This is a genomic window from Kocuria salsicia, assembly GCF_039532055.1.
GTDB classification, from domain to species: Bacteria; Actinomycetota; Actinomycetes; order Actinomycetales; family Micrococcaceae; genus Kocuria; species Kocuria salsicia.
The window spans coordinates 115344-162953 of the sequence record NZ_BAAARF010000005.1; the positions used below are offsets into that span (position 1 = coordinate 115344).

General features: G+C 70.6%; 34 protein-coding genes and 2 tRNA genes (1 of these 36 cut by a window edge). 24 read left to right on the forward strand and 12 right to left on the reverse strand.

The window, feature by feature from the left end:
• Window positions 1-47, reverse strand: the 5' end (the start) of a protein-coding gene (locus ABD264_RS05945) for an MDR family MFS transporter (RefSeq protein WP_303106689.1). Its footprint begins 1444 nt before the window's first position; only the first 47 of its 1491 coding nucleotides appear in the window; its start codon is at window positions 45-47; its stop codon lies off the left edge, out of view.
• 332 nt (window positions 48-379) lie between these two features.
• Between ABD264_RS05945 and ABD264_RS05950 the strand changes: the two genes are divergently transcribed.
• Window positions 380-2356, forward strand: coding sequence for a S8 family serine peptidase (locus ABD264_RS05950; protein WP_145011558.1), 1977 nt, complete (start codon window positions 380-382; stop codon window positions 2354-2356).
• A 106-nt stretch (window positions 2357-2462) separates the two neighbouring features.
• Window positions 2463-4466, forward strand: coding sequence for an FAD/NAD(P)-binding protein (locus tag ABD264_RS05955; protein WP_303106691.1), 2004 nt, complete (start codon window positions 2463-2465; stop codon window positions 4464-4466).
• Window positions 4467-4716: 250 nt separating this feature from the next.
• Here the strand turns inward: ABD264_RS05955 and ABD264_RS05960 are convergent, their stop codons facing one another.
• A complete protein-coding gene (locus ABD264_RS05960) occupies window positions 4717-5652 on the reverse strand; it encodes a sugar-binding transcriptional regulator (RefSeq protein ID WP_290500166.1) in 936 nt (311 codons plus the stop codon).
• A 114-nt stretch (window positions 5653-5766) separates the two neighbouring features.
• The gene (locus tag ABD264_RS05965) at window positions 5767-6984 is read right to left on the reverse strand and encodes a NupC/NupG family nucleoside CNT transporter (protein WP_145011549.1); all 1218 of its coding nucleotides are present in this window, start codon (window positions 6982-6984) and stop codon (window positions 5767-5769) included.
• A gap of 174 nt (window positions 6985-7158) precedes the next feature.
• Between ABD264_RS05965 and ABD264_RS05970 the strand changes: the two genes are divergently transcribed.
• The 3 genes from ABD264_RS05970 (at window position 7159) to ABD264_RS05980 (ending at window position 10908) form a co-directional block, all read left to right on the forward strand.
• Window positions 7159-8454: a thymidine phosphorylase gene (locus ABD264_RS05970; RefSeq protein ID WP_144943113.1), complete on the forward strand. Its 1296-nt coding sequence runs from the start codon at window positions 7159-7161 to the stop codon at window positions 8452-8454.
• A 94-nt stretch (window positions 8455-8548) separates the two neighbouring features.
• A complete protein-coding gene (deoC, locus tag ABD264_RS05975; protein WP_144943114.1) occupies window positions 8549-9205 on the forward strand; it encodes a deoxyribose-phosphate aldolase in 657 nt (218 codons plus the stop codon).
• Window positions 9205-10908 (forward strand): phospho-sugar mutase, encoded by a 1704-nt coding sequence (locus ABD264_RS05980; protein ID WP_290500170.1) that lies wholly within the window; start codon window positions 9205-9207, stop codon window positions 10906-10908. Before deoC ends, ABD264_RS05980 begins: the two co-directional genes overlap by 1 nt.
• Window positions 10909-10986: 78 nt before the next feature.
• On the opposite strand, the gene ABD264_RS05985 is transcribed toward ABD264_RS05980, so the two are convergent.
• Window positions 10987-11074, reverse strand: a tRNA-Ser gene (locus tag ABD264_RS05985).
• A gap of 187 nt (window positions 11075-11261) precedes the next feature.
• Here ABD264_RS05985 and ABD264_RS05990 point away from each other — a divergent pair.
• From ABD264_RS05990 to ABD264_RS06010, 5 genes are all read left to right on the forward strand, one after another.
• Entirely contained in the window at window positions 11262-12245 is a 984-nt protein-coding gene (locus ABD264_RS05990) for an NAD(P)H-quinone oxidoreductase (RefSeq protein ID WP_344204940.1), read from the forward strand.
• A gap of 202 nt (window positions 12246-12447) precedes the next feature.
• On the forward strand, window positions 12448-14733 hold the full coding sequence (locus ABD264_RS05995) for a carbon starvation CstA family protein (protein WP_145011542.1): 2286 nt from the start codon (window positions 12448-12450) through the stop codon (window positions 14731-14733).
• A complete protein-coding gene (locus ABD264_RS06000) occupies window positions 14733-14957 on the forward strand; it encodes a YbdD/YjiX family protein (protein WP_144943117.1) in 225 nt (74 codons plus the stop codon). Before ABD264_RS05995 ends, ABD264_RS06000 begins: the two co-directional genes overlap by 1 nt.
• 51 nt (window positions 14958-15008) lie before the next feature.
• Window positions 15009-15542: a hypothetical protein gene (locus tag ABD264_RS06005; RefSeq protein ID WP_303106697.1), complete on the forward strand. Its 534-nt coding sequence runs from the start codon at window positions 15009-15011 to the stop codon at window positions 15540-15542.
• Between the two features lie 356 nt (window positions 15543-15898).
• Window positions 15899-18469, forward strand: a complete 2571-nt coding sequence (locus ABD264_RS06010) for an HAD-IC family P-type ATPase (RefSeq protein WP_344204943.1) — start codon at window positions 15899-15901, stop codon at window positions 18467-18469.
• A 167-nt stretch (window positions 18470-18636) separates the two neighbouring features.
• Here ABD264_RS06010 and ABD264_RS06015 read toward each other — a convergent pair.
• The 4 genes from ABD264_RS06015 to tmk form a co-directional block, all read right to left on the reverse strand.
• Window positions 18637-18709, reverse strand: a tRNA-Thr gene (locus ABD264_RS06015).
• Between the two features lie 91 nt (window positions 18710-18800).
• On the reverse strand, window positions 18801-20369 hold the full coding sequence (locus ABD264_RS06020) for an alpha/beta hydrolase (protein WP_344204945.1): 1569 nt from the start codon (window positions 20367-20369) through the stop codon (window positions 18801-18803).
• An 18-nt stretch (window positions 20370-20387) separates the two neighbouring features.
• Window positions 20388-21515 (reverse strand): DNA polymerase III subunit delta', encoded by a 1128-nt coding sequence (locus tag ABD264_RS06025; protein WP_144943121.1) that lies wholly within the window; start codon window positions 21513-21515, stop codon window positions 20388-20390.
• The gene (gene tmk / locus ABD264_RS06030) at window positions 21512-22168 is read right to left on the reverse strand and encodes a dTMP kinase (RefSeq protein WP_144943122.1); all 657 of its coding nucleotides are present in this window, start codon (window positions 22166-22168) and stop codon (window positions 21512-21514) included. Before tmk ends, ABD264_RS06025 begins: the two co-directional genes overlap by 4 nt.
• 115 nt (window positions 22169-22283) lie before the next feature.
• Between tmk and ABD264_RS06035 the strand changes: the two genes are divergently transcribed.
• Together ABD264_RS06035 and ABD264_RS06040 are read left to right on the forward strand one after the other, a co-directional pair.
• Window positions 22284-23414: a trans-sulfuration enzyme family protein gene (locus ABD264_RS06035; protein WP_126874655.1), complete on the forward strand. Its 1131-nt coding sequence runs from the start codon at window positions 22284-22286 to the stop codon at window positions 23412-23414.
• Window positions 23415-23423: 9 nt separating this feature from the next.
• The gene (locus tag ABD264_RS06040) at window positions 23424-23774 is read left to right on the forward strand and encodes a DUF2516 family protein (RefSeq protein ID WP_055084115.1); all 351 of its coding nucleotides are present in this window, start codon (window positions 23424-23426) and stop codon (window positions 23772-23774) included.
• Window positions 23775-23792: 18 nt separating this feature from the next.
• On the opposite strand, the gene ABD264_RS06045 is transcribed toward ABD264_RS06040, so the two are convergent.
• Window positions 23793-24584 carry a class I SAM-dependent methyltransferase gene (locus tag ABD264_RS06045; RefSeq protein WP_144943123.1) on the reverse strand — a complete coding sequence of 264 codons (792 nt, stop codon included), beginning with the start codon at window positions 24582-24584 and terminating at the stop codon, window positions 23793-23795.
• A 79-nt stretch (window positions 24585-24663) separates the two neighbouring features.
• Between ABD264_RS06045 and ABD264_RS06050 the strand changes: the two genes are divergently transcribed.
• On the forward strand, window positions 24664-25422 hold the full coding sequence (locus ABD264_RS06050; protein WP_179229848.1) for a phosphoglyceromutase: 759 nt from the start codon (window positions 24664-24666) through the stop codon (window positions 25420-25422).
• Window positions 25423-25607: 185 nt separating this feature from the next.
• Here ABD264_RS06050 and phoU read toward each other — a convergent pair whose 3' ends face one another.
• A complete protein-coding gene (gene phoU, locus ABD264_RS06055; protein ID WP_055084109.1) occupies window positions 25608-26306 on the reverse strand; it encodes a phosphate signaling complex protein PhoU in 699 nt (232 codons plus the stop codon).
• Between the two features lie 223 nt (window positions 26307-26529).
• Here phoU and ABD264_RS06060 point away from each other — a divergent pair, with 223 nt between their 5' ends.
• Window positions 26530-27717 (forward strand): sensor histidine kinase, encoded by a 1188-nt coding sequence (locus ABD264_RS06060; protein ID WP_055084107.1) that lies wholly within the window; start codon window positions 26530-26532, stop codon window positions 27715-27717.
• Window positions 27714-28394 (forward strand): response regulator transcription factor, encoded by a 681-nt coding sequence (locus tag ABD264_RS06065; protein ID WP_094393525.1) that lies wholly within the window; start codon window positions 27714-27716, stop codon window positions 28392-28394. The genes ABD264_RS06060 and ABD264_RS06065 overlap by 4 nt, the downstream gene beginning before the upstream one ends.
• 79 nt (window positions 28395-28473) lie before the next feature.
• Here the strand turns inward: ABD264_RS06065 and ABD264_RS06070 are convergent, their stop codons facing one another.
• Window positions 28474-29010 (reverse strand): hypothetical protein, encoded by a 537-nt coding sequence (locus tag ABD264_RS06070; protein WP_344204953.1) that lies wholly within the window; start codon window positions 29008-29010, stop codon window positions 28474-28476.
• A 207-nt stretch (window positions 29011-29217) separates the two neighbouring features.
• On the opposite strand from ABD264_RS06070, the gene ABD264_RS06075 reads away from it, so the two are divergent.
• From ABD264_RS06075 to glgX, 6 genes are all read left to right on the forward strand, one after another.
• The gene (locus ABD264_RS06075) at window positions 29218-29703 is read left to right on the forward strand and encodes a CarD family transcriptional regulator (protein ID WP_035960700.1); all 486 of its coding nucleotides are present in this window, start codon (window positions 29218-29220) and stop codon (window positions 29701-29703) included.
• Window positions 29704-29722: 19 nt separating this feature from the next.
• Window positions 29723-30496 (forward strand): 2-C-methyl-D-erythritol 4-phosphate cytidylyltransferase, encoded by a 774-nt coding sequence (ispD, locus tag ABD264_RS06080; protein WP_055084098.1) that lies wholly within the window; start codon window positions 29723-29725, stop codon window positions 30494-30496.
• A 4-nt stretch (window positions 30497-30500) separates the two neighbouring features.
• Window positions 30501-31001, forward strand: a complete 501-nt coding sequence (gene ispF / locus ABD264_RS06085) for a 2-C-methyl-D-erythritol 2,4-cyclodiphosphate synthase (protein WP_055084096.1) — start codon at window positions 30501-30503, stop codon at window positions 30999-31001.
• A gap of 166 nt (window positions 31002-31167) precedes the next feature.
• Window positions 31168-32610: a cysteine--tRNA ligase gene (cysS, locus tag ABD264_RS06090; protein WP_094393526.1), complete on the forward strand. Its 1443-nt coding sequence runs from the start codon at window positions 31168-31170 to the stop codon at window positions 32608-32610.
• An 84-nt stretch (window positions 32611-32694) separates the two neighbouring features.
• Window positions 32695-33663: a 23S rRNA (guanosine(2251)-2'-O)-methyltransferase RlmB gene (gene rlmB / locus ABD264_RS06095; RefSeq protein ID WP_303106710.1), complete on the forward strand. Its 969-nt coding sequence runs from the start codon at window positions 32695-32697 to the stop codon at window positions 33661-33663.
• Entirely contained in the window at window positions 33650-35869 is a 2220-nt protein-coding gene (glgX, locus tag ABD264_RS06100) for a glycogen debranching protein GlgX (RefSeq protein WP_344204958.1), read from the forward strand. The genes rlmB and glgX overlap by 14 nt, the downstream gene beginning before the upstream one ends.
• Before the next feature lie 57 nt (window positions 35870-35926).
• Here glgX and glgP read toward each other — a convergent pair whose 3' ends face one another.
• Window positions 35927-38554, reverse strand: a complete 2628-nt coding sequence (gene glgP, locus ABD264_RS06105) for an alpha-glucan family phosphorylase (RefSeq protein ID WP_344204960.1) — start codon at window positions 38552-38554, stop codon at window positions 35927-35929.
• Between the two features lie 450 nt (window positions 38555-39004).
• Here glgP and ABD264_RS06110 point away from each other — a divergent pair, with 450 nt between their 5' ends.
• From ABD264_RS06110 to glgB, 3 genes are all read left to right on the forward strand, one after another.
• Window positions 39005-41038: an alpha-1,4-glucan--maltose-1-phosphate maltosyltransferase gene (locus tag ABD264_RS06110; RefSeq protein ID WP_144943136.1), complete on the forward strand. Its 2034-nt coding sequence runs from the start codon at window positions 39005-39007 to the stop codon at window positions 41036-41038.
• A 112-nt stretch (window positions 41039-41150) separates the two neighbouring features.
• Window positions 41151-42920, forward strand: coding sequence for a maltose alpha-D-glucosyltransferase (gene treS / locus ABD264_RS06115; RefSeq protein ID WP_344204962.1), 1770 nt, complete (start codon window positions 41151-41153; stop codon window positions 42918-42920).
• Window positions 42921-42982: 62 nt separating this feature from the next.
• Entirely contained in the window at window positions 42983-47134 is a 4152-nt protein-coding gene (gene glgB / locus ABD264_RS06120; RefSeq protein WP_344204964.1) for a 1,4-alpha-glucan branching protein GlgB, read from the forward strand.
• Window positions 47135-47610: the final 476 nt, after the last annotated feature.

Genomic DNA, 47610 nt, shown 5'->3' on the forward strand with positions numbered 1-47610 from the left:
CCGGCGGTGGACTGCGGGCGTTCTTCGGTCGGTGCGGCAGAGGGCATGAGGGGGCTCCGAGCGGTGAGAGGAGGCGGCATCCGCCCGCACGGAAGACCGGCGGGGGCCGCGCAAGCATAGCGGTGTGTCGCCACAGCGGCAAGAAAGTCACGGCCCTCAGGGAGGGGCGAGCAGCGGTGTGTCCCGAACCGTCTCCGCTCACGGGCTGGACGCCGTCCGCGGCCCCGGGAGACTCGGGCCCCCTTCACAATTCGGGGAACTCCGTGTTTGCTCTCGCATATCTACGCGGATGGATACACTTCGGAAGCAGCACCAGGTCCACCCCCACCCGCCTGGGTACGAGGCGTACCGGGCCCGGGTCTGAGCAGGAGGAGCGGGTATGGGCAACGCACGAGTGCGCGGTTGGATTGCTGCGGGACTGTCGGCGGCCGTGATCGCCACGGCGGGACCCGCAGCGGCGGCACCCCCGGGCGGAGCGACGTCGTCGGGGGAGCAGGCCGCGCAGGTGCAGCCGGCGGTGGGTGGAGGAGTGTCATCCCTGGGACGGGGTCCGGCGGGGCAGGGGCGTGTGCTCCCGGAGACCGACCGGTTCGTCGTGGAGTACAAGCAGGATGTGCCCCAGGAGCGCCGCAGCGCCGCGCTCGCGCAGGCCGCCCAGGCAAGCGACCTCCCCCGCGCGAAGACGGTCCGGACCACGGGCAGCGGCGAGGACGTCGTGGAGACGGACACCATGCTCTCCCCGGCGGAGCAGAAGGACATGGTGGCCGCCATCGAGGCGAACCCCGCCGTGGAGTCCGCCGAGCCCGACCAGATCGTGGTGGGGGCGCTCGCCGCGACACCTCCCGCCACCCCGAACGACACGAACTGGAACTACCAGTGGGGTCCGCGAAACATCGGCGTGCCGAACGCATGGTGGCAGGGCACCGGTCAGGGCGTGGTGATCGGCATTGCGGACACTGGCCAGACCGACCACCCGGACCTCAACGCCAAGACGGTGCCCGGCTACGACTTCCTCTCGGACACCTACCACTCACGGGACGGCAACGGACGTGACGCGAACCCGCAGGACCAGGGGGACTGGAGCCCGGGGCGGCCGTCCTGGTGGCACGGTTCGCACGTGGCGGGCATTGCCGCCGCCCAGACGAACAACCGGGCGGGGATCGCCGGCGTGGCCCCCGACGCGAAGATCCAGCACGCGCGCGTGCTCGGGGCGGATGGCCGCGGGTACGTCTCGGACATCGCGGACGGCGTGATGTGGTCCGCGGGCATCCCCGTCCCCGGAGTGCCCAGGAACGCGAACCCGGCAAAGGTGGTCAACCTCTCGGAGGCGTGGGACTCCGGGACGTGCCCCGCGGTGATGCAGAACGCCATCAACCGGATGCACGCGATCAACGTCCCCCTCGTGGTGGCGGCCGGCAACGCGGCCAAGAGCGCGAACCTGGCCTCGCCCGCCAACTGCGGTGGCGCCATCGTGGTGGGAGCCACGTCCTACCGTAACCAGCTCACGGGATACACGAACTGGGGGCCCATGCTCGACGTCGTGGCACCCGGAGGAGACGCGAGTTCCCCCATCTGGTCCACGGTGAACACGGGCACCTACTCGATCGGCAGACCCGCCTACGGGGACCTCAGCGGAACCTCCATGGCCGCTCCGCACGTGGCCGGGGTGATCGCGATCATGAAGGAGCGCAACCCGGACCTGGGGGTGGAGGCCATTCGCAACACCCTGCGCAGCACCGGTTCGAACGTCAGCGGCTACCGGAAGGTGAACGGCGCCGCCGCGGCCCGGGCTGTGGCCAGGGCGAAGCCCACCGTGCACGGGGCCATTGCCACCTACTACAACGCGCACGGAGGCGCCGCAGCCATGGGTGCCCCGACCACCTGGGAGCTGAGCACGGGAGTGGGTGGGGTGGTGCAGACCTTCACGAAGAACGGCAGGGCCACCAGCATCTACTGGTCCCACGAGACCGGCGCGCACAGGGTCGAGACCTGGAAGGGCATCGGGACCCGCTACTCGCGGCTGGGCGGTCCGGCCGCCTTCGGGCTGCCCGCCAAGGACGAGCTGCCCACGAGCACCGCAGGGGCCTACCAGAACTTCGTGCGCCCGGGGACGACGCAGACCACCAAGATCATCTGGAGTGCGGCGACCGGGGCGCAGCCCGTCGTGGAGACGTCGGCCATCGGCAAGCAGTGGGCCCGCGACGGCCACGAGGCGGGCAGCGGCTACCCCACCTCGCCCGAGGTGAAGACCGCCGCGGGTGCCTACCAGCGCTTCCGCACCGTGAAGACCGGTGAGATCACGCAGTACACCTGGACGCGGAGCACCGGGAAGGTGGTCCGCGCCGCGCTCCGCTGACGGGAACCCCGCCCGGGCCGTTGCCAGGGCACGGGAGGGCACGACGCCGCGGTCGCCCGCCCGCGCCCCGCTCCCGGAGGTGTGCGGCGTCGATATCCTGGACGGCATGGGTATTGAGCAGCGTGTGGTGGTGGTGGGGGCCGGCCCCCGGGGTCTGTCGGTGGTGGAACGACTCGCGGCGCACTCGGCCAGCAGCGGCGCCCGTGCGCACGTGGACCTCGTGGACCCCTTCCCGCCGGGGCCGGGCCACGTGTGGCGCACCGACCAGTCCGAGCTGTTCCTCATGAACACCCCGTCCCTGTTCCCCACGGTCCTCGCGGGACAGGGCGTGCTGGACGTGCCCTCGCCGGAGCCGCTGCGGGGGATGAGCTTCGAGAGGTGGCGCCGCGGCGTCGTCGACGGCCGGATCACGCCCACCACGCCGTTGGCGGAGGAGCAGGTGCGGGCGCTCGCCGAGCTCTCGCCCCAGGGGTACCCGCCGCGGGCCGTCTACGGGCGCTACCTGGAGTGGGTGTTCGAGACCCTGCGGCAGAACCTTCCCGCGGGCATGGTGCTGGAGGTGCACCGCGGTGAGGCCGTGGACGCGTGGGTCCGCTCGGACGGCCGGCACCGGTACGCGGTGGAGCTCGCGGGCGGCCACGTGCTGCCCGCGGACGCCGTGGTCCTCGCCCTCGGCCACCTGGACGCGCACCTGCGGCCCTCCCAGAAGGACCTCGTGGACGGCGCTGCCGAGCACGGGCTCACGTACTGGCCTCCCACCGTGCCGGCCGATGCGTGGTGGTCCGAGGTGCCCAGCGGGGAGACAGTGCTGGTGCGGGGTATGGGGTTGAACTTCTGCGATGCGCTCGCCCAGCTCACGGAGGGCCGCGGCGGCACTTTCACCTCGGTCCCGGACAACCCGCAGCGATTGGTCTACCACCCGTCGGGTCGCGAACCGCGCATCGTCGCGGGATCCCGGCGCGGCACCCCGTACCGTGCCAAGCCGGCGCTCGCGGGCTACTACGCGCAGTCCCTGCAGACCCGCTTCTTTACGCTCGACGCCGTGCGCCGCTTGGCGGAGGAGGACGGCACGCCCCTGTCCTTCGACCGCCAGCTGTGGCCGCTGATCCGTAAGGACGTGAACTGGAACTACTACGCGGTCCTGGCCCGCACCACCCCGGAGGCGTTCACCGCGGACCCGGGCGAGTTCCTGCGCCGCCTGGACACCATTCTCACGGACCCCGACGGTTCCCACTGGTCAAGCCGCATCGACGCCCTGGTCTCGGAGGCAGTGGTGCCCGGCAGGCAGCTGCAGCAGGCGCGTCTGGCGCGGCCGTTCGAGGACGTCAGCTTCGCGAGCCACGACGAGTACGCGGCGGCGGTGGTCCACCACCTCGACCGGGATGTCAGCGGCTCCCTGCGCGGCGAGGACGACCCCACCAAGATGGCCATCGCCTCCCTGAACGCCGCGCGCACGGTGCTCAAGTGCGTGCTCGCGGAGATCGGGATCTCCGACTCCTCCTGGGTGCACGAGTTGCGCCGCGCGTTCGAGCCGCTCGTGGAGGGGCTCGCGTCCGGGCCGCCGGTGCTGCGGATCCAGCAGCTCGCCGCACTGACCCGTGCCGGGGTGGTCCGGTTCCTGGGCCCCGAGCCGCGCTTCGTGGTGGACCGCACCCAGGGCTGCTTCGTGGCGGCGTCCCCGTGGGTGGAGGCCGCGCCGGTGCGCTCGCGCTGGCTGATCGAGGCCATGTCACCCACCAACGACGTCCACCGCAACATCTCCCCGCTGCTCACCCACATGCACGAGCGCGGGCTGGTGCGCGGCAGGCTCATGGAAACCCGCGACGGTGCCAGCCCCGAGACCAGCACGGGTCTCGACGTCCGAGCGGAGCGCGCCCGCGGGGCGGGGCAGGGCGACGCCGCAGCTCCCGGTTTCGTCTACCGCGCCGTGGGCGCGAAGGACACCGCGGAGCAGAGCATCTATGTGCTCGGTTTGCAGCTGTCCTCGGTGCAGTGGGGCGTGGCCATCGCTGCGGAGGCCGAGGCGCCAGCGCGCCTCGGTGCACGCACGCTCGCGGACGCGGACCAGATTGCCCGGGACATCCTCGCGGGGGTGCGCGCCGGGGCGTGAGCCGCGGCGGGTTCGAAGTGCAGCGGCGCTCTGCCGGGTTGCCGCGGTGAGTGAGGCCGCCACGGGTGGCGACGTCGCGGCAGAGGGGGCGACGACGTCGACCGGGGCGCCGAGGACCGGGGCGCCGAGGACAGACGCCGGGACCCGGCTGGGCACCAGCGCGCGGGCGTCGCAGCGCTGTCCCGCGCGGGACGGCACGAACTGGTCAGTGCGGAGGTCCCGGGCGGCGTCGCCGAACCCCGCGGGGGACTCAGCCCAGGAGGGCGCGGGCGGTGCGCTCGTCCGTGACCAGGTGGGAGACGTACCCGGCCTGCAGGGCGGCGCGCAACACCGGGACTTTTCCGGCTCCGCCGGCCACGCAGATACGGATCTCCTTCTCACGCAGGTGCGCCAGGGGGATCGAGACGGTGCGCTCGTCGAGCTCCGGTACCGCGGGGCGGCCCTGGGCGTCGATGAAGTGCGAGCACAGGTCTCCCACTGCGTGCCGGGCGATCGCCGTGCGCTCCGCCTTTGTGAGGTAGTCACGCCCCAGCAGCGGCGCGTCCTGCGTCACGGAGCCCACCGTGAAGATGGCGGAGCGGGCGCTGCGGCCGAGATCCAGGACGTACTCGATGTGCCGGTCCTGCTCCACGAGTCGCTTGACGCCAGGGCTGTCGAAGAGCACGGGCAACGGCAGCGTGTGGGGGTAGGCGTTGAAGGCCGCGCACAGCAGCCGCACGGTCTCGTGGTGGCCCGCGAGAGGAGACCCCAGACCGCTGCTGCCCTTGAGCTGGACCAGCTGCACCCCGCTGCGCGGCTGAGGCGTGAGGGCAGCTGCCAGGGCCCGCATGGTGCGGCCCCACGTGATGCCCACGAGGTCTCCGTCCGCAACGTTCTCCTCGAGCACCTGGGCGCCCATGCCGCCGAGCTCGTGGAGCAGCTCGTCCTCGGTCCCCGCAGCGGCGACCACGCGGGCGTCGGTCAGCCCGAACGTCGCGCAGAGCCTGCGGCCCACGGTCGAGGAGACCTCCCGGGGATCGTGGATCTCGATGGTCACGAACCCGCGGTCCTTGGCGTGCTGGACCAGTTTGGACACCGTGGGCCGGGAGAGCGAGAGCTGCCGTGCCACCTCTGCCTGGGACAGCCCCCGCTGGAAGTACAGCCGGGCCACCTCTAGAGACTGGGCATCACGGGGGTTCAGCTCCATGCCGCCGGCCACCTCCTCCGGGTGGGGGCGTGGGCCCGGGTGCGCGGCGAGGCCAACGGGGACGACATCGTCGCCGTCGTGGGCGTCAGCGGTCGCCTCGTGCGTGCAGGCACGTCACAGCCCCATGATCACGCCGACGAGTGCGGCGTTGAGCATGTTGGTGAGGAACCCGGCCAGCAGGGCGAACATGCCCATCTGTGCAACGTCCCCGCGCCGGTCCGGGGCCAACCCGCCGAAGGAGCCGATCTGGATGGCGATCGAGGAGAGGTTCGCGAAGCCGGCCAGGGCGAAGGTGGTGATGAGGACGGACTGCGGGTCCATGTCCGGGATCGCGGGTCCGAACGAGGTGTAGCCCACGAACTCGTTGAGGATGGTCTTCTGGCCGATGAAGTTGCCCACCTGGGCGGCGTCCTGCCACGGCACGCCGATGGCCCACGCGAGCGGCGAGAAGATGATGCCGAACAGCCCCTCCAGGGACCAGCCCTCGAAGCCGAACAGAGAGCCGACCCAGCCGAGCACGGCGGAGCCGAAGGCGATCAGCGCGATGAACGCGATGAGCAGGCAGCCGACGACCACGGCGATCCGTCCGCCGTTCAGGGCGCCGGTGCCGATCGCGTCGATCACGTTCTTGGACTCGGTGTCCCGCACCTTGAGGACGTTGACGGAGGCCTCGGACTTCTCGGTCTCGGGCATCAGCGCCTTGGCGATCAGCAGCGAGCCGGGCGCGTTCATCACCGAAGCGGCCAGCAGGTACGGCAGCGGGGCGCCCAGCAGCGAGTAGCCCACCAGGGTGGAGCCGGCCGCCGCGGCGAAGCCGCCGGTCATGCACGCGAACAGCTCGGAGCGGGTGAGCTTGCTCAGGTAGGGCTTGATCATCAGGGGAGCCTCGCTCTGCCCCAGGAAGATCACGGTGGAGGCGAACACGGACTCAATCTTGGAGGTGCCCATGATCTTGTTGAGCACGGTGCCCAGCACGTGCACGAAGACCTGGATGATCCGCAGGTAGTAGAGGGCGCTGATGAGTGCGCCCAGGAAGATGATCACGGGGAGCACGTTGAGCGCGAAGACGAAGCCGCTGTTCTCGCCCATGAGCCCGCCGAAGACGAACTTGGTGCCCTCGTTGGTGAAGCCGATCAGCCCCTGGACCAGCCCGGAGAACCACTTCAGGGCCTCGTAGCCCGGCCCCCACTTCAGGATCAGCAGCGCCACCCCGATCTGCAGGGCCAGGCCCACCACGAGCGTGCGCCACTTGATGGCGCTGCGGTGGCGGGAGAGAAGGATGATGATGCCCAGGATCAGTGCGATCCCGATCAGGCCCTGGAAGCGGTCCACGGCGACCTCGGCTTTCGACTCCGGCGCGATGGCGACTCTGCCCCCGCGCGAACATTTGTCAAAACTATAGTTGACATTTTTTCCGACACGCCGCCTAGGATTGCTGGTGAACCGTGTCGCGGGTTCCGCACTCGCAGGGGCGCGGCGCCGTATCTACACGAGGGAGTGAGAACGATGGTCGAGGCGTTCGATGCCGTGGACGTGATCCGCATGAAGAGGGACCGCGAGACGCTGTCCCCGGAGGCCATCGACTGGGTGGTGGACGCGTACACGCGCGGCGTGGTGGCGGACGAGCAGATGTCCGCGCTGGCCATGGCCATCTTCCTCAACGGCATGGACCGTCCGGAGATCTCCCGCTGGACCCAGGCCATGATCGACTCCGGCGAGCGCATGAACTTCTCGGCGCTCTCCCGGCCCACCGCGGACAAGCACTCCACCGGTGGTGTGGGGGACAAGATCACCCTGCCGCTCGCCCCCCTCGTGGCGAGCTTTGGGGTGGCCGTTCCGCAGCTCTCCGGCCGCGGTCTGGGGCACACCGGCGGCACGCTCGACAAGCTCGAAGCCATCCCGGGGTGGCGCGCGGACCTCTCGAACGAGCGGATGATGGAGATCCTGGACACCGTGGGCGCAGTGATCTGCGCAGCCGGCAGCGGCCTGGCCCCGGCGGACAAGAAACTCTACGCCCTGCGGGACACCACCTCCACGGTCGAGTGCATTCCCCTGATCGCGTCCTCGATCATGTCCAAGAAGATCGCCGAGGGCACCGGCGCTCTCGTGCTGGACGTCAAGACCGGTCCCGGTGCGTTCATGAAGTCGGAGCAGGACGCCCGTGAGCTGGCCCGCACCATGGTGGACCTCGGCAAGGACCACGGGGTGGACACCGTTGCGCTGCTCACGGACATGTCCCGTCCCCTGGGGCGCACGGTGGGCAACGCCCTGGAGGTGCGCGAGTCGGTGGAGGTGCTGGCCGGCGGCGGGCCGAGCGACGTCGTCCGCCTGACCGTGGCGCTGGCACGGGAGATGCTCTCGGCGGCCGGCGTGGAGGACGCAGACCCGGAGGCTGCGCTGCAGGATGGCCGCGCCATGGACACCTGGAAGCGGATGATCACCGCACAGGACGGGGATCCGGACGCACCCCTGCCCCGGGCGAAGCACACGCAGGAGGTGCTGGCCGAGACCGAGGGCGTGCTCACCGAGCTGGACGCCATGTCCGTGGGGGTCGCCTCGTGGCGGCTCGGCGCGGGCCGGGCCCGGCAGGGGGACCCCGTGCAGGCGGGGGCCGGCGTGGAGATCCACGCGGTGCCGGGCGAGCGCGTGCGCAAGGGACAGAAGCTGTTCACCCTCCACACGGACACCCCCGAGCGCTTCGACCGTGCGCTCGAGGCCATTGCCGAGGGCGCCATGATCGACCCGGACGCGGCCGAGGGCACCGGCGCCCGGGAGGACGTCGTCCTGGACCGGATCGCCTGAGCACGCGCCCGGCGCACCCGTGCGGGCAGGGCGCCCCACGACCGCCGTTGGCGCGCACCGCGCCGCGGCACCAAAAACCACTAAGGAGAAGCACATGATCACCCGCGCAGAGCTCGCCGCCATGGTCGACCACACCCTGCTCAAGCCCGAGGCCACCGCCCAGCAGGTCGCGGACCTCGCCCGCGATGCCTCCGAGCTCGGGGCGTACTCGATCTGCGTGTCGCCCTCCCGTCTGGACGTGGAGCTGCCCGACGGCGTGAAGCTCGCGACCGTGTGCGGCTTCCCCTCCGGCGCGCACCCCTCCGAGGTCAAGGCCGTGGAGGCCGCGGACTCCGTGGCCCAGGGTGCGGACGAGGTGGACATGGTCATCAACCTCGGGCTCGCCATGGACGGCAACTGGGACGGGGTGCGCGAGGACATCGAGTCGGTGCGTGCGGCGTGCCCGGAGCCCACGGTGCTGAAGGTCATCATCGAGTCCGCGGCGCTGAGCGACGAGCAAATTGTGGCCGCGTGCCGGGCCGCGGAGGCCGCCGGTGCGGACTTCGTGAAGACCTCCACGGGCTTCCACCCCGCCGGTGGTGCGAGCGTGGAAGCCGTGCGGCTCATGGCGGAGACGGTCGGCGGCCGTCTGGGCGTGAAGGCCTCGGGTGGCATCCGCACCACGGAGGCCGCACTTGCCATGGTCGACGCCGGGGCCACCAGGCTGGGGCTCTCCGGCACGGCATCGGTACTGGAAGGACTGGATTCCTGATGAACCAGCAGCTTGCAGACCGCGTCGAGCAGTGGCTTGACCATGACCCCGACGAGCGCACCCGGGCCGAGCTGTCCACCGTGCTGGAGAAGGCCCAGGGTGGGGACGAGTCCGCGCTGACGGAGCTGGAGTCCCGCTTCGAAGGACCGCTCATGTTCGGCACCGCGGGGCTGCGTGCGGCGGTCGGCGCGGGGGAGTCCCGGATGAACCGCGCCGTGGTGATCCGGGCGAGCGCCGGGCTGGCCTCGTTCCTCGTGGAGCGGGTGGGCCCGGAGCCCCTCGTGGTGGTCGGTTGCGACGCCCGCCACGGCTCGGAGGACTTCGCCGCGGACGCCGCGGCTGTCTTCGCCGCGGCCGGTTGCCGCGCGGTGCGCCTGCCCGCCCAGCTGCCCACGCCCCTAGTGGCCTACGCCGTGCGTGAGCTCGGTGCGGACGCCGGCGTGATGGTCACGGCGTCCCACAACCCACCCGCGGACAACGGCTACAAGGTCTACCTCGGTGGGCGGGCCGTGGCTGGCGACGACGAGAAGGGCGTGCAGATCGTGCCGCCGGACGACGCCCGGATTGCCGAGCGCATCGCGGCGGCGCCCTTCGCGGATGAGGTCCCCCGCGACCCCGGGGCCGTGACCACCGCCGACGACGCCGTGCTCGACGGCTACGTGCGCCGCGCCGCCTCGCTGCGGGCCGGGGAGGGCGGGGGCCAGGACATCTCGATCGCACTGACCGCCATGCACGGCGTGGGCCTGGGCACCGCCCTGCGGGTGCTGGACGAGGCGGGATTCCCCAACGTCTCGGTCGTGGCCGAGCAGGCCGAGCCGGACCCGGACTTCCCCACCGTGGCGTTCCCCAACCCCGAGGAACCCGGTGCCATGGACCTCCTGATGGCGCTCGCGGCCCGCGAGGGATCGGACGTGGCCATCGCCCTGGACCCGGATGCCGACCGCTGCGCCGTGGCCGTCCCCGCCGGCGCGGGCACCGGCGATCCGCTCCAGGACTGGCGACGACTGAGCGGTGACGAGCTCGGAGCGCTGCTCGGTGAGGACGCCGCCTCGGACCCGGACCGCGCGGGGGACACCCTCGCGTGCTCGATCGTCTCCGGCCGCCTGTTGGGCCGCATTGCCGCGCAGCACGGTCTCACTTTCCGGCAGACCCTCACGGGCTTCAAATGGATCGCCCGCACGCCCGGGCTGAGATTCGGCTACGAGGAGGCCATCGGCTACTGCACCGATCCCACGGCCGTGCGCGACAAGGACGGTGTCTCCACGGCGGTGCGCGTTGCCTCGCTCGTGGCCCGGCTCAAGGAGCGGGGCACCACGGTGCAGGACGAGCTGGACCGGCTCGCCCGGCAGCACGGGCTCTACGCGACCGCTCCGCTGACGTTCCGGGTGGCGGACCTCTCGCTCATCGCCCGCGGCATGGCCCGGCTGCGCGAGCACCCGCCCGCGGAACTCGCGGGCTCCCCGGTTGCGGAGTTCGTGGACCTCGCCGAGGGAAGCCCCGAGCTGCTGCCCACTGAGGGCGTTCTGATCCGCACGGAGGCGGACGACCGCGTGATCGTGCGCCCCTCCGGCACGGAGCCCAAGCTCAAGTGCTACCTCGAAGTGGTGCTGCCCGTTGCCGAGGGACAGGACGTCCCGCGCGCGGAGGCCGCCGAGCGGCTGCGGGCGATCAGCGAGCAGCTGCGGGAGGTCGTGGGGCTCTGAGCCCCACTGACCCCCGCGGTACCAACCACGAAGCCCCCGTCCCCTGAATGCTCAGAGGACGGGGGCTTCGTGGTTCCGCGGAAGGTAAGGGATTTGAACCCTTGGCACGGGGTTACCGCACACTGGTTTTCAAGACCAGCTCCTTAGGCCGCTCGGACAACCTTCCAGCTGTGCTCGGCACCGGGCTGGCCCGGGCGAACGAGTCGTCATTATTCCACGCCCCGCGCCCGGGGTGCCACCGGGGGGGCAGACGGGCGCGCCCGTCCACGTCGGCGCGCGGGGTCGCCTGGCGCTCGCCGGGGCTGCGGCAGGAGAATGGGGTGAGACCCAGACAGCGAGTGGAAGGACGTCCCATGCGAGCCGTACGAGATCTGCGTTCCGGTGGCCCCGAGGTGCTCGAGGTGGGGGAGGCCCCAGAACCGAGCATGACCCCGGACGGGGTGCTGATCGAGGTGACGGCCGCGGGCATCAACCGCGCGGACGTCCTGCAGCGCCAGGGCAACTACCCCGTCCCGCCGGGTGCCACCGATGTCTTCGGGCTCGAGGTCTCGGGGACGGTCACTGCGCTGGGTGCGGACGTGCCCGACGCCGCCGGGCTGGCGGTGGGGGACAGCGTCGTCGCGCTCGTGGATTCGGGTGGATACGCGGAGCGCGTCGTTGCGCCGTGGCCGCAGGTGCTGCCGCTGCCCGACGGCGTGGATCCCGTGGCCGCAGCGGGTCTGCCCGAGGTGGCCGCGACCGTGTTCTCCAACGTCTTCATGGCGGCGGCCGCGCGTGAGGGCGAGACCCTGCTGGTCCACGGCGGCGCCGGGGGGATCGGTACCCACGCGATCCAGGTGGCCCGGGCGCTCGGCATGACCGTGCTGACCACGGTGGGCAACGAGGAGAAGGCGCGCGTGGTGCGCGAGCTGGGTGCCGAGGCCATCAACTACCGGGAAGAGGATTTCGTGGAGCGCGTGCACGAGCTCACCGGGGGACGGGGCGCGGACGTGGTCCTCGACGTCGTCGGCGCCGCGTACCTGGGCCCGAACCTCGAGGCCCTCGCGACGAACGGGCGGATCGTGATCATCGGCATGCAGGGCGGAGCCAAGGGGGAGCTAAACGTCGGTCGGCTGCTGCAGAAGCGCGCGGCGGTCATCGGCACCACGCTGCGCGCCCGGCCCGCGGCGGAGAAGGCGAGCATCATGGCCGCGGTGCGCGAGCACGTCTGGCCGCTCGTGGCCTCGGGGCGGGTGCGCCCGCTCGTCTCCCGTGCGTTCCCCCTGGAGCAGGCGCGTCAGGCCCACGAGTACTTCGACTCCGGCTCCCACGTGGGCAAGGTGCTGCTGACGCTGTGACGGGGCGCGGGCCGCCCGTGGGCCCGGCCCGACGACGCCGCGCGGCGGTCGGCGGGATTGCGCATGGTGCGCGCCGGGAGCCAGACCCGACCGTCCAGCGCTCTGACCCCCTGGCCGCGGGCGTGGCGCACCTCGCATAGACTCGTGTCCGCCATCACACGCGGCACCCAGGGTGCCGGCACGAGATTCGGAGCCTTCCCCCATGAGCACAACGCACCGCCACCCGGCGGAGTCCCCGCAGCCGAGCCAGGGAGGCAGCGCCGAGCTCCCGCCCAACCATGTGACCCCCGAGGTCCTGGAACGGGAGCAGACCCGGTGGACCCCGTTGCGGATCGCCCTGTGGGTGGGCATCGCCCTGCTCGGGGGTGTGGCGTGGGTGATGATCGCCTTCGCCCGCGGCGAGTCCGTGAACGCCATCTGGTTCGTGTTCGCGGCAGTGTGCAGCTACTTCATCGCCTACCGGTTCTACTCCAAGTTCATCGAGCTGAAGCTGACCCGCCCGGACGACCGGCGTGCGACCCCCGCGGAGTACCACGCGAACGGCAAGGACTACATGCCCACCGACCGGCGGGTGCTCTACGGGCACCACTTCGCCGCGATCGCAGGCGCCGGTCCGCTCGTGGGCCCCGTGCTCGCGGCGCAGATGGGCTACCTGCCCGGGACCATCTGGATCATCGTGGGCGTGATCCTTGCGGGAGCCGTCCAGGACTACCTGGTGCTGTTCTTCTCGATGCGCCGCGGCGGCCGGTCCCTCGGCCAGATGGCCAGGGAGGAGCTCGGCGTGGTGGGTGGCTACGCGGCGATCGTCGCCACGCTGGCCATCATGATCATCATCGTGGCCATCCTCGCGCTCGTGGTGGTCAACGCCCTGGGCGAGTCCCCGTGGGGCGTGTTCTCGGTGGGCATGACCATCCCGATCGCCCTGTTCATGGGCGTCTACCTGCGCTACCTGCGCCCGGGCAGGGTCATGGAGGTCTCGGTCATCGGCTTCGTGCTGCTGATGCTCGTGATCGTGGCCGGCGGCTGGGTGGCGGACACCGAGCTCGGCTCGCAGCTGTTCACTCTGGACCGGGTGACCCTGGCGTGGTGCGTGATCGGCTACGGCTTCGTGGCCGCCGTGCTGCCCGTGTGGCTGCTGCTCTCCCCGCGCGACTACCTCTCCACGTTCATGAAGGTGGGTACCATCCTGCTGCTCGCCGCCGCCATCGTGGTGGTGCGCCCGGAGATCACAGTGCCCGCGGTCAGCGAGTTCGCCGGCCGCTCGGACGGTCCCGTGTTCACCGGGTCCCTGTTCCCGTTCCTGTTCGTCACCATCGCGTGCGGTGCGCTCTCCGGGTTCCATGCCCTGATCGCCTCCGGCACAACTCCCAAGATGATCGAGAAGGAGCGCCAGGCGCGCTTCATCGGCTACGGCGGCATGCTCATGGAGTCCTTCGTGGCCATCATGGCGCTCGTGGCGGCCGTGTCCATCGACCGCGGCATCTACTTCGCGATGAACGCCTCTCCGGCAGCCACGATGGGAACCGTCGAGGGTGCGGCGGCGTTCGTGAACTCCCTGGGCTTGTCCGGCGTGCACGTGACCCCGGAGCTGCTGCAGGGCACCGCAGACGCCGTGGGGGAGGAGACCATCGTCTCCCGCACCGGTGGCGCACCCACCCTGGCTGTGGGCCTCTCCCACATCATGCAGCAGTGGTTCGGGGGAGTATCCATGATGAGCTTTTGGTACCACTTCGCCATCATGTTCGAGGCGCTGTTCATCCTCACCGCCGTGGACGCCGGCACCCGCGTGGCCCGCTTCATGCTCACCGACACCCTCGGCAACTTCTTCCCGCGCTTCCGGGACGTCAACTGGCGCACCGGTGCGTGGCTGACCACCGCGATCATGGTCGCGGGCTGGGGCACCATCCTGATCCTCGGCGTCACCGACCCGCTGGGCGGGATCAACACGTTCTACCCCCTGTTCGGCATCGCCAACCAGCTGCTTGCCGCGATTGCGCTCGCGGTGTGCCTGGCCATCGCGGCGAACCTGCACCGCTTCAAGTACCTGTGGATCATCATGCTCCCGCTGCTCTTCGACGTGCTCGTGACCGTCACGGGGTCGTGGCAAAAGATCTTCTCGTCCGACCCCAAGGTGGGTTACTGGGCCAACCACGGCGCCTTCAAGGACGCGCTGGCCCAGGGCAAGACGAGCTTCGGCACGGCCAAGAACGTGGAGGCCATGGAAGCCGTGGTCCGCAACACGTTCGTGCAGGGGACGCTCTCGGTGCTCTTCGTGGTGCTCACGATCGTGGTGGTGGTCATGGGTGTCGTGGAGACGGTCAAGGCCCTGCGGGGCCGGGGGCGCGGCACGCACGAGGACCCGGTGGTCGAGTCCCGGTTCTACGCGCCGTCGGGCCTGGTGGCCATGCCCTCCGAGAAGGCACTTGAGAAGCAGTGGAGGGCGCTGCCGCTGGAGCAGCGCACCCCCACGGGTGGGGGGCACCACTGATGACCGGGGCCGTGGAGCAGGCGGGGCGGGGCCGCTCGGGGTTCCTCGACTGGTGGCGCGGCGCGGTGCGTTTCGGCAACGGAGTGCTCGGCGCGGACAGGTACGAGCGCTACCTGCAGTACCACCGCGCCACCGGGTGCGAGTCCGAGCCGCTCACCGAACGGGAGTTCTGGCGGGACTGGCAGGACTGGCAGGACGCCCACCCCGAGGGCCGGTGCTGCTGAGACGGTAGGATGGACCGCCGCCTGCGGATGGTGGACGGGAAAGGGATGTCGGTGGGTTTCTTCAGTGACTACAGGGCCACGCGCCGTGACGAGCGGGAGCTGGGCGAGGGCGTCTGGCGCCGGGCCCACGACCGCTTCAAGCGGGGGCTGGACCGGTACCACCAGATCCTCGAGTCCGTCCGCGACCCCGAGCTGCGCGCCATGGCCGTCCTCGTGGCGAACGAGCTCGCGGACCTGCTTCCGCGGGTGCGCGCCGTGTGCGCGGAGGCCCACTTCCGGGCACCCTCGCAGACCCAGGACATCCCGCACTCCACGGACGGCTACGTCTCGGACGTCCACCGCCAGCTCTCCCGGGCTGGCAACTCCATGGCACAGACCGCGGAGGCCCTGACGATGGCGCGGTTCTCCGCGCGCGGCACCGCCCCGAGCGCCGTCGCCGCCCCCGGGGACGACGACGCGTCGCCCGTCCGATCGCCCCTCGCCGACCCCGCCCCCATCCAGCGCAGGGCGGCTGTCGTGGCGCAGTACGTACTGGCGGCCGAGGATCTCATGGCGGCCCGCTCCGTCAGACGCGGCCAGTACTGACCCGTGGCTGCCGCCGTACTCGAAGCGCCGCGTCACGGGCCGGCAGGGTGGAACGGGTGGGGGGCGGGTCACGGGCTGGCTGAGCACGGAGCGGGGCCGCGGAACCCCCGGGGGCCCGCGGCCCTTCCGGTCGTGGAACCCCCGGGGTTCGCGTGCGTCCCCTGTCCGGATCATTGGGCAAGCCAGAGCCGCAACGTCCTGCTCCCATGTTATAGAGCGCTGTTCTCGCGCAACAGAGCCTCGTGGAATGGTTGTGCTCCCGCCAGGGTTCCCACCCCGGGCCCGGCAAGGCGTCACGCACCCGGGGAGTCCCCACTCATAGACTGGGGACCAACGACGAGCCCGCAAGGATATCCATGCCCCACCGGACCACGAGCCCCGCACGCACCCCCGGACGGGCCGATGACGGGACGCTGCCCCGGGAAGGCCTCAGCTCCCAGGAGGTCGCCGAGAGGGTGGAGCTCGGGCTGACGAACGCGCAGCCCAACAGCACCTCACGTAGCCTGTGGGCGATCGTCCGCACCCACCTGTTCACCCTGTTCAACCTCGTGCTGGGTCTGTGCGGTGCCGTGGTGATCGCACTCGGGCGCTGGCTGGACCTGCTGTTCCTCGTGGCAGCTGTGAGCAACGTGGTGATCGGCTTCGTGCAGGAGTTCTCGGCCAAGCGGCAGCTGGACAAGATCGCGCTGCTGCGCCGGGACCCCGCCAGCGTGCGCCGTGACGGCGTGCTCACCAAGGTTCCCCTCGAGGAGATCGTGCTGGACGACGTCCTGCTGCTCTCCCGCGGGGACCAGGTCCCGGCAGACGGCGAGGTGCTTGAGGCGGACGGCTTGGACATCGACGAGTCCCTGCTGACCGGCGAGAACGACCCCGTGGTGAAGCAGCCCGGGGACAAGGTCCTCTCTGCCTCGAGCGTCACCAGCGGTTCCGGCACGGTGCGTGTCACGGCCGTGGGCGGGAAGTCCCACGCCTTCAAGCTCGCCAACGAGGCCCGACAGTTCGCCCCCATCCGCTCCGAGCTGCGCGATTCCCTCGCCCGGGTGGTCCGGTGGCTCTCCACTGCCCTGGTCCCCATCATCGCGGTGGTGCTCAACGGGCAGATGCGCGCGGCCGGGGGCTGGCAGCACGCGTTCGACACGGGGGCGTGGCAGGACGCCCTGGTGGCCTCGGTGTCCTCCGTGGCCTCGATGGTGCCCCAGGGCCTCGCCCTGATGACCACGATCACCTTCGCCGTGGCCGCAGTGAAGCTGGCTCGCCAGGAGGTGCTGATCCAGGAGCAGCCCGCCGTGGAGGTGCTCGCGCGCGTGGACACGGTGTGCTTCGACAAGACCGGGACCCTGACCGAGGGCGGCGTCTCCTTCGACGCCGCCCGCTGCCTCACGCCGTCGGCCCCCTCTGACACTGCCCACGAGGCGCCCGCTGCCGCCCCCGACGACGCCGCGGACCTCGCCGCTACTCGTGCGGACGTGGTCGAACCGTCCCCGGAGGCCGCCGCCGCGCTCGCGTGGTTCGGCGCGGATCCGCACGCGAACCCCACGGCCGCCGCACTGGCCGAGGGCTACGAGCACCCCAACCCGCACGAACCGGTGGCGGTGCTGGGCTTCTCCTCCGCGAACCGCTTCTCCGGCGTGGAGTTCCCGGACTCCGGCGCGTGGATCCTGGGTGCCCCGGAGGTGCAGCTTGCGGACGCAGAGCATCGTGAGGCGCGGGAGCACGCGCAGGACCTCGCCACCGCCGGGATGCGCACGATGGTGCTCTCCCGCGCCGAGCACCTGGTCCTGGCGGAGCCGGGCAAGGACGGCCGCAGACGCGCGGCTCAGGAGCTGCCGCCCGACGTGAAGCCGCAGCTGCTGCTGACCTTCCGTGAGCAGGTCCGCTCGGACGCCCGCGAGACGCTGGCGTACTTCACCGAGCAGGGGATCGATCTCAAGGTCCTCTCCGGGGACAACCCCGCCACGGTGGCCGCCGCCGCCAGGACGGCCGGGATGGACGTCTCCCACGGTGCGGTCGACGCCACCCAGTTGCCGGACGACGGCGAGGAGCTGCACCGCGCCGCGCGGGAGCACAGCGTGTTCGGCCGCGTGTCCCCGCACCAGAAGAAGAACATGGTGCTGGGCCTGCAGGAGGGCGGGCGCGTGGTCGCGATGACCGGTGACGGAATCAACGACGCCCTCGCGCTGAAGCACGCGGACCTCGGAATCGCCATGGGCAACGCGGCGCCGGCCACCAAGGCCGTCTCCCGTCTGGTGCTGCTGGACGGGCAGTTCTCGCGGCTGCCGTCCGTACTCGCTGAGGGACGGAAGATCATCGCCAACATCGAGCGCGTCACGCACCTGTTCCTCACCAAGACCGGGTTCTCGGTGCTGATGGGCGTGGTCCTGGGCCTGCTCGCCTGGACCTTCCCGTTCCTGCCCCGCCAGTACTCCACGGCGGACTTCCTGATGCTGGGCGCGCCGTCCTTCATCCTGGCGATGCTCCCCAACAGCCGCCGCTACGTCTCCGGCTACCTCGAACGGGCCCTGCACTTCTCCGTGCCGAGCGCCGTGGTCGTGGCGCTGTGCGTGGTGGGGCTGAACCTCTACGAGCGCACCGTGGACCACGCGAGCTCCACGCGGGAGTTCCAGACGTCGAGCTTCCTGGTGTTGGTGCTCGTGGGGCTGTGGATCCTGTGCGTGGGCTCCCGCCCGCTGACCCGGATCCGGCTGGCGCTCGTGGTTGCGATGTACGCGGGGCTCGTGCTGGTCGTGGTGGTCCCGCTCTCCCTGACGTACCACCAGTTCGAGGTGCCCCACGCCTCCCTGCTGTGGGCCTCGCTCGCCTTCGCGTTCGTGGGTTCCGTGCTCGTGGAGATCAACTTCCGGGTGCACACGCGGTGGCTGCGGCGCACACAGCCCGCGGCCTTCGAGGCGGCTGCCCGGGCCGAGTAGGCCTTGGGCTCCAGTCACGACGGCGTTCGGCGGGGGGCGTCCCGTCCCGTGGAGGCCACCGAAGCTGTGGAGACCGCCGCAGCGGTTCGGCGCACGGGGGATGGCCGCGAGGCCTGGCCGCGAAACGGGAGAGGCCCCGTCACCTGGTGGTGACGGGGCCTCTGCGGAGCCGCCTGCCGGAATCGAACCGGCGACCTATTCATTACGAGTGAATCGCTCTACCGACTGAGCTAAGGCGGCGTGACCGGGGATGCGAGAACCCCAGATGCACGCCGAAACAGTATCAGATCGCGGCGCGGCACCACCAATCAGCTGCCCGCCCCAGTGGGCCTCAGCTCGCGTCGCACACGGCCCCCTCATTGGGCAGGGCGCCGTTCAGGAGGTAGCCGTCCACGGCGCGGGTCACGCACGTACTGCCCGAGGTGTAGGCGGTGTGGCCGTAGCCCTCGTGAGTGAGCAGTCGGGCCTCGCCGAGCTGCTTCACCAGGGACTGCGCCCACGGGTAGGGCGTGGCCGGGTCGTGGGTGGTGCCCACCACGAGGGCGGGGGCCTCCGTGTCCGCGTGGAAGTCCACGAGGGGGGTCACGGGTCGGTCCGGCCACCCCTGGCACGCGGCCGCACCGTAGCCGAGGTAGGGGCCGAACGTGGGGGCCTTGGTGGCCATCTCCTTGGCGGCGTCGGCCATCTGCGCGTCGCTGATGTCAGCGGAGTCCGTGTCCAGGCAGCTCACCGCGGTGAAGGCCATGGATACGTTGCTCGTGTACTTGCCGGAGGAGTTCCGCCCGTGGTTGGAGTCCGAGAACGCCATGAGGGCCTCGTACTTCCCGTCGAACGCCTCCTGCAGGGCACTGTCGAGCTGCGGATAGCCCGCGGTCGAGTAGAGGGGCACCAGGATCCCCTCCAGCGCGTTGGTGGCCGTCAGTGTGCGCCCGTCGGACACGGCGGTGCGGCCCTCCGAGACCTCTCGCAGCATCTCCCTGATCTTCGTCATCCCGGCGTCCACGTCGTCCTCGCCCACGGCGCACCCCCGGGTGTTCTCCTGGCAGTCCGCCACGAAGCGCCGCAGGTTGTCCTCGAACCCCTCCGCCTGGGCCAGCGCGGAAGCACGCTCGTCGAGGGTCGGGTCCACGGCGCCGTCGAGCACCATGCGTCCCGTGCGCGCGGGAAACAGGTGCGCGTACGTGGCGCCGATCTCCGTGCCGTAGGAGAAGCCCAGGTAGTGCGTCACGGGCTGGCGCAGCACGGCGCGCAGGACGTCCAGGTCCTTCGCCACGCTCTGGGTGTCCATGTGGGAGACCACGGTGGAGGAATTGCGGTGGCACTTCTCGCCGATCTCGCGGGAGCTCGTGCGCACCTCGTCCAAGGACTCCTTGGCGGGATCGAAGGCCGGCTCCTGCCGCCACTCGTCCATCTCGCGGTCCGAGAGGCAGCGGATGCCGTCCGACCGGCCGACCCCGCGCGGGTCGAAGCCCACCAGGTCGAACTCCTTGCGCACTTCCTTGGACGTGAAGTAGTCCGTGGAGGCCATCATGTCCACGCCGGAGCCGCCCGGCCCACCGGGGTTGAGGAACAGGGCGCCCTCGGGCGAGGAACCGGTGGCCTGCAGCCGGGCGATCTCCACCTGCGTGTTCCCTCCGGACGGGTTCGCGTAGTCCACGGGGACCGTGACCGCCGCGCACTGGACGTCCTCCGGCAGCTGCTGGCCCTCGCTGGTGGTGCCGCAGCCAGCCCAGTCGAGGGACTGCGTGTAGTAGGACTCCAGCGCAGGGTCCGCGCTCGCCGTGACGTCGGGGTCCGCAGACCCCCTGGCCTCCTGGGGACCGCCCCCGGAGCAGGCCGTGAGGAACAGGGCGACGGCGCCGAGCAGCACGGCGGCGCGGCGGGGACGGGAGTTGTGCACGGGGTCCTCTCGGGGGGGTCAGACGATGGAGACCATCATGGCCTCGAACGCGAGTTGGGCGCTCACATTGGTGCGGATGCGCTGCCGGGTCTCGCTGATCACGTCGATCTTCTCCAGCGTCTGCTCCGCGGACGAGTTCGTCGCGTAGCCCCGGATCTGTTCCCCCAGGTGCTCGTTGACCAGGGGCATCCCGGTGCCCAGCTGGACGCTCAGCACGTCCCGGTAGAACGTGGTGAGGTCGATCAGGAACCGGTCCAGGGTGTCCGTCTGGATCCGGCGGGAGCGACGCTTCTGGTCCGCCTCCAGCCGGTTCAGCGCACCGCGGATGGCCGGTGGCACGCGGCCGGTCTCCGGGGCGCCCATGGACACGAGCAGCTGGGCCCGCTCCTCGTCGTTGCGGGCCTCCGCGTCCGCCGCGGACTCGTCCACCGCCAGGCGGTGCAGCCGGTCCGCGGCCCGCACGGCCTGGGTGACCCCGTGCATGGACAGGGGCAGCGAGACCACTTCCTGGCGGCGGGTGCGGGCGTCGTCGTACAGGGCGAGGCGGGTGGCCACGCCCACGTGGCACTGGGCGAGCCGTGCGCACTGCTCAGCGCGCTGCTCCGGCACACCGTGGCGGGCCACGAGCAGCCGGGCGACGTCCTGCGCGGACGGGACCTTCAGCGTCACCGCGCGGCAGCGCGACCGGATGGTCACGAGCACGTCCATGGGGGAGGGCGCACACAGCAGCCAGATGGTGTGGGGAGGCGGCTCCTCGATGCTCTTGAGCATCACGTTGGAGGTGCGCTCCGTCATGCGGTCAGCGTCCTCCACGATCATGATGCGCCACGAGCCCACCGAGGGCCGGTCCTGCGCCTTGACCACGAGTTCGCGGGCTTCCTCGATGCTGATCTGCGGGTTCTCCGTGACGAAGTTCGTGACGTCCGCGTGCGTGCCGGCGAAGGCGGTGCGGCACGCGTGGCACTGGCCGCAGCCGGTGCCGTGCTCGCACAGCAGGGCGGCGGCGAGGGCGCGGGCCGCGGTCGAACGGCCCGAGCCGGGAGGTCCCGTGAACAGCCAGGCGTGGGTGGGGTCCTTGTCCTGCGCGGCGCGTTGTAGCTGCTCGACGACGCGCGGCTGGCCCACCACCTCGTCCCACACGCTCATCCGGCCACCTCGTCACGCACGGGAACCACACCGCGCACGCGGTCGAGCACCAGCTCCGCGATCCGCTCCGGGGGCTGGGCGGCGTCGAGCACGAGGTAGCGCTCCGGCGCCCGCTCGGCGAGCCGACGGAAGGTGGCGTTCACGGCGTCGTGGAAGGCCCTGGCCTCGGACTCCATGCGGTCCGCGGCCAGTCCCCGCAGGCCGCGCCGGGCCTCTGCGGTGTCCTGGTCCACGTCCAGCACCACGGTGAGGTCCGGTACGAGCCCGCGCAGCGCCCACTCGTTGAGCTGGAGCACGCGCTCCACGCCGAGCCCGCGGCCCGCTCCCTGGTACGCCACGGAGGAGTCCACGAACCGGTCGCAGACCACCACCTCCCCGCGCTGCAGGGCCGGGCGGATCAGACGCGCCACGTGGTCCGCGCGCGCCGAGGCGAAGAGCAGCGCCTCGGTCTCCGCGTCCACGGGGGCGTGGGCGGGATCGAGCACGAGGGAGCGCACCGACTCCGCCAGGGGGGTGCCACCGGGTTCGCGCGTGCACGTGACGGTGGCGCCGGACTCGCGCAGGGCCCTGGTGAGCGCCGCGACCTGGGTGGACTTGCCGGCGCCGTCACCGCCTTCGAACACGATGAGCGCCCCGCGCGTTGTTTGCTTCACGCGCACCACTGTAGCCACCGGTCCGGACACCCACAGCGGACGGTGCGGGGTGGGCAGGGCGCACCGCACGGTGGGCCGCCGCCGGGCCGGACGGGGGCCGGACTAGGGTGGAGGGATGCGAAAAGACACCGTGGTGGTTGCCGGCGGGCGCCCCGCACACGAGCACGACGCCCCCGTGAACCCTCCCGTGGTGCTGACCTCCACCTACCGGGGGGTGGGTGAGGTCGCGGACACGGACCGTTCCTACGCCCGGCAGACCAACCCCACGTGGGAGGCCTTCGAGGAGGTGCTCGCCGCGCTCGAGGAGTCCCCGTGCCCCGCGCTGTCCTACGCGTCCGGGCTCGCGGCCATCACCGCCGCGCTCACGCTCGTACCCGTGGGCGGCACGCTCGTGCTGCCGCGGCACAGCTACCAGGGAAGCATGCAGCTCGCCCGGGCGTGGGAGCAGCGCGGGATCTTCTCCGTGCGCACCGTGGACGTCGCGGACACCGGCGCCACCCTGGACGCCCTCGACGGCGCCGACATGCTGTGGATCGAGAGCCCCACCAACCCCATGCTGGAGGTCGCGGACCTGCCCGCTCTGCTGAGCGGTGCGCGGCAGCGGGGCGTGCTCACGTGCGTGGACAACACCTTCGCCACGCCCCTGCTGCAGCGGCCCCTGACCCTCGGCGCGGACCTCGTGGTGCACTCGGCCACCAAGTACATCGCGGGGCACTCGGACGTGCTGATGGGCGCGGTGCTGTGCGCCACGCCGGAGCTGCGCGAGCGGCTGCACGCCCAGCGCACCCTCGAGGGCGCCGTTCCCGGCCCGTTCGAGGCGTGGCTCGCCCTGCGCGGTGTGCGCACCCTGGCGCTGCGCGTGGAGCGCTCCATGGCCAGCGCCGCGGAACTCGCCCGCAGGCTCTCGGAGCACCCGGCCGTGGCGGAGGTCCGCTACCCGGGCCTGCCGCAGGATCCCGGCCACGAGCGGGCCGCGGCCCAGATGGCCGGCGGCTTCGGGTCGGTGGTCTCGGTGGTCCTCGACGACGACGCCGCCGCGGCCGAGCGCCTCGTCGCCGGGCTGCGCGTGTGGACCCCGGCCACCTCGCTGGGCGGTGTGGAGTCCCTCGTGGAGCGGCGGCGGCGCCATCCGGAGGAGCCCGCCAGCGTGCCGGAGTCCCTGCTGCGGCTGTCCGTGGGGATCGAGAACGTGGAGGACCTCTGGGAGGACCTGCTGCCCGGGCTCGACGCGCTCGCGGATCGGTAGACTGCTCCCGTGACTTCCTACCCCTGGGCCCTCGTACTGGCGAACTACCTGGACTACGCCATCACCCTGGTGGTGGCGGTGCTCGCGCTGCTTGCCGCGCTGGACTGCGTGCGCCGTTCCGCGGTGCAGTTCGAACGCGCCTGGAAGCGCACCAAGACGTTCTGGCTGGCCCTCACCGGCGGTGCCGCCGTGGTCTCGGTGTTCAGCGCGGTCTTCTCCACGCTGCAGCTCGTGAGCTTCGGTGTTCCTCGCTCGGGCTCGCTGATCCTCATGCTCGTGGCCGCCACGATCGCGGGCGTGTACTTCGCGGACGTGCGACCCGCCGTGGCGGGGGAGTCCCGCAACCCCGGCCGCTGGTAGGGCCCGGAGCGTCGAACCTCAGGAGGGGGCGACGGCGTCCCAGGACACCGTGAGCTCCCCGAGCCGCCACCGCCGCGGCCCGTGCATGACGGGCCACCCGCCGGCCTTCAGGTCCTGGCACGTGGCGATCCAGCGTCGGCGCGGACCGAACGGGGACAGCGCGGCGTTGACGGACCACGCGGCGTCGGCGGCGGCCAGGAAGTCGTGCACGCGCTCGCCGGGCACGTTGCGGTGGATCAGGATCTTGGGCAGCCGCGCCGCCACGTCCGACGGCAGGGCGTAGCTGCCCGGGCGCATGCTCACGGTGAACGTCTGCGGCCCCTCCCCGGTGACGCAGATCCAGGTGGCCAGCCGCCCGATCTCGTCGCACGTCCCGTCCATCAGCACTCCGCCCGGCGCGAGCCGTGAGCACGCGAGCTCCCAGGCACAGGGCACCTCCTCCACGGGGTACTGCCGCAGCACGTTGAAGGCCCGCACGAACACGGGCCGGCGCGGACCGGTGGGGATCTCGAAGCCTCCGCGCCGGAACTCGAGACCCGGGCGGGTGTGGACCCGGGCGGCGTCGACCCGTTGCGGGTCGATCTCCACCCCCACGAGCGTCACGTCCGGGCGCGCCGTGCGGGCGCGCTGCAGCAGCTCCACGGTGGTCACGGGGGCCGCGCCGAAGCCGAGGTCCACAAGCAGCGGATCCTGCGCGCGGCGCAGCAGCGGTGCGAGCACTCCGGTGAGGTAGCGGTCCGCGCGGCGCAACCGGTTGGGGTTGGTGGTGCCGCGGGTGATGGACCCCACGGGGCGGGACTGGGCTGGCACACGCACACTGTACTGGCACCGGGTCCGCTGCCGGGCGACACCCGTTCCCCCTGCGCGCGCGGGGTGGGACAATGGGGGCATGGCTAACGATTCAGTGACCCACAAGCTCATCCTCCTGCGCCACGGCCAGTCCGAGTGGAACGAGAAGAACCTCTTCACCGGCTGGGTGGACGTGCCGCTCACCGACAAGGGCCGCGCCGAGGCCACGCGGGGCGGTGAACTGATCGCGGAGAACGACCTGCTGCCGGACGTGGTCCACACGTCCCTGCTGCGCCGCGCCATGAACACCGCCAACCTCGCGCTCGACGCCGCGGACCGGCTCTGGATCCCCGTCAAGCGCTCCTGGCGTCTCAACGAGCGCCACTACGGCGCCCTGCAGGGCAAGAACAAGGCGGAGATCCGCGAGGAGTACGGCGAGGAGCAGTTCATGACCTGGCGCCGCTCCTACGACACCCCGCCGCCCGCCATCGACGACTCCTCCGAGTGGTCCCAGGCCGGGGACCCCCGGTACGCGGACGTCGTGGACCTGCCCCGTACCGAGTGCCTCAAGGACGTCCTCGAGCGCTTCCTGCCCTACTGGGACGAGCAGATCGTCCCGGACCTGCAGGCCGGGAAGACCGTTCTGGTGGCCGCGCACGGCAACTCCCTGCGTGCGCTCGTGAAGCACCTGGACGGCATCTCGGACGACGACATCGCCGGGCTGAACATCCCCACGGGCATCCCGCTGTACTACGAGCTCGACGAGAACTTCCGGCCCGTGACCGCCGGTGGCCGCTACCTGGACCCGGACGCCGCGGCCGAGTCCATCAAGGCCGTGGCGAACCAGGGCAAGAAGTAGTCCTTCGCCCGACAACGCGGAATCCCCGTCACCCCACGTGGGGTGACGGGGATTCCGTCGTCGTGGCCGGGATGGGCCGGGATGGGGTGGCGTCGCGGACCGCGCTCGCGGTCCGGTGGGCGTGCCGGGCGCCGGGAGGGGGCGACGTCGCCGCGTCACCGGACGCCGCGCCGTCGCCCGCCGCGTCACTCGCCGGCGTCGGTGCCGATGTGGCCGTGGCCGGTGGGGCGGGAGTCGGTGGCGGGGGCCCAGTCGCCGGTGACCAGGTAGGAGACCTTGCGGGCCACGGAGACGCCGTGGTCACCGATCCGCTCGAGGTAGCGCGAGGCGAGGGTGACGTCCACGGCGGTGGGCACCGAGGAGTTCCAGCTGGGGTCCGCGAGCATCTCGAAGACCTGCTGGTGCTTGACGTTGAGTTCGGACTTCAGGGCGAAGATCTCGTCCGTCTCACTGATGTCGCGGTCCTCCAGCGCCGTGATCACGCGGGCGATGAGCTTGAGGTCGATGTCGAACATCTGCTCGAAGTGACCCCGCATGGACTCCGGGAGCACGGGCTCCGGGAAGCGCAGGCGGGCAAGCTGCGCGAGGTGCCGGGCGAGGTCGCCCATGCGCTCCAGCGAGGCGCTCATGCGCAGCGCACCCACGATCATGCGCAGGTCCGAGGCCACGGGGGACTGCAGGGCGAGGATGTCGATCGAGCGCTCATCCAGGTCGTTCTGCAGGAAGTCGATCCGGGCGTCGTTGGAGATGACCTCCTCCGCCACCTGGATGTCTGCGTCGAGGAAGGCCGTGCGGGCGCTGCCGAGGGCCTGCTGCACGAGCGTGGCGATCTGAATCAGCTCTTCGCCGACCTGGTGGAGTTCAGCCTGGAAAACCTTGCGCACAGGGCGTCCTTTCGTTCAGGGCAATTCTTGGTCCCAGAGCTTACGCGTCCAGGAGGGCACGGCTGCCACCGGGGGAGACGGCACGACGGATTCGCACACCTCCGCCCAGGTTCACAGGCGGGAGTGAACGCGCCACCATGCCCAGGTGAACGTTGGCTGAACCACCGCGCTGCGGGCAGGGATCCCGGGCCCCGCCGCGGATCCGGGCGTCTAAGCTGGCACCGTGAGCGAGACGACGATTGCCCTGCTGGCCGGGTTCATCGGTTTCCTGCTCGGCATCAGCGGGCTGATCGCCGTGCGGGCAAGCCAGCGCCGTCGCCACTTCCTCGCGGACGTCCAGGAGCCCACACTGCCCGAGGGCACCGCGGAGATCCTCGCGGCTCTGGGCCTCGCGTACGTGGTGGTCGACGGCGTGGACGGAGTCGTGAAGGCCTCTCCCGCCGCGTACGCCTACGGTCTCGTGCGCGGGCACACCGTGGTTCACGACGAGCTGCTGGAGATGGTGCGCAGCACCCGGCGCAACGGAGTGGTCGAGGAGAGGCGCCTCGAGCTCTCGCGGGGCCAGCTGCAGCGGGGCTCCATCGTGCTGGACATGCGCGTGGTGACCATCGCGGACGAGTACATCCTGCTGCTCGCGGACGACCAGACCGAGATCGTGCGGGCCCAGTCCATCCGCAACGACTTCGTGGCCAACGTCTCCCACGAGCTGAAGACCCCCGTGGGCGCCGTCAGCCTGCTCTCCGAAGCCATCGAGGACGCCGCCGAGGACCAGGACGCCGTGCGGCACTTCGCCGCGAGCCTGCAGCGGGAGTCCGCCCGGCTGAGCGCGATGGTGCAGGACATCATCGAGCTCTCCAGACTGCAGGGCACGGACGTTGTCGCCAAGGGCACGGCGGTGGACGTCAACCGCACCGTGCAGGAGGCCGTGGAGCGCAGCAGGCTCGCCGCGGAGAGCAGGAACATCTCCCTGAAGGTGGGGGGCCACGTGCAGATCCCTGTGTTCGGGGACCCGGACATGCTGGTGACGGCGGTGCGCAACCTGATCGACAACGCCGTGCGATACTCGCCGGAGGACACCCGCGTGGGTGTGGGGCTGCGGGAGCGCGGGGGAATGGTGCAGGTCACGGTCACGGACCAGGGCCCGGGGATCTCCGATGCGGAGCAGGACCGGATCTTCGAGCGCTTCTATCGGGTGGACAGTGCGCGCTCCCGCCAGACCGGCGGCACGGGGCTGGGGCTGAGCATCGTCAAGCACGTCATGGCGCAGCACGGCGGCGAGGTGTCCGTGTGGTCGCAGCCGGGGCGTGGCTCCACGTTCACACTGCTGCTGCCGCCCATGGACGACCCCGAGGACCAGGCGGAGCCCGCGAGCGGCGGGCAACGCGACGATCGAGTGGAGGAACGCGCGTGACCCAGATTCTCATGGTGGAGGACGAGGAGTCCCTGAGTGATCCGCTGGCCTACCTGCTGGGCCGGGAGGGCTTCGACGTGAGCGTTGTTGCGGACGGGATCAGCGCCGTCGCCGAGTTCGACAGGGCCGGCGCGGATCTCGTGCTGCTGGACCTCATGCTGCCGGGGCAGTCCGGCACCGAGGTGTGCAAGCAGATCCGGCAGCGCTCGAGCGTTCCGATCATCATGCTCACCGCCAAGGACGCGGAGATCGACAAGGTTGTGGGCCTGGAGCTCGGGGCGGACGACTACGTGACCAAGCCCTACTCCTCCCGGGAGCTCGTGGCCAGGATCAGGGCGGTGCTGCGCCGCAGGGCCGAGCCCGAGGAGCTGCTCACCGCCACGGTCTCGGCCGGGCCCGTGCGCATGGACGTGGAGCGCCACGTGGTGCACGTGGGCTCCGAGACCGTGGCCATGCCGCTGAAGGAGTTCGAGCTGCTCGAGATGCTGCTGCGCAACGCCGGCCGCGTGCTCACCCGCGGGCAGCTGATTGACCGGGTGTGGGGCTCCGACTACGTGGGGGACACCAAGACCTTGGACGTCCACGTCAAGCGGCTGCGCTCCAAGGTGGAACCGGATCCGTCCTCACCGCGGCACATCGTCACCGTGCGGGGTCTCGGGTACAAGTTCGAGCCGTGAGCCGGTGCGGGCACGAGAAGAGGACCGTGACTTTTGGGGTCACGGTCCTCTTCTCGTCAGGCGAGAGGGCCGGGAGCGGTCAGTGACCGCCCTCGGCCTTCTCCGCGTTCGGTGTGTTGGAGGGGTTCGCCGGAGTGGAGGGCACGCCGCCGGGCATGAAGCTCGCGTAGCGGGGGTAGGTGTAGTCCAGAACGGGCACCGAGACGGTCTCGTCGTCGCTGCCGGCGCGGAAGGTGGTGTCCACCATCAGACCCGGGTTGGCGCCGGCACGCTCGAGCATCACGGGCTCCGACTTCTCCAGGATGACCTCCTTGTTGGCGGGAACGTCGATCTTCACCGTGGAGCCGCTCGCGTCCATGGTGAGGGTCTGCGCGGCATCGTCGTTGTTGATGACCGTGCCGAGCACGCGGCCCTCGGAGTTCGCATCCTTGGCGACCACCAGGACGTTGCGCAGCTTGAGGTCCCCGAGGTCCATCTGGATGCCGTCCGCCGGGGCGAAGCTGTCCGTGGTGGCCTGCGGGCTGATGTACGCGCAGCCGCTTACGCTGGTCAGGACGGCAAGCGCTGCCGCACCCAGTCCGAGGTGCTGCAACTTCTTGTGGGCGGCGTTCTTCACGGCACGAACTCCTCGGGCTCTCTGACAGCGTGTGGCAATTTGAGGTCAGTCTATCGGTTTGGCCACGGATCGTCTGCATCCCGGGCTCGTCCGTGGCGCGGCTCGGCGGCTGTGCGGGGCCGCAGGCCCGGCGTTCGAGGGGCGTCCCAGCACAGGGTGGCGAATCATACACCGTGGTAGACTTGGTGGGCTGAAAGGGGTTTGTGCATGGTATTTGAGGTTGGCGAAACGGTTGTCTATCCGCACCACGGTGCTGCAACCATCGAGGAGATCAAGACTCGCACCATCAAGGGCGAAGAGAAGATGTACCTCCGGCTCAAGGTCACCCAGGGAGACCTGATGATCGAGGTTCCCGCGGAGAACGTGGACCTCGTGGGCGTCCGGGATGTCGTGGACGAGGACGGCCTCAAAGAGGTCATCGCGGTGCTGCAGGCCCAGGACGCCGAGGAGGCCTCCAACTGGTCCCGCCGTTACAAGGCCAACCTCGAGAAGCTTGCCTCCGGGGACGTCCTGAAGGTCGCGGAGGTCGTGCGCGACCTCTGGCGTCGCGACCGCGGCAAGGGACTCTCCGCTGGCGAGAAGCGCATGCTGACCAAGGCCCGGCAGATCCTCACCTCCGAACTGGCCCTGGCCAAGAAGATCGACGAGGAAGAGGCGGAGAAGCGCCTGGACGACATCCTGTCGGCCGCCTGAGCCACCCTCTCCTCTCCTGATGAGACACCCTGATGTTGCGAGCCCGTCCACTGCGGACGGGCTCGCCGTCGTCGTGGTGGCCGCCGGCTCCGGCACGCGGCTGGGGTACGGGATGCCCAAGGCGCTCGTCCCCGTGGCAGGCAGACCCCTGCTCGCCCACGCCCTGCGCACCGTGCGTGAGGCACTGCCCGCCGCGGCCGTCGTCGTCACCGTGCCGGAGGGGGACACCGAGCTAAGCTCGCTCGCCCGTGCCGTGGGAGCGCGAGCGGTGACGGGCGGCGCCACCCGTGCGCAGTCCGTGGCCCGCGCTCTCGCGCAGCTGCCGGAGAACACGGAGCACGTCCTGGTGCACGACGCCGCCCGCTGTCTCACCCCGCCCGTCGTCTTCGCGCGCGTGGTCGCCGCCCTTCACAACGAGGCCTCGGCGGTTGTGCCCGTCACGCCCGTCACGGACACGGTGCGCGGCGTGGACGAGGCCGGTGCGAGCACCGGGACCGTGGACCGCGCGGGCCTGCGGTCCGTGCAGACCCCCCAGGGCTTCGACCGCGCCCTGCTCGTGAGGGTCAACGCGGCTGCCGGCCTGCTTCCGGTGGAGTGCGAGGCGGACGCGGCCTCGACCCCGGGTCCCGAGGGCATCACGGACGACGCCAGTCTCGTGGAGCGCCACGCCCCCGAGCACACGGTGTACTTCGTCGAAGGCCACGAGGAGTCCTTCAAGGTCACCCGTCCCCTGGACCTGCTGCTCGCACGGGCAGTGGTGGCGGCCCGCTCCGGCGTGGAACGGAGAGAATGAGCGCATGAGCACCTTGAGCCCCCTTCCGTACCCCCTTCCCCTGACCGGCATCGGCGTGGACGTCCACGCGTTCGGCCCGGAGGGGACCCCCCTGTGGATCGCAGGGCTCCTGTGGCCCGGCGAGCGCGGTCTGAGCGGGCACTCGGACGGGGACGTCGTGGCGCACGCGGCCGCGGACGCTCTGTTCTCTGCAGCCGGGGTGGGGGACCTCGGCGCCCACTTCGGCACGGACCGTCCGGAGATGGCGGGGGCCTCCGGCGTCGCGATCCTCTCCGAGGCCGTGCGCACCGTGACCACGGCCGGCTTCCGGGTGGGCAACGTGTCCGTGCAGCTGATCGGCAACCGGCCCAGGTTCGCACCCCGGCGCGAGGAGGCCGCCGCCGTGCTCACGGAGGCGGCCGGTGCTCCTGTGCACCTGAGCGCCACCACCACGGACGCCCTCGGCCTCACGGGCCGCGGGGAGGGTATCGCGGCGATCGCCACGGCCCTCGTGCTGCCGGCCTGAACGTCGGGCCCGTCCAAACGTGCCGAGCACCTGGACGTGCCGTCGGTCCGCACGCCCCGACCGCCTGAACGTCCCCGCCATCTGGACGTACCGCTGGTCCGCCTGTCCGGACGTCCTGGGCGTCCGGCGTCACGGGCCGCACGGGCGTCCCCGTTAGACTGGTCCGGTGACTCTGCGCTTCTACGACACTGCGTCCGCGACCACCAGGGACTTCGTCCCCGTGCACCCCGGCGAGGCCGGGCTGTACTACTGCGGTGCCACGGTGCAGGGGGCGCCGCACATCGGACACGTGCGCTCCGCTCTCGTCTTCGATGTCCTGGCCCGGTGGCTGCGCTTCCGCGGCTACCGCGTGACCACGGTGCGCAACGTCACGGACATCGACGACAAGATCCTCGCCAACTCGGCGGCCTCCTATCAGGAGGGCTTCACCGGAGAGCACCCGCTGGAGCAGTGGTGGGCGCTGGCCTACCGGTTCGAGGGGGTCTTCGGACGGGCCTACGCCGCACTGGGGATCGACCGGCCCACCTACGAGCCGCGGGCCACGGGGCACGTCCCGGAGATGCACGCCCTGATCCAGGAGCTGGTCGACGCCGGGCACGCGTACCCAGCCCTCGACGATTCCGGGGACGTCTACTTCGACGTCCGCTCCTGGCCCCGCTACGGGGAGCTCACCCGGCAGCGGGTGGAGGACATGCAGGACGCCCCGGACGCTGATCCCCGGGGCAAGCGGGATCCCCGTGACTTCGCCCTGTGGAAGGGGCGCAAGGAGGGCGAACCCCTCACGGCGTCGTGGGACTCCCCCTGGGGCAGGGGCCGTCCGGGCTGGCACCTGGAGTGCTCGGCGATGGCCCACAAGTACCTGGGCGCGCACTTCGACATCCACGGCGGCGGGCTGGACCTGCGCTTCCCGCACCACGAGAACGAGCTGGCCCAGTCCACGGCGGCCGGGCGGGAGTTCGCGAACTTCTGGCTGCACAACGGGCTCGTGACGTACCAGGGCGAGAAGATGTCCAAGTCCATCGGCAACACCGTCTCGCCGGAGGCCATGCTCGAGCAGGCGCGCCCGCTCGCCGTGCGCTACTACCTGGGACAGGCGCACTACCGGTCGGTGCTGGACTACCGGCCCACGTCCCTGCAGGAGGCCACCGCCGCCGTCGAGCGCGTCGAGGCGGTCCTGGTCGCCGCGCTCCGCGCCGGACTCGCGCTGGACTGGACCCCGCAGGACGTGCCCGAGGCGTTCTCGGAGGCCATGGACGACGACCTCAACGTCCCCCGGGCGCTCGCCGCGCTGCACGAGTCGGTGCGCGCCGCCAACTCGGCACTCGCCGGTCCGGAGCCGGCGTCGGCGCGGTCCGCGGTCGCGGCCGTCGCGGGGATGAGCGACGTCATGGGCCTGCTGCAGCTGATGGACCTGGACGGCCCACAGGACGCCGACGGCGCGGAGCACCGCGCGCTCGACTCGCTCGTGCAGGACCTCCTGGTCCAGCGCGCGGCCGCGCGGGAGGCGAAGGACTGGGCCCTGGCGGACACGATCCGGGACCGGCTGGCGGCCGCAGGCGTCGTCGTGCAGGACGGCCCCCAGGGCGCGGAGTGGTCCGTGTGCTCCTGACGCTGACCTAAACTGGAGCGAAATCGCCGACCACCCCGGGGCGGCCCCGTGCCGTGACCCGTGACAGACACGGAGTGCTGACCCATGGCCCAGAACAACCGAGCCGGAGCCGTCCGCAAGAAGAAGAAGGGCGCGGTCGTCGGCAGCGGCGGTCAGCGCCGCAAGGGCCTCGAGGGCAAGGGCCCCACGCCCAAGGCCGAGGACCGCGTCTACCACAAGGCGTACAAGGCCAAGCAGGCTGCAGCCCGCAGGCAGCAGAGCTCCCACGGCAGGTCCCAGCGCTCGAGTGGCGGGCCCATCAAGGAGGACCTCGTGACCGGGCGCAACTCGGTGCTCGAGGCCCTGCGCGCGGGCGTTCCCGCGAAGACGCTGTTCGTGGCGACCAAGATCGAGGTGGACGACCGCGTCAAGGACATCCTGCAGCTGTGTGCCGAACGCCAGGTGCCCACGCTGGAGGCCTCCCGCTCGGAGCTGGACCGTCTCTCCGCGGATGCCATCCACCAGGGCGTGGTGCTGCAGGTTCCCCCGTACGAGTACCCGGACGCGGACGAGCTCGCGAGCTCCCTGATGGCACGCCGCGACGAGAGCCACCCACCTCTGCTGGTGGCGGCGGACGGCATCACGGACCCGCGCAACCTCGGCGCGATCATCCGCAGCGTCTCCGCGTTCGCAGGGGACGGCGTGATCCTTCCCGAGCGCCGCTCGGCGGGCGTCACGGCCACGGCCTGGAAGACCAGCTCCGGTGCCGCCGCACGCGTTCCCGTGGCCAAAGCCACGAACCTCACCCGCACTCTCGAGAACTGCAAGAAGCAGGGTTACTTCGTGGTGGGCCTGGACGGCGGCGGGGACATGTCCCTGCCGCAGCTCGAACTGGCGACAGAGCCCCTCGTGGTGGTCGTCGGCTCCGAGGGCAAGGGCCTCTCCCGGCTCGTCACCGAGCACTGCGACGCAATCGTCTCCATTCCCATCGAGTCCGCCATGGAGTCGCTCAACGCGTCCATGGCCGTGGGGATCACGCTGTACGAGATCGCGCGTCGCCGTGCAAGCGCGTAGCCACCCGCTGGGGGTCCACCCCTCGCCGTCCGGTGACGGCACCGCCAACGTGGCGGTCTACGCCCCCGGGCTGGACGAGGTGGACCTGGTCTTCGCCCGGCCGGGCGAGTCCTGGCAGCGGCTGCGCCTGGACGGCGTGAACCACGGAATCCACTACGCCACAGTGCCCCGGCCCCGGGGCGTGGCCTCGCTGAGCATGAGCGCTCAGGAGCTCGCGCGCGACGTGTCCCCTGCCATGCCGGCGGGCACCCGCTACGGGTTCGTCCCGGCCCGGGCGCACGGCACCCCCGTCCCGGACCCGGCGCTGGAACCGGTCCTGCTGGACCCCTATGGAAGGGGACTGACCCGCGTGGCCCCGCCGGGCGACGTTGTGGACCCCGGTCCGGACGCCTACGGCGGGATGTACGTCAGCGAGGTCGTGGCGCAGGACCACGAGTGGCACGACGAACCCCGCCCCGCCCACCCCTGGCGGGACACCGTGATCTACGAGGCGCACGTCAAGGGCCTCACCATGCTCCACCCGGAGATCCCCCACGAGCTGCGCGGCACGTACGCCGGGCTCGGGCACCCGGCGGTGCTCGAGCACCTGCATGGGCTGGGGGTCACCGCCGTGGAGCTGCTGCCGGTGCACGCGCACCTGGACGAGGCGCACCTCACGGCCAACGGACTCACGAACTACTGGGGCTACAACACCCTGGGCTTCTTCGCCCCGCACGCCTGCTACGCCACGCGCGCGGCCCAGCAGGCGGGGCCCACCGCGGTGCTGGACGAGTTCAAGGACATGGTGGACGCCCTGCACCGCGCCGGGCTGCAGGTCTACCTGGACGTCGTGTACAACCACACGGCCGAGGGCGGTCCGGACCAGCGGGCCTACTGCTGGCGGGGGCTGGGTGAGGGCGAGTACTACCGGCACGACGAGCACGGCAACTACGTGGACGTCACCGGCTGCGGGAACTCCGTGAACTTCGCAGACGCACAGGTGGTGCGGATGACCCTGGACTCACTGCGGTATTGGGTGGAGGAGTGCCACGTGGACGGCTTCCGCTTCGACCTCGCGCCGGAGCTCGGCCGGGACGAGCACCACCACTTCACCCGCAACCACCCGTTCTTCGTGGCCGTGGCCGCGGATCCGGTGCTGCAGGGAGTCCGGATGATCTCCGAGCCGTGGGACGTGGGGGCCGGCGGCTGGCAGACCGGCCGCTTCCCCGCGGGGTGGGCGGACTGGAACGACCAGTACCGGGACACGGTCCGCGACTTCTGGCTCTCCGGCCAGCGCACGATGCGCCGCGGGGGAGGGGGCGGCACCGCCGCGCGGCTCGCGGGGGCCATGTCCGGCTCCGCGGACCTCTTCGCACCGAACGGGCGCACCACGCTGGCCTCGGTCAACTTCATCACTGCGCACGACGGCTTCACGCTCTACGACCTCACGGCCTACGACAGCAAGCACAACGAGGCCAACCGTGAGAGCAACGCCGACGGCACGAACGACAACCACTCCTGGAACCACGACCACGAGGGCTTCTCCCCTGACGTCCGCGTCCGCTCCGCGAGGGCGGCCACGGCGCGGAACATGATGGCCACCCTGCTGTTCTCCCAGGGCGTGCCCATGATCACTGCGGGGGACGAGCTGCTGCGCTCGCAGGGCGGCAACAACAACGCGTACTGCCAGGACAACCGGCTGTCGTGGGTGGACTGGGCCCTCACCCCGTTCGACCGCTCGATGCTGCACATCACGCAGCGCCTCGTCCGGATCCGCCGCGCGTTCCTCGCGGGACAGCCCCACGAGTTCCCCACGCGGCCGCAGGACGTGGTGCTGAACTGGTACGCGAACTCAGGGGAGCCCATGACGGCGGAACTGTGGCAGACGGACGGGGAGCGCGCCCTGCAGGTCGCACTCGCCGCCCGCGGCGGGCGAGTGGCCGGACTCTTCGTCCTCAACGGCACGGAGTCCCCGGTGGCCGCGGTGCTGCCGGCCTTTGAGCACCCGGCGCGCACCGAGCGGTTCCCCGGGGACCGCGACGCCCGCGTCCCAGGCGCCCGTGGCACGTCCCACGCGGCGGGAGCGGGTGACGCAACGGCGGCGAGCACCTACCGGCTGGTGCTCGCCACGGACTCGCACCTGGACGAGCTGACCGGCAACCGCTGGCGCACCGGAGACGAGGTCACGCTCCCGCCGCAGGGCGTGGCGATGTTCGCGATCACCTGAGCACGCAAGAGGCCCCGGACCAGTGGTCCGGGGCCTCTTTTCTCTGCGTGCGGGGTCTCAGTCCGCCGCGTTGCTCACCAGGGAGAGCTCAGCAGGGGAGGCGAGACCCGCGTGGCGGGGCAGAACCCGCACCGTGTACCCGAAAGGCCCCGAGCGGTCGATCGTGATGGGACCGGAGAAGAGCTGGCGGCCGCCGTCGAGGGGCTCGTCCGGCTCCAGCACGGCGTAGGAGCGCTCGTGGATGTGGTCGGTCTCGGACACCCGCCCGTAGCCGACCTCCACCGTGACGTCCTCGGGGGTGAGGGAGCCCAGGTCCACGTACGCGCTGACGGTCAGCTCGTCGCCGATCTGCGGCTCCTGGTGGACGCCCTGGGCGTCCACGTGCTCCACCCGCACCTGCGGCCAGGCCTCCCGCACGCGCTCGATCCAGTGCGCGGTGGCCCGGGCTGCTGCGCCGTCGTCCGCCGCCGCGGCACGGCCGGAGACGCACGCCGGGACGTAGAGCTGCTGCACGTAGTCCGTGAGCATGCGCCGCGCCGAGACGCGGGGCCCGAGCGTCGCGAGGGTGTGGCGCACCATCGCGAGCCACTGGTGAGGGACCGCGTCCGGGGCGGGGGCCGTCTCGTGCCGCGGCGCGAGGGCACCGGCCTCTGTGCCGTCGCCGTAGAAGCGGGGCGCCACGTGGGACTCGATGAGCTCGTAGAGTGCGGCCGCCTCGACGTCGTCCCGCTCGTCCGTGCTGGCCTTGTTGTCCGCGGTGGGGATGGCCCACCCGTTCTGGCCGTCGTACATCTCGTCCCACCAGCCGTCCAGGACGGAGAGGTTCAGACCACCGTTGATCGCGGCCTTCATGCCGGATGTTCCGCACGCCTCCAGCGGGCGCAGGGGGTTGTTGAGCCACACGTCGCAGCCCGGGAAGAGCACGCGTGCCATCGCGATGTCGTAGTTCGGCAGGAAGACGATGCGGTGACGGACCTCGGGATCGTCCGTGAACCGCACGAGATCCTGGATCATGCGCTTGCCCATCTCGTCCGCCGGGTGGGACTTGCCCGCGACCACCAGCTGCACGGGGCGCTGCGGGTCCAGCAGGATCCGCTTCAGCCGCGCCGGATCCCGCAGCATGAGCGTCAGACGCTTGTAGGTGGGCACGCGCCGGGCGAAGCCGATCGTGAGCACGTCCGGGTCCAGCACGGACTCGGTCCAGCCCAGCTCGGCGTCTGCGGCACCGCGCTTCTTCCACGAGGCGCGCAGGCGCTCGCGGACGTCGCGCACGAGGCGCTCGCGCAGCACGCGGCGCACGGCCCACAGCTCGGCGTCCGGCACGTCGTAGACCTTCCGCCAGCGCGCGGCCGGGTGCAGGTCGTTCTCCTGCGGCTCCACGGCGAGGTCCCACACCAGCGGGTCGATCCACGAGGGCACGTGCACCCCGTTGGTGATCGAGGTGATCGGAACCTCGTCCACGTCGAAGCCCTGCCACAGGCCGTGGAACATGGAGCGGGAGACCGCACCGTGCAGCTTGGCCACGCCGTTGGCGCGCTGTGCGAGGCGCAGGCCCATCACGGCCATGTTGAACTTGCCAGGATTCCCGTCCGGGTAGGTCTCGGCGCCGAGGTCCAGAATCCGCTCGAGCGGCACGGCCGGGGTGAGCCCGGCGGAGAAGAAGTGGCCCACCTGGTCGCGCTCGAACCGGTCGATGCCCGCGGGCACGGGGGTGTGGGTGGTGAACACGGTGGCGGCGCGGACCTCCGCGAGCGCTTCCTCCCAGGTCATGGGCTCCGAGCCGTCCTCGGGGCTCATCAGCTCCTGGATGCGCTCGATGCCCAGGAACCCGGCGTGGCCCTCGTTGCAGTGGTAGACCTCCGGCGCGGCGGCGCCGGTGAGGCGGCTGTGAACGCGCAGCGCGCGGATCCCGCCCAGGCCCAGCAGCAGCTCCTGCTGCAAACGGTGGTCGCTGCCGCCGCCGTACAGGCGGTCGGTGATGTTGCGGGCGGCGTCGTCGTTCTGCCGGATGTTGGAGTCCAGCAGCAGCAGGGGAACCCGGCCCACGTCCGCGCGCCAGATCTGTGCGGAGAGGCTGCGCCCGTCCGGCAGGGGCAACGTGATCAGAGCGGGCGTGCCGTCCGCTTCGCGCAGCAGGGTCAGTGGCAGCTCGTCCGGGTCCAGGACCGGGTAGGTTTCCTGCTGCCAGCCGTCGCGGGACAGGGACTGCTTGAAGTACCCCGCCTGGTAGAGCAGGCCCACGCCGACCACGGGGACGCCCATGTCAGAGGCGGTCTTGAGGTGGTCCCCGGCGAGGATTCCGAGCCCGCCCGAGTACTGCGGCAGCGCGGGGGTGATCCCGTACTCGGCGGAGAAGTAGGCAATGGCGCGCGGTGCCTCCGGGCCCTGGGTGCGCTGGTACCAGTGCGGCTCGGTGAGATAGGTCTCGAGGTCCGCGTCCAGAGCGCGCACGCGCGCCACGAACTCCGGGTCCTGGGAGATCTGCTGGATCTCCTCGCGGGTGAGCGAGCCCAGGAGCTTCACCGGGTCCCCGTGCACAGCCTCCCAGGCATGCGGGTTGAGCGCGGCGAAGAGGTCTTCGGTGGGTTTGTGCCAGGACCAGCGGAGGTTCCTGGCCAGGCGCCCCAGCGGGGCGATCGACTCGGGGAGGACGGTGCGGACGGTGAACCTGCGGATGGCCTTCACAGTGCGAGCCTAGCGGCTGGGCACGCCGCCCGTGCCGCACGCCCCGCCGTGTGACACACCTCCGCATGCCAGGATCCCGGGGCCTTAAGAATCCCGGGGATAGTCGGTAACGTTGGTCACGTGTCGCAGCAGAACTCACAGCCCCATGGTCGTCGCCCGTCCCACGATCCCGCACCGGACGCCCACGCGGGTGACGCGCACCCGGACGTCGGCTCGCGCCTGACCCCGCCGGTGCCCGCCACGGGAGTGCCGGACGTCGCCCCGTCCGTCTCGAGCGCGGACGTCGCCCCTCACGCTAGTGCCGTGACCGCGGCGGACGACAGCCACGTCGTCGCGCGCGAGTCCCACGGGACCGGCAACGGGCGCACCGTCCCGGAGCCAGGGGTCACCCCGGAGCCGCGGCGCACCGAAATCCAGGGCACCGAGCCGCAGGACCCCGAGGATGACCCCATGGACTTTCCGTCCGCGGATCTGGTCTACGGACGCATCCCCGTGACCGACGTCAGCCCAGTGATCGAGGGCGGGCGCTTCCCGGCCACCGCGATCCCCGGCGAGGACATTCGGGTGGGTGCCACCGTGTTCCGCGAGGGCCACGACTCCCTGGGTGTGACCGCGGTGCTCTACGACCCCCGGGGGCGGGAGACCCAGCGGCGTCGGATGCGGCTCGTGGCCACCGGAACGGACCGCTACGAGGCCGTGGTGCGTCCGGAGTCCGAGGGCCGCTGGAGCTTTGCCGTGGAGGGCTGGTCCGACCTCTACGACACGTGGCACCACGCCGCCGAGATCAAGCTCGGGGTGGGCCAGGACGTGGAGCTGATGTTTCAGGAGGCCGCGCTGCTCTTCGATGCGGCGTCGAAGGAGTCGGAGCGCTCGTCCGAGGAGGTCCGTGCGTTCGAGGACGCGTCCGAAGCCATGACGGACACCTCCCGCACACCCGAGGAGCGTTGGCAGATCGCCACCTCCGAGCAGATCCTGCGCTACGTCGAGGACCGGCCGCTGCGCGACCTCGTGACCACGTCCGCGCGCTATCCGGTCGAGGTCGAGCGCGAGGCCGCCGGGCGGGGCGCGTGGTACGAGTTCTTCCCCCGCTCGGAGGGCGCGACGTACGACCCCGAGTCGGGAACCTGGACCTCCGGGAACTTCCGCACGGCCACGGCGGCGCTGGACCGTGCCGCCCGCATGGGCTTCGACGTCGCCTACCTGCCTCCGATCCACCCCATCGGGCGCAACCACCGCAAGGGCCCGGACAACACCCTGACCGCGGGGCCCCAGGACCCCGGCTCCCCGTGGGCCATCGGCGGCCCGGAGGGCGGTCACGACGCCATCCACCCGGACCTGGGCACGTTCGAGGACTTCGACGCCTTCGTGGCCCACGCCCAAGGGCTCGGTCTCGAGGTCGCCCTGGACCTCGCGCTGCAGGCGTCCCCGGACCACCCGTGGGTCCAGGAGCACCCCCAGTGGTTCACCACGCGCGCGGACGGCAGCATCGCCTACGCCGAGAACCCGCCCAAGAAGTACCAGGACATCTACCCCCTGAACTTTGACAACGACCCCCAAGGCCTCGCGGCCGAGGTGCTGCGGATCGTGGAGCTGTGGATTGGCCACGGGGTGGACATCTTCCGGGTGGACAACCCCCACACCAAGCCCCTGTGGTTCTGGGAGTGGCTGATCGCCCGCGTGCGCGAGAAGCACCCGGACACCGTCTTCCTCGCGGAGGCCTTCACCCGGCCGGCCATGATGCGCGGGCTTGCGAAGGCCGGTTTCGAGCAGTCCTACTCGTACTTCACCTGGCGCAACACCAAGGAGGAAATCGAGGAATACTTCGAGGAGATCTCCCACGAGACCTCGGGCTTCTACCGCCCCAACTTCTTCGTGAATACCCCGGACATCCTCACCGAGTACCTCCAGTTCGGCGGTCCCGCGGCATTCAAGGTGCGAGCCGTGCTCGCGGCCACGGCTTCCCCGCTGTGGGGCCTCTACGCAGGCTTCGAGCTCTTCGAGCATGTGGCCCGCCCGGGGGCCGAGGAGTACATCGACAACGAGAAGTTCCAGCTGCGCCCGCGCGACTTCGATGGTGCCCTGGAACGCGGCGAGTCCCTCGCGCCGTACGTCACCCGCCTGAACCAGATCCGCAGAGACCACCCTGCGCTGGGGGACCTGCAGAACCTCACCGTGCAGGCGACCTCGGACGACGCCGTCGTGGCCTACAGCAAGACCAAGACGGTCGAGCACGGGGGCGTGGAGGTGCGGGACACGGTCATCGTGGTCGTCAACACCGATCCCCACGCCACGCGCGAGGCAACGGTCTGGCTGGACCTCGACTCACTGGACCTGCGGGACGAGGACTTCAACGAGGACGGCTCGTTCTGGGTGGACGACCTCATCTCCGGCGCGAGCTGGAAGTGGGGCAGTCACAACTACGTTCGTCTGGACCCCTACGTGGAGCCCGCACACGTGCTGAGCATCCGCCGGGACGTCAAGTGACCCGCCGGCCGCCGCGCGCCGCGGCACTCCGCGGTCATGGCGGCGGCCCGTCGAGTCCCGTACCTTTCACGTTCGTCACACTTGTCTCTGCGAGAGGGCAGTCCCGCACACCATGAGCACCACTCCTTTCCACCTCAACGCTCCCGGGATCGCCCACGACCCCGAGTGGTACCGCAAGGCCGTCTTCTACGAGGTCCTCGTGCGCGCCTTCTCCGACGCCAACGGCGACGGCTCCGGTGACTTCACCGGCCTGATCGACAAGCTCGACTACCTGCAGTGGCTCGGCATCGACTGCCTGTGGCTGCCGCCGTTCTACGAGTCCCCGCTGCGCGACGGTGGATACGACATCTCCGACTACTACTCCGTGCTGGACGAGTTCGGCACGGTCAGCGACTTCAAGCGTCTCGTCGCGGAGGCCCACGCCCGTGGCCTGCGCGTCATCACGGACCTGCCGCTGAACCACACCTCGGACCAGCACCCGTGGTTCCAGGCCTCCCGCGAAGACCCGGAGGGCCCCTACGGGGACTTCTACGTGTGGTCGGACACGGACGAGAAGTACGAGGACGCGCGCATCATCTTCGTGGACACGGAGATCTCGAACTGGACCTTCGACCCGGTGCGCCGGCAGTTCTTCTGGCACCGCTTCTTCTCGCACCAGCCGGACCTGAACTTCGAGAACCCGAAGGTCGTCGAGGCGGTCTTCGACGTGGTGAAGTTCTGGCTGGACATGGGTATCGACGGCTTTCGCGCGGACGCAATTCCGTACCTCATCGAAGAGGAGGGCACCAACTGCGAGAACCTCCCCGGAACGCACGACTTCCTGGTGCGGCTGCGCGAGATGGTGGACCGGGAGTACCCCGGGCGGGTGATCGTCGCGGAGGCGAACCAGATGCCCCACGAGGTCGTGGAGTACTTCGGCACCGAGGAGGCGCCGGAGTGCCACATGTGCTTCCACTTCCCGATCATGCCGCGGATCTACTACTCCCTGCGTGATCAGAAGGCCGAGCCGATCATCTCCGCCATGGAGAACACACCGCAGATCCCCAAGGGCACCCAGTGGGGCACCTTCCTGCGCAACCACGACGAGCTCACGCTCGAGATGGTCACGAGCGAGGAGCGCCAGGCCATGCTGGGCTGGTACGCACCGGACTCCCGGATGCGGGCGAACATCGGCATCCGACGCCGTCTGGCGCCGCTGCTCGACAACTCGCGAGCCGAGCTGGAGCTGGCACACGCGCTGCTGCTCTCCCTGCCGGGCTCCCCGTTCCTGTACTACGGGGACGAGATCGGCATGGGGGACAACATCTGGCTCGACGACCGTGACGCCTCACGCACGCCCATGCAGTGGACCCCGGACCGCAACGCGGGGTTCTCCACCGCGGACCCGGGCAAGCTGTACCTGCCCGTGGTGCAGTCGCTGGTCTACAACTACGCGCAGACGAACGTGGAGACCCAGCTGGCGTCCTCGTCCTCGCTGCTGCACTGGATCCGTCAAATGCTCATGGTGCGCAAGGCCCACCCGGCCTTCGGCATGGGCGAGTACGTCAACGTGGCCACGGACCACGAGTCCGTGCTCGCATTTCTGCGTCGCCTGGACCCCGAGGACTCGGAGGACGGCGTGGGGGAGACCCTGCTGTGCATCTTCAATCTCTCTCACGTGCCCGCGAGCTGCTCGGTGCACCTGGGCGAATACGCGGGCCGTGGCACCCGGGAACTCTTCGGCGGCGAGCCCTTCGGGTCGTTCTCCGACGAGGGCGACTACCGGATCACGCTCGGTTCGCAGGACTTCTTCTGGCTGCGGCTGCGCACTGCCCCGGCCACGGACGGCAGCCATCCGGAGACCGTGGCGATGCCCATCATCAGGCCCGCACGCAGCGAGTGAGACCGCGCGGGTCCGCCCGTGCGCGCGCGACAGACAGTTCCAGACGAAAGCGGGGAGCCCACATGACGGATCAGCAACTTCTCGACCGGCTGCGTGAGTGGCTGCCGCTCCAGCGGTGGTTCCCGTTCACGGCCACCCCGGACCAGCTGAGGCTGAACGTGGTGGGCCGCACGGACGTCGGCGGGGACGACCGCTGGGAGTCCGAGCCCGGCACGCAGCGCACCATCTACCTGGTGCAGGTCACCGTGGGCGAGCGTACGGAGCTGCTCAGCGTCCCGGTGGTGGGCAGCATCCGGGAGATTCCGGAGCTGGAGCGGTTCGCGATCGGCTCCTACTGCGTGGGCGGTCCGGACCGCCCGCTGCCCGAGCAGCTGATCGCGGGAGCAGAGGCCTCGGCGTCCTTCCTGCGCCGCGCGATCTCGCAGGCCGGTTCGCTGCTGGAGCGACGTCGCGGCTCGCGTCACGGGACCCAGGGTGGGGCTCGCAGGGCGGCGGACGACGCCGCGTCGTCGGGTTCCGCAAGGCCGGGCACTGAGGCTGCCGACCGTGTGAGTGGTACGGAGGCCGCGGACGACGGCGCCACGCTGCACCTCTACGATGCCGTGGGCGAGCCCGGTTTCCTGGACCGCGTGCTGCGGATGATGGACGCGCAGCTCACCGAGGGAGGGGTCCTGCGCCACGGCATGGGTCTGCACGGGCGCTACACGGGCGCGCTGAACACGGACTACCGGATCTCCTCCCCGGAGCAGGTGCACGTGATCTCCTCGGAGCAGTCCAACACCTCCGTGATCCTGCGTCCCGCGCAGACCGCGGACCGGACGGACGCCCTGGGCGGGGACGCCGTGATCGTCAAGTTCTTCCGCGTGGTGGGGGAGGGCCGCAACCCGGACGTCGAGGTCGGCGTGAAGCTCACCTCGCACGGCTCCACCGCGGTACCGGCCACCGCAGGCTGGCTCGACGCTCAGTGGCGCCAGGGCCTGGTCACGACGTCCGGGCAGCTCGCCGTGGCCGCGCAGTTCCTGGACCACTCCGAGGACGCGTGGGCCATGGCTGTCTCCGCCGCCACGCAGGGCAGCGACTTCACGGACCTCGCGCGGGACCTCGGGGCCACGACGGCGCGCGTGCACGCCGACCTCCTGGGTGCCTTCGAGCCCGTCACGGTCGACGACGCCGCCCGGCGTCGTTTCCTGGAGGACCTTGCCTCGCGCATCCGCTGGGCCTGGGAGTCCTGCGGGGAACGCTTCGAGTCCCTCACGCCGCAGGTCGACGCACTGCTCGAGGAGCTCTCCGAGACCCGGAGCATCCCGGCCCTGCAGCGCATCCACGGCGACTACCACCTGGGGCAGGTGCTGCACAGCGACTACCAGGGCTTCCGCATCCTCGACTTCGAAGGCGAGCCGCTGCGTCCTATCAAGGAGCGGGTGCGCCCGGACGTGGCGCTGCGCGACGTCGTGGGAATGCTGCGCTCCTTCGACTACGCCGGAGCCATGGCCGCCAAGGAGACGGAACAGGACACCGAGGAGTGGACGCGCGCGGTCTCCGACGCGTTCCTGGCGGGCTACGGCACCACGCGCGGGGACGTTCTGGACACGGACTCCGTGCTCTACCGGGCGCTGTGGCTGGACAAGGCCCTCTACGAGGTCGTCTACGAGCAGCGCAACCGACCCGACTGGGTGCAGGTCCCTGCGGCGGCCGTGGTGCGCTCGCTTGAACGTGCACGCTCCCGTAACGTGAGTCACGAAGCCCACGAGAGCCAGTCAACGCCGTCGAGAACCGAGGATTTCGTGACCACCGAGCACCCCCAGAACACCGGCCCCGCACCCTCCTCCGAGCCTGCCGCGTCCTCAGAGCCCTCACCGTCCGCTGACCCCCGGGCCACGGAGGGGACGACCGCCCGTTCCGACTCCGACGCCTCCAGCCCCGCGCGCGGGGCCCGTCACGCCACGCGTCCCTCCGGTGGAGATGCCGCGCCGGCGGCCTCCGGCCCCGCCGGCGGGCCGGTGCCTGTCGCCCAGGACGTCCTCGCGGCGGTCGCCGAGGGCCGTTACCACGATCCCCACTCCGTGCTCGGAGCGCACCCCAACCCGGACGGCTCCGTGACCATCCGCACACTGCGGCGCTTCGCGACGCAGGTCTCGGTGCGCACGCCGAACGGCACGTTCCCTCTCGAGCACGAGTGGGGTGGCATCTTCACCGGTGTGGTCCCGGCGCACGACGAGGGCCAGATCCCCGACTACCGCGTGGACGTGACGTACGCGGGCAAGGACCAGGAAGAGGTCGACGACCCGTACCGCTTCGCCCCCACGCTCGGCGAGTTGGACCTGCACCTCATCGGAGAGGGCCGCCACGAGACGCTGTGGACGGTTCTGGGCGCGCACGTGCAGCACTACCCCTCGCCCCTGGGCGACGTCTCGGGTGTCAGCTTCGCGGTGTGGGCGCCCAACGCCCAGGCTGTGCGCGTGATCGGCGACTTCAACGGCTGGGACGGCTCCGAGCAGGCGATGCGCTCGCTGGGCTCCAGCGGCGTGTGGGAGCTGTTCGTGCCCGGCATGAAGTCCGGGGACACCTACAAGTTCCGCATCTGCGGGGTGGACGGGGCGTGGCGCGACAAGGCGGACCCCATGGCATTCGGCACCGAGATCCCGCCGTCCACCGCGTCGCGGGTCTTCGACTCCGAGTACGAGTTCCAGGACGCCGAGTGGATGGCTCGGCGCGCGAGTACGGACCCCCACAACGCGCCCATGAGCGTGTACGAGATGCACATCGGCTCGTGGCGCATGGGACTCGGCTACGTCGACCTCGCGCGGGAGCTCGTGGAGTACCTCACGTGGCAGGGGTTCACGCACGTGGAGTTCATGCCCGTGGCCGAGCACCCGTTCGGCGGGTCCTGGGGCTACCAGGTCACCGGTTACTACGCGCCGTCCTCGCGCTTCGGCTCCCCGGACGAGTTCCGCTACCTCGTGGACCAGCTGCACAAGGCGGGCATCGGCGTGCTCGTGGACTGGGTCCCGGGGCACTTCCCCAAAGACGAGTGGGCGCTCGCCAAGTTCGACGGCCAGCCCCTCTACGAGCACCCGGACCCCCGTCGCGGCGAGCACAAGGACTGGGGCACGCTGATCTTCGACTACGGTCGTCGCGAAGTGCGCAACTTCCTCGTGGCCAACGCGAACTACTGGCTCGAGGAGTTTCACGTGGACGGGCTGCGCGTGGACGCTGTGGCGTCCATGCTCTACCTCGACTACTCCCGCAACGACGGCGAGTGGGAGCCCAACCAGTACGGCGGCCGCGAGAACCTGGAGGCGATCGGCTTCCTGCAGGAGGCCAACGCAACGGCGTACCGCCGCAACCCCGGCGTCGTGATGATTGCGGAGGAGTCCACATCCTTCCCGGGTGTCACCAAGCCGACCAGCGCGGGCGGTCTGGGCTTTGGCATCAAGTGGAACATGGGATGGATGCACGACAGCCTCGAGTACATGGCCGAGGATCCGATCAACCGCCACTACCACCACAACAAGGCCACGTTCTCACTGGTCTATGCGTTCTCGGAGAACTTCATCCTGCCGATCTCGCACGACGAGGTCGTCTACGGGAAGGGATCGCTGCTGCGCAAGATGCCGGGCGACCGCTGGCAGCAGCTGGCCAGTGTGCGCGCCTACCTCGCGTACATGTGGGCACACCCCGGCAAGCAGCTGATCTTCATGGGGACCGAGTACGCCCAGGAATCCGAGTGGTCCCAGGAGCACGGTCTGGACTGGTGGCTCTCCGAGACTCCGCCGCACCACGGCGTCCAGGAACTGGTGAAGAGCCTGAACGAGGTCTACCGCAGCACCCCCGCGCTCTACTCGCGTGACAACGACCCATCGGGGTTCGAGTGGATCGACGCGAACGACGCCATGCGCAACACCCTCTCGTTCACCCGGTGGGACGATCAGGGCAACCCGCTCGTGAGCGTGGCGAACTTCGCCGGGAACACCCACGAGAACTTCCGCCTCGGTCTGCCCTGGGCCGGCGAGTGGGAGGAGGTGCTGAACACGGATGCCGAGGTCTTCGGCGGTTCGGGCGTCGGAAACCTGGGGAAGGTGACCGCCAACGAGGGCGCTTTCAACGGTGCCCCGGCCTCGGCAGAGCTCACCGTTCCCCCTTTGGCCGTGCTCTTCCTCAAGCCGGTCAGCCACGCCGCGCTCGAGGGCGGCCGCCAGGCTCGAGAGGAATGACGACCGCGGTTGTCTCCCGCTGGAGTGGGAGACAACAGACGACGAACCCGCGAACGGCCCTGAGCCTCCGCGGGTTTGTCGTTTCCCCGGGGCGCGTGTAATGTCTTCCGAGTTGCCCCGGCGACCGCGAGAGCGGGACGAAGGGCCGCAAGATCCGGGGGATCCACCCAGAGCACCCGCGCTGCACAGCAGCGAAAACGTGTGCTACGGTAGGTCCCCGCAAGCAAGCGGATGGCGGTTGTGCTGCAGAGCTTCACCGGGTGTTCACCCGGAGTTGCGAACGGCAAAGCTGAACGGTAAGCTTGCGGATCGCAACCAAGCGAAAACAGCTTGTCGAGAACAAGTCAAATCGTTGTGGTGTGTTGTTTGTCAACTCAATAGTGTGTCTAGTTTGTTGATACCAAATTTTTTGTTTTTGGTTGATGGCCTGATGTCCTCTGGGTGTTTTCCCGTTTCCTGGGGGTGTTGGGTGTCAG

Bases quoted from the DNA above. Each gene is read 5' to 3' on its own strand.
- ABD264_RS05950 (WP_145011558.1), top strand. From the start codon at position 380: ATGGGCAACGCACGAGTGCGCGGTTGGATTGCTGCGGGACTGTCGGCG.
- ABD264_RS05955 (WP_303106691.1), top strand. From the start codon at position 2,463: ATGGGTATTGAGCAGCGTGTGGTGGTGGTGGGGGCCGGCCCCCGGGGT.
- ABD264_RS05960 (WP_290500166.1), bottom strand. From the start codon at position 5,652: ATGGAGCTGAACCCCCGTGATGCCCAGTCTCTAGAGGTGGCCCGGCTG.
- ABD264_RS05970 (WP_144943113.1), top strand. From the start codon at position 7,159: ATGGTCGAGGCGTTCGATGCCGTGGACGTGATCCGCATGAAGAGGGAC.
- deoC (WP_144943114.1), top strand. From the start codon at position 8,549: ATGATCACCCGCGCAGAGCTCGCCGCCATGGTCGACCACACCCTGCTC.
- ABD264_RS05980 (WP_290500170.1), top strand. From the start codon at position 9,205: ATGAACCAGCAGCTTGCAGACCGCGTCGAGCAGTGGCTTGACCATGAC.
- ABD264_RS05990 (WP_344204940.1), top strand. From the start codon at position 11,262: ATGCGAGCCGTACGAGATCTGCGTTCCGGTGGCCCCGAGGTGCTCGAG.
- ABD264_RS05995 (WP_145011542.1), top strand. From the start codon at position 12,448: ATGAGCACAACGCACCGCCACCCGGCGGAGTCCCCGCAGCCGAGCCAG.
- ABD264_RS06000 (WP_144943117.1), top strand. From the start codon at position 14,733: ATGACCGGGGCCGTGGAGCAGGCGGGGCGGGGCCGCTCGGGGTTCCTC.
- ABD264_RS06010 (WP_344204943.1), top strand. From the start codon at position 15,899: ATGCCCCACCGGACCACGAGCCCCGCACGCACCCCCGGACGGGCCGAT.
- ABD264_RS06025 (WP_144943121.1), bottom strand. From the start codon at position 21,515: ATGAGCGTGTGGGACGAGGTGGTGGGCCAGCCGCGCGTCGTCGAGCAG.
- ABD264_RS06035 (WP_126874655.1), top strand. From the start codon at position 22,284: ATGCGAAAAGACACCGTGGTGGTTGCCGGCGGGCGCCCCGCACACGAG.
- ABD264_RS06050 (WP_179229848.1), top strand. From the start codon at position 24,664: ATGGCTAACGATTCAGTGACCCACAAGCTCATCCTCCTGCGCCACGGC.
- ABD264_RS06075 (WP_035960700.1), top strand. From the start codon at position 29,218: ATGGTATTTGAGGTTGGCGAAACGGTTGTCTATCCGCACCACGGTGCT.
- ispD (WP_055084098.1), top strand. From the start codon at position 29,723: ATGAGACACCCTGATGTTGCGAGCCCGTCCACTGCGGACGGGCTCGCC.
- ispF (WP_055084096.1), top strand. From the start codon at position 30,501: ATGAGCACCTTGAGCCCCCTTCCGTACCCCCTTCCCCTGACCGGCATC.
- rlmB (WP_303106710.1), top strand. From the start codon at position 32,695: ATGGCCCAGAACAACCGAGCCGGAGCCGTCCGCAAGAAGAAGAAGGGC.
- ABD264_RS06110 (WP_144943136.1), top strand. From the start codon at position 39,005: ATGGACTTTCCGTCCGCGGATCTGGTCTACGGACGCATCCCCGTGACC.
- treS (WP_344204962.1), top strand. From the start codon at position 41,151: ATGAGCACCACTCCTTTCCACCTCAACGCTCCCGGGATCGCCCACGAC.
- glgB (WP_344204964.1), top strand. From the start codon at position 42,983: ATGACGGATCAGCAACTTCTCGACCGGCTGCGTGAGTGGCTGCCGCTC.